This window comes from Bradyrhizobium sp. P5_C12 (assembly GCF_054049735.1).
Map to the genome: position 1 here is coordinate 1 of NZ_JBFULU010000044.1, position 55325 is coordinate 55325.

The window sequence follows — 55325 nt, forward strand, 5'->3', positions numbered from 1 at the left end:
GAGTTGAAGCAAGGCTCGGGCGAAACAAGCCGCGAGAATGCGAAACCATGTCCCCTCACCCGTTCGATAAACACAATCTGGCGGCGCACAGAATGTCGCACCGCTTTTCGCCGACGCGCCCTGCTGGTAGATTGTAGCCATTGCTTTAGGAGTTTTTGATGCACGCGAGGGTTTTCAATCGCGTCCTGGGGCTGGTGGCGCTGGTCACGGCCGCACTCGCTGCTGCGACGCAACCTGCATCGGCCGAGAAGCGCATCGCGCTCGTCGTCGGCAACTCCGCCTACAAGAACATCACTCCGCTCGACAATCCCGCCAAAGACGCAGGCCTGATGGCGGAGACGCTGGCCGGGCTCGGCTTCACCCTCGTCGGCGGCCGCGCGCAACTCGATCTCGACAAGGGCGCGATGGACATCGCCGTGCAGAGCTTTGGGCGGCAGGTCCAGGGCGCCGACGTCGCGCTGTTCTATTATGCCGGCCACGGCGTGCAGGTCGCCGGCGCCAATTATCTCGTGCCGGTCAACGCCAATCCGACCCGCGAGGCCGACGTCGATTTCCAGATGACCGACGTCAATCTGGTGCTGCGGCAGATGCAGGGATCGGGCACGCGCCTCAACCTCGTGATCCTCGATGCCTGCCGCAACAACCCCTTTGGCGCACGCGGTCTGCGCGCATCCGACGGCGGCCTCGCCCAGATGCGCGCGCCCGAGGGCACGCTGATCTCCTACGCCACCCAGCCCGGCAACGTCGCCCAGGACGGCAGCGACGGCCACAGCCCCTACACCAAGGCACTGGCCGCGACGATCCGGGTGTCCGGCCTTGATGTGTTCCAGACCTTCAACCAGGTCGGCCTTGCGGTGAAGCACGCCACCGCCGGCGCGCAGCAGCCCTGGGTCTCGTCCTCGCCGATCGACGGCACCTTCTATTTCGTGCCGCCGACGCAAAGCGCACCGCCGCAGGTCGCCGCCATGCAGCCCGATCCGCTGCCGGATCGCCTGCGCGCCGATCCCGACCGCGTGCCGCTGCGCGATGCCGCGCTGCTGAGCGAATTGAGCGAGCGGCTCTACGAGCACAATTTTGATCCGGACACGCCTGACAGCCTCACCCGCGCGATCACGAAACTGCAGGAGCGGATCGCGATGACGCCGACGGGCGAGCCGACCGAAGGCCTGCTGACGCGCCTGCGCAAGATGGAGGATTTGAAGCCCTGGGGCTCGATCGTCTATGGGCCCGACGGCAACAAATGGGGCATGTCGTGGAACCACGCCTCGCGGCGCGCGGCTGTGGCCGATGCGCGCGGCAATTGTGCCGGTACCAAATGCCCGATCGAGCTCTCCTTCTATGGCACCCGCTGCGGCGCGTTCGCGATCTCCGACAAATCCTGGTCGCTGGTCCAGCGCGACACCGTGCAGCGCGCGAAGGACGCCGCGCTTGACGAATGCGGCAAGGCTGGCAAATCTTGCCGCATTATCGGATCTGTCTGCGCCGACGGCTCCGGCCGCTGATACCTTTTTATTTTGGATTTTTTGATCATGCCGCATGCCGTCACCCGAACGATTGCTCTCACCTCCCTGCTTCTCGCGCTTGCCTCACCATCCGCCTTCGCGCAGTCCGGCAGCGCCGGCGGGGCGATCGGCAATGAAGAGAAATCGCTGTCCGGTTCGCGTTCGGACCGCTCGGCGGAGCCTGCGCCATCGTCCACGCGCCGGAGCAAGCCGGCCGCCGAGGAACCGCGCAGCTCGTCGCGACGCGGCGGTGGCGGTGGCGGCGGCAGCTTCGACGGCGCCTGGATGGTCGTCAGCATCGGCTGCGGCGGCACCACGAGCGGTGCGGTCGTGGTCTCCTCAGGCAAGGTCATCGGCCAAGGTGTCAGCGGCACCGTCAGCCCGAGCGGCTCCGTCAGCACGTTCGGCCAGGGCGAGGGTGTGACCTTCACGGGCGCCGGTCGCCTCGGAGCCCGCAGCGGTTCCGGAACCTTCCGCCGCTCCGACGGCTGCACGGGAACCTGGAGCTCGACCAAGCAATAGCGCGGTCAAAATGCCTGATTTCGGCGGCGGAACGAACGCGCCGCGGGCCCGATTCAAGCCACATCCTCTCCGGATTTGCGGCTCATTGCCACCCAAGTCTTTGACGAGAAAGGGAAGGTAACGAGTTGCGTCGCGTAAACGGGAGACCAGGATGGGCAACCGCACCGCAAAGTTCCTTTCGACTCTAGTCGCCAGCATCATCGCCGGCGCCCCCTTGGCGGCCGTGTCGCAGAACGCGCCCAGCACTCCGAGCACGGCCAACGCAGCCGGCGACTGTCTCGCCTCGCCAAAGGGCAGCGCGCCGCAGGGACAGCATTGGCATTACCGCCTGGAACGCTCGACCAAGCGGCAGTGCTGGTATCTGCGCGCCGAAGGCGGCAAGGTCACGACGACCGCGCAGAGCACGGGCAGCGCGCCGCAGCCGGATTCACCGCCGTCACAGGCGGTCCAGGATGCGCGTGCCGAGTACGTCACGGCGCAGAACGCCGCCGGACCAAATACGCCGACTGCGATCGCGCCCGCTCCGGCCGCAGCGATGGCACAGCCGCAGCCGCAAGGCGGTACCAACGACACAAATGCGCAGCAGCCGTCCGTCGTCGCGCGCTGGCCCGACGCCGCCATGGCAACCGCCTCGCCGGCTCCGCAGCCCGCGCCCGCACCATCGGATCCACGCCCGAACGCGAAACAGGCGGCATCCCCTGCCCCGCTGGCGCTGGCCGCGGCCGATACGCCCACCGACAAGCCGACAGGCTCGCTCCCGACGCTCCTGCTCGTCATCGGCGGCGCGCTGGCGCTCGCCGGTATCCTTGCCAGCCTCATCTACCGCTTCGCCGGCGGACGCGGACGCGTCCAGGCGGGCGACCGCCGCGTCAATTGGGACGATTGGGAACCGCAGGATCAGCGCGCCAGCCGCGCACCCTGGCTCGATGCCACGCCGCGCGCGCAGCAGCCGCAACCGGTGGACTTCGATTCCGTGCGTCCCCGGGCCGCGCAGCGCGCCGCAATCGACCGCGAGATCAAGATCGACCACCAGACCAAAGCGGTCGAAGCGCACGCAGCGTCTGCCCATGCCGCGAAAGCGGAGCCCGACGCGGCCGGGATCGAGACATTCGACGGAGAATTCGAGATTGAGACCTCACCATCACCTCAACTCGCGACCAACCACGCCCACGACGAAGAGCCGGCCGATCGTGATGAGAATGCGCACAACGAGGCTGCCGTCGACGTCGACATCATCACGGCGATGCTGGAACGGCTGTTGAACGAAGGGCCGCGGCTGTCGCCGCCTAGCCCTGAAGCTGGCTTTGCAGATTTCGCACAAAGCCGACGAGGCCCGTCCGCCGCTCGCGCTTGAGCCGCTCGGCCTTCAGGATCGACTGCACCTCGGCGAAGGCCTCGTCGACGTCGTGGTTGATCACGATGTAGTCGTACTCGGCCCAGTGGCTCATCTCGTGGCTGGCGCGGCTCATGCGGTTGCGGATCACCTCGTCGGAATCCTGCGCACGCGAATGCAGGCGCTTCTCGAGATCGGCCGCCGACGGCGGCAGGATGAACACGCTCACGACGTCCGCGCGCGCCTTCTCGCGCAGCTGCTGCGTGCCCTGCCAGTCGATGTCGAACAGCACGTCCTGCCCGGCCGATAGCGCGGCCTCGACGGGACCACGCGGCGTGCCGTAGCGGTTATCGAACACGGTCGCCCATTCCAGCAGCTCGTCGCCCGTCACCATCTGCTCGAACCGAGTCTTGTCGACGAACAGGTAATCCTTGCCATCGACCTCGCCGGGCCGCATCGCGCGCGTGGTTGCCGAGACCGACATTTTCAGCCCCGGCATCCGTTCGATGAGGAGACGCGACAGCGTCGTCTTGCCCGCGCCCGACGGCGAGGACAGCACGAACATCAATCCGCGCCGCTCGACACCGTCAGTTTCGTGACCGCCCGTCGTCATCGATCACTCCAGATTCTGGACCTGCTCGCGGAACTGCTCGACCACGTTCTTCATGGCGAGCCCGGTATTGGTCAGCTCTATGTCGTTCGACTTCGAGCAGCAGGTGTTGACCTCGCGGTGAAACTCCTGCGCCAGGAAATCGAGCTTGCGCCCGACCGGGCCGCCCTTGCCGATCAGCTCGCGCGCCTGGGCGACGTGGGAGGCGATGCGGTCGAGCTCCTCGCGGATGTCCGCCCTGGTCGCGATCATGATCGCTTCCTGCATCAGGCGATCGGAATCGAAACGGTCGGAGGTGTCGAGCAGCGTGGCGATCTGCTCGGCGAGCCTGGCCTTGATCGCCTCCGGCTTGCGGCCGGGCGCGGCCTCGGCCTGCTTCGCCAGCACCTCGACCTCGTCCACCCGCTGGATCAGGATCTGCCCGAGCGAAGTCCCCTCGCGCTTGCGCATCTCGACGAGTTCGGCGAGCGCCTTGTCGAAGGCTTCGGCCACGGCACTACGCGCCGCCTTGTCCTCCTCCTCGTCGCCCTCGGGCTCGGCGACCTCAATGACACCCTTGATGGCCAAAAGTCCGTCGACGCTCGGCGCCACCGCGTCAACCTTGCCGGCGATCACCGAGGCGGCCTTCAGGACGGCGTTGAGCACGTCCTCGTTGACGCGGACGGAGGCGGCAGCATTGGTGCGCTTGACGGTGAGATTGGCATAGACGGTGCCGCGCGACAAAACCTCGCCGGCGCGCTTCTTGGCGTGGGCCTCGAGCTCGTCGAACCCCTGCGGCAGCCGCACCCTGAGGTCAAAGCCCTTGGCATTGACCGACTTCAATTCCCATTCGAACGTGTACGGCCCGCTAGCGCCGTGGCTTCGGGCAAAGCCGGTCATGGACGACAGCGCCATCGGGTCAGTTTCTCCGGACAGATGAGATTCGCGAGGCCATCAAGGCACGCGAATCTTAAGACTTTTTTGCAGGAAAGTGGAATCCGCAGAGACCGCAGGTCAGGGCGGCCCCTAGCGCTGGATCACCGGCGGCGCCGGCTGCGCGGCCCCCTGCCGCGCCGGAGCAGGATTGGCGGGCCGTGCCGGCGGCTTCTTCTGCTGGTTGGGCCGCGCCGGCGTGGTCGCGGTCGGCGTGTCGGCGGCGGCGGGCGCGGCAGCGGCCGGCGCCTGCGCGTCGTCGGCCGGCTCGACCGTATCGTTCTGGATCTGCTTCTCCATCGCGCGGAGCTTGGCGACGTTCTTCTGGTGTGCGTCGTAGGTTTCGGTGAAGGCGTGACCGCCGGTGCCGTCAGCGACGAAGAACAGGTCGCGGGTGCGGGCCGGATTGGCGGCAGCTTCCAGCGAGGCGCGGCCGGGGTTGGCGATCGGGCCCGGCGGCAGGCCCTCGATCACATAGGTGTTGTAGGGCGACGGCTGCGTGATCTCGCTGCGCCTGATCGGGCGGCCCAGCGTGCCCTTGCCGCCGACGAGACCGTAGATGATGGTCGGGTCGGACTGCAGCTTGATCCTCTGCTTCAACCGGTTGGTGAACACGGCGGCGACGCGGCTGCGCTCATCGGGCTTGCCGGTCTCCTTCTCGACGATCGAGGCCAGCGTCACCAGCTGCTCCGGACTCTTGACCGGAATGTCCTGGTTACGGCGTTCCCAGATCTCGGCGAGCACACGCTTGTGCGCCTGCTGCATGCGCTGGATCACCTGCTCGCGCGTGGTGCCGCGCGGGAACTTGTAGGTCTCCGGCAACAGCGTGCCTTCGCGCGGCAGCTCGCGCACGCTGCCGGTGAAGATGTCGTTGTCCGAGAGTCGCGCCACGATCTGCTCGGAGGTCAGCCCTTCCGGAATCGTCACGGCGTGCTGCACCACCTTGCCCTCGACGATGGTGGCGATGACGTCGCGCAAGGAGGCGTTCTTCTGAAACGAATACTCGCCGGGCTTCAGATCCGAGCTCGCCTTCAGCGCGGCCACGCTGGCGATGAACACCCATGGATTGACGTCGGTCACGCCTTCCCGGTTCAAGGTCTCGGCGATGTCGCGCTTGCCCGCGCGCTGGGGAATGTTGACGATCTTGTCCTCGGCAAGCGGTCCCGGAGCCTCGAGCACCTGACGGCCGTAATAATAGACGGCGCCGGCGCCGAGCATCGCGATCAGAAGGAGGGTAATGATGGCGTTGCCGACGATCACGAAGGGGTTGCGCGCCCGGTCCGATCGCTTCGGCGGCGGTGGCACCTGCTCGGGCTCGAGCGCTGCCCGCGGACTCCGGGGCGAAATGGGCGGCCTTTCACTCATCGAAGCAACCTGAATCCTGCCGGTTCAATTGCGGCCTGACAATCGCTTGTCCTGCCAAATGCACGCGCGCCCACGTGTATGACTATCGCCGAATGCGGCAAAACGGTGGATTCGTCGCAATCATAAACTAATGCACCAGACGCCGGACGATCACCGACGCATTGGTACCGCCAAAACCGAAAGAATTCGACAACGCAACGTTGACCTCGCGCTGCTTCGCCTTGTGCGGCACGAGATCGATCGCGGTCTCGACCGACGGATGGTCCAGATTGATGGTCGGCGGCACGATGTTATCGCGAATCGCGAGGATGGCGAAGATCGCCTCGATCGCGCCGGCCGCGCCGAGGAGATGGCCGGTCGAGGATTTGGTCGAGGACATCGCGACCTTGGAGGCCGCATTGCCGAGCAGCCGTTCGACCGCACCGAGCTCGATCTCATCACCGAGCGGCGTCGAGGTGCCGTGCGCGTTGATGTAGTCGAGATCGGACGGCGAGAGGCCGGCGCGCTTGAGCGCGGCCGACATGCTGCGGAAGCCGCCGTCGCCATCGGGTGACGGCGAGGTGATGTGATAGGCATCGCCGGAAAGTCCGTAGCCGATCACCTCGGCGTAGATCTTCGCGCCGCGGCGCTTGGCGTGATCGAGTTCTTCCAGCACCAGGGCACCGGCGCCCTCGCCCATCACGAAGCCGTCGCGGTCCTTGTCGTAGGGGCGCGAGGCCTTCTCGGGGGTCTCGTTGAAGCCGGTCGAGAGCGCGCGCGCGGCGTTGAAGCCGGCAATGCCGATGCGGCTGATCGGCGATTCCGCACCACCGGCAACCATGACGTCGGCGTCGCCGAGTGCAATCAGGCGGGCGGCGTCGCCGACCGCGTGGGCACCGGTCGAGCAGGCCGTGACCACCGAATGGTTCGGCCCCTTCAGCCCGTGCTTGATCGAGACATAGCCGGAGGCGAGGTTGATCAGGCGGCCCGGAATGAAGAAGGGCGACACCCGGCGCGGCCCCCGCTCCTTCAGCAGGATCGCGGTCTCGGCGATGCCGCTGAGGCCGCCGATGCCGGACCCGATCATGGTGCCGGTCGCGCACTTGTCCTCTTCGGTCTCGGGATGCCAGTTGGCATCGTCGAGCGCCTGGCCCGCTGCCGCCATGCCGAAGATGATGAAGTCGTCGACCTTGCGCTGGTCCTTCGGCTCCATCCAGATATCGGGATTGAAGGTGTCGTTCGAACCGTCACCGCGCACCACGGTGCAGGCGATCTTGGTCTGGAGATCGGAGATGTCGAAGCTCTCGATCTTGCGCGCACCGCTTTCGCCGTTGAGGATGCGCTTCCAGGTCGGCTCGACGCCACAGCCGAGTGGCGACACCATGCCGAGGCCCGTGACGACAACCCGCCTCATATCCGAAAACTCCGCTTCGATAGAATCACGGCCGATAACAAGAAACCGGCTGACCGCCGGTAGGCGGCCCGTCCGGTTTCAATGTTGTCCCCGCGAAATGAAGAGCTTAGCTCTTCGCGTTCTTCTCGAGAAACTTCGTGGCATCGCCGACGGTGAGAATCGTTTCCGCGGCGTCGTCCGGAATCTCGCAACCGAATTCTTCTTCGAACGCCATCACCAGCTCGACGGTGTCCAGACTGTCGGCGCCGAGGTCGTCGATGAAGCTCGCAGCGTCGACAACCTTCTCGGGCTCAACACCAAGGTGTTCGACCACGATCTTCTTAACCCGTTCGCCAATGTCACTCATTGCTTAACCTCGTGTTGTTCCCTGTAGACCCGACCCCCCGGGACGATACGAGCCGTCGTGGTCGTTTGACTGCCTTCGCTTACGAACTTTGATTTGGCCCATCCTAACCGATGCTGGGCCCGGCGAACGACGGCCAAGGCTCCGCATCGCCAATATACAGGGTTTCAAAAACCTGCAATGGCGTTCTTTGCCCATCCGTTGAAGGTCCGGTTATCATACTTCAACTGCCTTGACTACAAGCCTAATTTCCCTTCGGAAACGGCCGTTTGCCGCATCCCGCACCGCCCCCTGCGGGGCGCGGGACGAGCCATTCAGATCATGGCCATGCCGCCGTTGACGTGGATTGTCTGGCCGGTGACGTAGGCTGCTTCGTTCGAACTCAGGTAAACGGCGGCCGCCGCGATGTCCTCGGGAGTCCCCAGGCGGGCGGCCGGAACCTTGGTCAGAATCGTTTCGCGCTGCTTGTCGTTGAGCGCATCCGTCATCGGCGTCTTGATGAAGCCGGGCGCGATACAGTTCGCGGTGACGCCGCGCTTGGCGTATTCGGCGCCGAGCGTCTTGATCATGCCGATCAGGCCGGCCTTCGACGCCGTGTAGTTGCCCTGCCCGGGATTGCCGGTGACGCCGACCACCGAGGTGATGGCAATGATGCGGCCGAAGCGCTTGCGCATCATCAATTTGGTGGCGGCGCGCGCCAGGCGGAAAGTCGAGGTCAGGTTGACGTTGATGACCTCGTCCCAATCCTCGTCGCGGAGCTGGACGAACAGGTTGTCGCGCGTGATGCCGGCATTGGCGACGAGGATGTCGACCTGGCCCATCGCCGCTTCCGCGGCCGGCACCAGCGCCTCGACCTCGTCGGCCTTGGAGAGATTGCAGGGCAGCACAAGGGCACGCTCGCCGAGCTTGCCCGCAAGCTCATCCAGCACTTCTTTCCGCGTCCCCGAAATCGCAACCGTGGCGCCCTGCGCATGCAGCGCCTGCGCAATCGCGCCGCCGATGCCGCCGGTCGCGCCAGTGACGAGCGCCTTCCTGCCAGTCAGATCAAACATCGATAACTCCTTCCAAGCACGATCCGGAAAAGTGTGCAGCGGTCTTCCGGAAAGATCGTGCGTAAATCTTTAGGCCTGCTTCGCAGCGGCCAATGCATCCTTGGCAGCGGCAATGTCGTTCGGTCCGCCGACAGCCACGCCGACGGCACCGTCAGCGATGCGCTTGACGAGCCCCGTCAGCACCTTGCCCGCGCCGATCTCGAAGAAACGGGTGACGCCCTGCCCCGCCATATAGGCAACCGACTCGCGCCAGCGCACGGTGCCGGTGACCTGCTCGACCAGGCGGCGACGGATCTCATCGGGATCGGTAATGGCGCTCGCCAGCACGTTCGACACCAGCGGCGCCGCCGGCGCCTTGATCGTGACCTTGGACAGCGCCTCCGCCATGGCGTCCGCAGCGGGCTGCATCAGCTTGCAATGGAACGGCGCCGACACCGGCAGCAGCATCGCGCGCTTGGCGCCCTTGCCCTTGGCGATCTCGACGGCGCGATCGACCGCCGCCTTGTCGCCGGAGACCACCACCTGCCCGCCGCCATTGTCATTGGCGGCCTGGCAGACCTGGCCCTGCGCCGCCTCCTTGGCGACCTCCATGGCGGCCTCGTAGTCGAGGCCAAGCAGAGCCGCCATTGCCCCGACGCCGACGGGCACGGCTTTTTGCATTGCGAGACCGCGGGTGCGAAGCAGCCGCGCGGTGTCGGAAATCGTCAGGCTGCCCGCCGCGGCCAGCGCCGAATACTCGCCGAGCGAGTGGCCGGCGACGAAGGCAGCGTCCCGCCCCACGGAAAAACCGGCTTCGGCCTCGAGCACGCGCAGGGTGGCGACAGAAACCGCCATCAGCGCCGGCTGGGCGTTCTCGGTGAGCTGGAGGGTTTCGGCCGGACCATCCCAGATCGTCGCTGTCAGCTTCTCGCCAAGCGCGGAATCGACCTCGTCGAACACGGCGCGCGCCGCTGGGAAGGCCTCGGCCAGGGCCTTGCCCATGCCGACGGCCTGGGACCCCTGCCCCGGAAACGTGAATGCTGCCGTCATCGGCGCTCCCTGCTTGTCGAGCATGATCCCTGCGAGAACCGGCAGCCGATTACGCACGGCCTTAGGCCATGGTTCCAGATCATGCGTCAAAGGGGGCCGTAGACACCGTCCGGGGCCGCAATGTCAAGCCAAGATAGAACCTTGGCCTGCATTCGACGGGGGATGCGACCTTTCAAAACCCGCCGGCCTTCTGATCCGCACCGACCTCGGCACCGGCCCGCGCCCGGCGCGCGCTGCTCACCAATTGCCCCGGCCGATCCTCGCGGTTCGGCCTTGCGGTGGCGAGCCGCAGCACCGCGGCGTAACTCGGCTGTACCTCCATGCGGCCGGCGTGCGGACTGCCACTCAGCAGACGATGAACCTTCGGCAAATTGTAGCAGGGCACGTAGAACAGCAGATGATGCTCGAGGTGATAGTTCACGTAATACGGCGCGATGAACAGGCGCTCGAGAAAATTGGCATGCGTCGTGCGGGTATTGCGCAGGGGATCGTGGCTATCGGGGACGACGGCGTGTTCGGCGATGTTGCGGATGCGGGTTATGACCATCATCCAGGTCAGCAACGGCACCAGCCATAGCAGCGGATAGGCCCACCACACACCGGCCGCCGCGAGCGCTGCCAACATGATGGCGTTGAAGACGCATTGCGGACCGAGCTTCTCCCAGAAATGCGCGGCACGCTGCCGCCACGGCCAGTCCTTCGGACCGAAAGCATTGAGCAGTTGCGCCTTGCGCTGCTGGTAGCCGGTCTGCCCGGTGATGTCGCGAATGAACTTGCGGCGGTAGCTCAGCTTGGTGATCGGAAACGGCGCCGACAGCACGAGGTCGGGATCATCCTCCTGCTGGGTGCGCGCATGATGCTGCAAGTGATAGCGGCGATAGGCGCGTGTCTCCGCGAAGATCGGATAGGCGCAGAACCACTGGCTCAGCATCAGGTTGGTCTTCTCGTCGGCCGACAGGCACCCATGCGCGCCATCATGCATGAGGATCGCAAGCCCGAGCTGGCGCGAGCCGACGATGCCGACCGCGAGCAGATAAGTCAGCGGATTGGGCCACCACGCGACCAGCGCGATCGCGCCGATGATCAGCGCCCAGGCATGCGCGATCAACGCGGCGCCTTTCCAGGTGACGCGCCGGCGCACGTCGACGAGCTGGTCCTCGGTCAGGAAATCGCGGGCACGCATGCGAAGTGCGGTCATGGCCTAACTCTCCCGATCCGAAGTGGTTGATGGGTCGCGGTCGTCGACGAGGCGCAGGCGCGCGGCGTCGCCCGCGGATTTCGCCTGCTCGCCGAGCACGCGGAGCATCTCGGCGCGGAGCTCGTCAGGCGAACGGCCCATGGCATAGCCTTCGAGGATGACGCCGATTGCGACGGCCCAGAACCTGCGTGAACTCTCGTCGGGTGCGCGCAGGGAGCGCCAGCCGTGGCGCGCGACCTGGCTCGCATAGGCGCGTGCTCCCTCTGCGTGCAGGCGTTCGATGGTGCGCTCGACCAGCGGCGCCAGATCCTGGCGCCGCCGCGTCAGCGTCAACGCCTCGGCGAAGAAGGCGACCGAATCGCTCGCCGTCACCGTCTCGGCAAGAGCGTGCGTGTACTCCTGCGGCGAACGCGCCTGCAGCGCCGCCTGCTCGGTCGCGCGCGCCAGGTACAAGAGATCGCGGCAGGCGCATTCGACGAACAGCGCCTCCTTGGTGCGGAAATAATAGGTGATCTGGCTCGGGAACGCGTTGGCGGCGGTCGCGATGTCGGCGATCGAGGCGCCCGACACACCCCGTTCCTTGAACAGAGGGCTGGCGGCGTCCAGCAGCAGCGAACGCATCTTGCGGCCGGCCGAGCGCGTCGCGCGCGCCGCATGCTTGGGGTCCCCTGCCGTCGCCTCAAAAGGCGCCTGAACCGACCTTTTCGCCATCGGGATCCTCCGTCGACTTATTTGTATGATATACAAACAAATAAATCAAGCCGCTTCAGCCTCTGGGGACGCCCGCTCCGGGACCATCCGGGCCGAAACTTGGCCCTGCAACCTTGCCAAGCCGGCCAAAATCCGTATAAGCGCGCCATCCGCAGACCCCGGCCGGGAGCTGAACGGACGGTCTCAGCAAGTCATTCGTGATTTTGATGTGGCAGGGCCAGTCGGCCCGTCGTCCCGTGTTTCCGCCTTCTGAGCTTCATCCCAGAGTCCTTTCCGAAGGTCTCTCAAGGGCTTGACGCCGGGCGATGCGCCAACATGAGGAAAGGACGTCCATGCCTCTTTATGAGCATGTCTTTCTCGCGCGTCAGGACGCGAGCACGCAGCAGGTCGAAGAGCTGACCGCACAGATGACCGGCATTGTCGAAGGTCTCGGCGGCAAGATCACCAAGACCGAGAATTGGGGCGTACGCTCCCTCACCTATCGCATGAACAAGAACCGCAAGGCGCATTTCGTGCTGCTCAACATCGACGCGCCGTCCGCGGCGATCGCCGAGATCGAGCGCCAGGAGCGCATCAGCGAGGACGTGATCCGCTATCTCAGCGTCCGCGTCGAAGAGCTCGAGGAAGGCCCGTCGGCGATGATGCGCAAGGCCGATCGCGACCGTGACGACCGTGGCGGCGGCTTCCGCGGCGAGCGTGAAGGCGGCTTCCGTGGTGACCGCGAAGGCGGCTTCCGCGGCGACCGCGGCCCGCGCCGTCCGCGCGACGAAGCTGAAACCACGACGGATGCGGAGTAAGATCAATGGCTGAAGCTGGTGCACGCCGTCCGTTTTTCCGTCGCCGCAAGAGCTGCCCTTTCACGGGGCCGAATGCGCCGAAGATCGACTACAAGGACTCCAAGCTCTTGATGCGCTACGTCTCCGAGCGCGGCAAGATCGTGCCGAGCCGCATCACCGCGGTGTCGGCAAAGAAGCAGCGTGAGCTCGCCCGCGCCATCAAGCGCGCGCGGTTCCTGGGTCTCTTGCCCTACGTCATTCGCTAACACGACCAATACGATCGGCGGCGAAGCGCCGCCGATCGGCACTTTCTGAATTCATAAGGCTTCCGGGTCGTCCGGTCGCCGATGGTTGGGGTGAAATACCTCTAACCGCTCGAAGGGAGCGGGACAGCTGATGATGGCCTTTGGACTGATAGCCCTGATCGCCGGCACTGCGTCGGCCCTGATGTTCGCCTCGATCGTTTCGGGCGCGCTGATCTCGCTCGTCCTGTTCTATCTCGCACCGCTGCCGCTGATGGTGGCCTCGATCGGCTGGGGACCGCTTTGCGCGAGCCTCGGCGGCATTGCCGCCGCGGTCGGCCTCGGCGCCCTGTTTGGCCTGCCCTACTGCCTTGCCTTCGCCGTCACCGTCGCGCTGCCGGCCTGGTGGCTCGGCCATCTCGTCCTGCTCGGCCGCCAGGTGCCCAGCGCCACGGCTGGCGTCGCCACCGAGCCGCCGGCCGAGCCCGAGGTCGAGTGGTATCCGGTCGGACGCATCCTGCTGTGGATCGCGGGCTTCGCCACGCTGACGACGATCGCCGCGCTGCTCACGCTCGGCACTGACGCCGACAGCATCACCGCCACGCTGCGGCGCGGCCTGATGCGCATCCTCCGCGCCACCGATCCGCAGGCCGCAGGCGAGGCCGACCAGTTCGTCGACGCGCTGGTACGCGTCGCGCCGGCCGCCGCCACCATCGTCGCGATGATGACCCTCACCCTCAATCTCTGGCTCTCGGCCAAGGTGACGGCAACGTCGGGCCGACTGCGCCGTCCCTGGCCGGACATGATGACGGCCGAACTGCCGCCGATGACGCTCGCCGCGCTCTGCGTCACGCTCGCCTTCTGCTTCACCGGCGGGCTGCTTGCCATCGTCGCGCAGATCACGACGGCGGCGCTGATGATGGCCTACGCGCTGACCGGATTTGCCGTGCTGCATACGCTGACGCTCGCGCTGAAGAGCCGCACCTTCTGGCTCGGCTCGACCTACGCCGTCGTCGTCGTGTTCGGCTGGCCGGTCATCGCCGTGGTCATTCTGGGCTTGGCGGATGCCGTGTTTGGCTTCCGCCAGCGTTTTCTTCGCAACCGGCAGCCACCGCCGCTGCCGACCTCTTAAGTCAAACCCCGAAAACTGAAACTCACAGCACTTCAAAGGAGAACGAATATGGAAGTCATTTTGCTGGAACGCGTCAACAAGCTCGGTCAGATGGGCGAAGTCGTGAAGGTTCGCGACGGCTATGCCCGCAATTTCCTGCTCAAGCGCGGCAAGGCGCTGCGCGCCACCGCCGACAACCGCGCCAAGTACGACGGCATGAAGGCCGAGCTGGAGGCCCGCAACCTCCAGACCAAGGGCGAGGCGACCAAGGTCGCCGAGAAGGTCCAGGGCAAGAACATCATCGTGATCCGTCAGGCCTCGGAAGCCGGCCAGCTGTTCGGCTCGGTCACCGTGCGTGACGTCGTCACCGCCTTCGAGGCCGACGGCGTGGCCCTTGAACGCCCGCAGGTGCAGCTCGACGCGCCGATCAAGACCATCGGCAAGCACACCATCACCGTCGCCATTCACCCCGAAGTCGAGGTCGAGGTCACCGTGACGGTTGCGCGCAGCCAGGACGAGGCCGAGCGCATCAACCGCGGCGAGGACATCTCGACCCGCAACGAGGACCGCGACGCGGCCGCCGAAGCGATCGCCGCCGCCGGCGAGTTCTTCGATCCGGAAGCCCAGCACGACGACGAGCCGGCGCCGGCTGCGGAAGAGACCGAGAAGTAAGCAACAACTCGTCATACGCGGGCTTGACCCGCGCATCCATCAAAAGAGTTTCGCTCAAGAAGATGGATTGCCGGGTCAAGCCCGGCAATGACAGTGGAGAGTAGATCAGCCCGACCGCTTCAAGCGGCCGGGCTTTTCGTTTTGGCGGCGACGTCTTCGCTCAGCATCGCGATCGAGGCGAGCGCCGTCGCGGTATGCTTCTCGACACCATCGCTGACGCAGAACACGTCGGCCGCGACAACGGAGACCTGGCGGCCCGGCTTGATCACCCTGGCCCGGCAGATCAGTTTTTCTCCGACCGCCGGCGACAACAGGTTCAGCTTGTACTCCGCCGTCAGCGCCGGCTGGCCGCGCGAGGTGGCGGCCGCGATCGTCGTCGCATTGTCGACCAGGAAGGCGGTGACGCCGCCATGGAAGAAGCCGTGCTGCTGCAACAGCTCCGGCCGGCGCTCCACCGCAATCGTGCAGGTGCCGCGCGTCAGCTCGGACAGCTCGGCACCGACCAAATTCATAAAGCCTTGCCGGCCGACATTGGCGTGGATGCGCTCGGCTAAGGCTGCGAAATCGGGATCTGCTTCGGCTCGCATGAGGCCTCTCCTTATTGTTTGTGAATACGATCGGGCGGCCGCAGCGCGCGGATGGCGCAGGCGATCAGCGTATCGGCCTCACTGCGCGGATCGGCGCGGTCGCGTCCCGAGAGAAAAGCGCGGCAAAACACCTGCGCCGGACCGATCAGCTGGCTCACGAACATCACGGGCATCATCGGCAAAAGCTCGCCGCGCGCAACCAGCGGCCCACGCCAGCGCTCGATGCCTTCGGCAAGCCGCGCATTCTGCGCGCGCTGGGCGTCGCGGACGTCCTCGCTCCATTCGCTGCGCGAGATCTCGAAGAGATAGCGCGCCTCGCGCCGGCTGGTGACGACCCAATCGAGATGGGCGCGGACCAGACGATCGATGCCCTGCTCGGCATCGGGCACGGGATCGAGCGCGGCCAGCATCGCGGCGTGATAGTGCCGCAGCACCTCCAGGAACAGCGCGCCCGCGAGTTCCTTCTTCGAGCCGAAGACATGAAAGAAGCTGCCGTTGGAGGCCCGCGCCCGGGCGCGGATTGCGGCCACCGTCGCACCTTCGAAGCCGACGCGGTCGAACACCGCAAGCCCCGCCGCCAACAGGTCGTCACGCACGCCGGATGACATGGTCGCCTCCTAGAGCCTAACTCTAGAGTGACACTTTAGCGACGGTCAAGACGAGATGGAGGCCGCGACGCGCGCGACCTCCATGGATCGATCAGGATGACTGCTTAGCGCGAGATCGGCGGAGCCGGTGGACCGGACGACTCGGCCGGCGCCGGCGGCGGCGCTGCGGCGGTTGGAGGCGGCGCGGGCTCCTGCGGCTTGGCTGCCGGTTCGGAGCTGCCATTGGTGGCGGGCTCGGCCGACGTGGGAGCCGCGGCTTCGGTCGGCTTGGGCGCGGCCGGTTCGGCCGGTTTTGCGGCGGGGGCCGGTGTCACGGCCGGCACCGGATCCGGCCGCAACGCCGGAGCCTCGCTACCGCTCGGCTCGACCTTGGCGCTCTCCGGCTTGGGCTCGGCAGGCTTCTCGGTCGCCTTGCCGCCGTCGGGCTTGGACTCGTCGCGACCGGAATCGACCTTCGCGCTGTCGCTCTTCGGTTCGGCTTTGGGTTCACCCTTCCTGTCGCCGGCCGCCGGTGCAGCCGCATCCTCGGTCTCCGGCTTGCCGCGCTTGCTCAGCCGCTTGGCCTTGCGGCCCTCGGGCGATTGTTCGACCTGGCCTTCGGGCTTTGCGCCTTCCTTGGCGCCTTCCTCGCTCGGTCGCGCGACGCGCTTCTGACGGCCCTCGGGCGCAGGAGCTGCGCCCTCCCCCTCCGGCTTGGCAGCCTCCTGCGAACGCGAGCGACGGCCCTGATGCTCAGGGGACTGCGCCGGGTTGGTGCTGGCTTCCTTCTCCTTGGCGCCGTCCTTCTTGTCCTTGCCGTCCTTGGCCTGGTAGCGGGTGTCGGTGGCGCCGTTGGAGACGAGATAGGAGGCGAGCACGCCGGCCATGTCGGAGCTCGTCGTATAATGCTGACGCAGGAAACCCGGCAGCGATCCCGGGGCAACCGTTTTCAACAAACCGCGCGGGCTCTTGTGGCAGGCATTGCAGGTTTGCGCGAAAAGCTGGGATGGGGCCTTGCCGGCCTCGAGGTTCGTCGCCTGCGCAAGAACGGTATCGGTCGCGCCGAAGCCGATCAGAAGCAATACCGTCGCGAGGCTGAGCGCTCGGCTCGACATTCCCATTATCTCCTTTGAATTCCGCGAATGCAGCCGGCATTCCGGCGCGGCGGGGTCACCTTTTAGCGGATTGAGCCGCGAATGGAAGCAGGCTCCGCGCGCGAGGATGTGATTACGCGTTTTTCGAATATCGGCTTTGATCACAGCGCAATAGCAGGTTCTGAACACGTTGCCTAAATTTACATGCAGGCGCATGGGAACTGCTCAGGTCCCCTCCGCGTCTGATGTGAATGCCGGGTTAGTCGCATCTTTTCGGGTTCGCTCGGGAGGTGAAGCTTCGATGGACCGCTTGTTGCGTAGATACTTGTCGCAATTCATCCGCCACGGCTCGATGACGGTGACGGCCGCAGGTGGGACGAGGTTCACCGTTGGCGATGGCGCAGGCCCGCCGGTAGAAGTCCGCTTCGTGACCGCGGACGCACAGCGCAAGGTTCTCATCAATCCCGAGCTCGGGCTTGGCGAGGCCTATATGGACGGCGAGTTCGTCGTCGAACATGGCACCATTGCTGATGCCCTCGCGGTCCTGCTCGATCAACCCGACCTATTGCCGCAGTGGGCAAAACCCTGGTGGCACCTGCGCTATCTCACGCGGCACCTGAAGCAGTTCAATCCGCGCTCGCGCTCCCGCAGCAATGTCGCACACCACTACGATCTCAACGCAAGGCTCTATTCGCTCTTCCTCGATGCCGACAAGCAATACAGCTGCGCCTATTTCGAGACGCCCGAAGCCACGCTCGATGACGCCCAACTCGCCAAGAAGCGGCACATCGCCGCAAAGCTGCTGGTCAAAGGCGGCCAGCGGGTGCTCGACATCGGCTCGGGCTGGGGCGGGCTCGGACTATATCTCGCCGAGATCGCTGGCGCCGATGTCACCGGCGTCACGTTGTCGACCGAGCAGCTGCAGATCGCCAATGCGCGCGCGGCCGAAAAGGGCCTGAAAGGGTCGGCGAAATTCCTGCTCCAGGACTATCGCGACATCGATGGGCCGTTCGACCGCATCGTCTCGGTCGGCATGTTCGAGCATCTTGGGGTCCGCTTCTACGACACCTTCTTCCAGCGCTGTGCCGAGCTCCTGAGTGACGATGGCGTCATGCTGCTGCACTCGATCGGCCGTTCGCAGGGCCCGGACTCGACCAATCCGTGGATTGCGAAATACATCTTCCCCGGCGGCTACATCCCCGCCCTGTCAGAGGTGCTGCCGGCGATCGAGCGCGCCGGCCTGCTGGTCTGCGACATCGAGATCCTACGCCTGCACTATGCCGAGACGCTGAAGGCCTGGCGGGAGCGCTTCATGGCGCGGCGCGAGGAGGCCGTACAGCTCTACGACGAGCGCTTCGCGCGGATGTGGGAATTCTATCTGGCGGYCTGCGAGATGACGTTCCGCAAGCAGCACATGATGAACTTCCAGATCCAGCTGACCAAACGTCAGGGCGTGGTGCCGATGGTCCGCGACTACATGGCGCAGGAGGAAGCCCGGCTCCGGGCCCTCGAAGGTGGCGCCGAGCCCAGGCTGAAGCTGGCTGGTGAATAAGTCCTAATGGCGCAGGGTCGACATCCGCGAAAGCCGCGAAGAGGCCGTTAACGCCAGTTGCGTCCGCAGTTCCGCCAGAATTTCGGGTGCAACCGGCAGGCGCCGCACGTCGGGCCGCGCAGCCTGTTCCATGGCGGCGATCAGCCCCGACAGCCAAAGCCGGCTGCCTGCCTCGCTTCGCCAATTCTGGGGCTGCCGTTCTGGCCGCATCGGTTGCCTCGTCTCCCCGTTTGGCAGGGCTGGGGGACAATCCCCTTCCCGCCTCCCTGTTCCGGCCATACCCCCGAAAGAATCCGGGGAGATGTGATCTGCTTCACATAAGTCTCGTCGGCCCTGCCTTAGACCGTCGCCATGAGCAAAGAGACCCGAACCTCATTCGACCTGCAGGACGACCTCCGCACCGATTATGCGCTGATCGCCACCGGCGTCGGCGCGGCCCTGGTTGCGCTGGTCTACCTCCTGCTGGTCTGAACCCGAGCCAAAGCGGCCAGCGCGCCCGATTGCGCGCGCCTGTGGGTAGGTCGGCACGCCGACACATAAGGTTCACCCCATCCGGATTTTCCCGTGGCTGCGACGGCCGGCACAAGGTCCCGGCGAATTCCGCGAAAATCCGTCAAGCGCCGGGCATGCTGCGGCTGCTAATCATCCACCATTTTAACAGAGCGGTTGATAGCGACGAGCTTTCGCTTCCGCTTCCGCCGCAGTCGGCGCTTTATCGCCGCCCCGCATCCGCCCAAAAAGTTGTTAAGCACGTCTGACCATGGCCCTGACTGATTCGAACGTTCTCAAGCTCGCGCCCGATGCAGGAACTCCGGCTTACCGGAGCGCGCCGCACAATATCGAGGCGGAACAAAGCCTTTTGGGCGCGATCCTGGTCAACAACGATGCCTTTTACCGCGTCTCCGACTTCCTGGAGGCGAAGCACTTCTTCGAGCCGCTGCACCAGACGATTTTCGAGACCGCCAGCAGCCTGATCCGGATGGGCAAGATCGCCACGCCCGTCACGCTGAAGACGTTCCTGCCCGCCGACACCGACGTCGGCGGCATGACCATTGGGCAATATCTGGCGCGGCTGGCGGCCGAAGCGACCACCATCATCAACGCCCAGGACTATGGCCGCACCGTCTACGACCTGTCGTTGCGGCGCGACCTGATCGGCATCGGCGAGGACATGGTCAATGTCGCCTATGACGCCCCGGTCGATTTCCAGCCACGCGCGCAGATCGAGGACGCCGAGCGAAAGCTTTACGAACTCGCCGAATCCGGGCGCTATGACGGTGGCTTCCAAAAATTCTCGCAAGCGTTGGCGGTTGCGGTCGACCTCGCGGCCAAGGCATTCCAGCGCGACGGAAAGCTGTCCGGCATCTCGACGGGCCTGCGCGACCTCGACACCAAGATGGGCGGCCTGCAGCCCTCCGACCTCATCATCGTCGCGGGTCGTCCAGGCATGGGCAAGACCTCGCTTGCGACCAACATCGCCTACAATGTCGCCCAGGCTTACGTCGGCGAACTCCAGGCCGACGGCACCATGAAGGCCGCCAATGGCGGCGTCATTGGCTTCTTCTCCTGCGAAATGTCGGCCGACCAGCTCGCAACACGTATCGTGGCGGAGCGCACCGGCATTCCCTCCTCCCACATCCGCCGCGGCGGCATCTCGGAAGGGGATTTCGAGAAGATCCGCGAGGTTTCGATCGAACTGCAGTCGCTGCCTTTCTATGTCGACGCCACCGGCGGCCTGTCGATCGCGCAGCTGATGGCGCGCGCGCGCCGGCTGAAGCGCCAGAAGGGCCTCGACCTCCTCGTGATCGACTACATCCAGCTGTTGTCGGGCTCGGGCAAGCGGAGCGAAAACCGCGTCCAGGAAATCACGGAGATCACGACCAGCCTGAAAGCGCTAGCCAAGGAGCTCAACGTCCCTGTGATCGCGCTGTCGCAGCTCTCGCGTCAGGTGGAATCGCGCGACGACAAGCGGCCGCAGCTCTCCGACTTGCGTGAATCGGGCTCGATCGAGCAGGACGCCGACGTCGTGCTGTTCGTTTACCGCGAGGAATATTACCTCGCCATGAAGGAGCCGCGCCCGGGTACGCCTGAACACGAGAAGTGGCAGCTTGACATGAGTCTTGCGCACGGAAAGGCCGAAGTCATCATCGGCAAGCAGCGCCACGGCCCGACCGGCACCGTCGATCTGGCCTTTGAAGCCTCGGTCACGCGGTTCGGCGACCTCGCGTCCGACGCTCAATTGCCGGATCGTAGCGGCAACGACTACTGAGTTCCTTGAACCGCGCCGGTCTCTTGCGTAAAACGGCGCCATGACAATGGCGTCCGACCCGAAAATGATCCCGCAAACCGGCCTTCTCTCCGCGGAGGCCAATCAGGCTGCCGCGCTCGCAACCTTCGGCGGCGTGCTCACCGTCGATCTCGACGCTATCATCGCCAATTGGCGCAAGCTCGAGAAGACGGCGGTGCCTGCGGAATGCTCGGCGGTGATCAAGGCCAACGCCTATGGCTGCGGCACCGAGCAGGTCGCACGCGCCCTGAACAAGGCCGGCTGCAGGACCTTCTTCGTCGCCACCATCGAGGAGGCGCGCGCCGCGCGCACGGCGGCGCCGGAGGCCGCGATCTACGTGCTCGGCGGCTACTTCCAGAACACCGGTGAGCACTACGCCAGGATCAACTGCCGGCCGGTGATCGGTGATCTCAACGAGCTCGCCGAATGGGACGTGTTCTGCCGTCGCACCGGCTGGACGGGGGGTGCGGCGATCCACATCGACACCGGCATGAACCGGCTTGGGCTGACGCTTTCGGAAGCGCAGGCCATCATCCCCCGCATCAATGCGGGCGATCACGGCATCACGCTGGTGATGAGCCACCTGGTCTCGGCCGAGCAGCTCAACAGTCCCGTCAACGCCAAGCAGCTCGCGGCCTTCCGCGGCATCGCCAGCGAATTCTCCGGCGTGCCGGCGGCGCTCGCCAATTCATCCGGCATCTTCCTGGGCGCGCCCTTCCAGTTCGATCTGGTGCGGCCGGGTGCGGCGCTCTACGGCGTCAATCCGACACCGGAAGCCGACAATCCGATGCAGCCGGTGGTGGACCTGAAGGCGCGCATCGTGCAGACCCGCAACATCGAGCGCGGCGAGAGCGTCGGCTATGGCGGCACCTGGACGGCGCGACGGCCGACCAAGCTCGCGATCGTCGCGGTCGGCTATGCCGACGGCTATTTCCGTGCCGCCAGCTCCAATGACGGCACCCGCGGCGCCGAGGTGATCGTGGCGGGCAAGCGCTGCCCGGTCGCGGGCCGCGTCTCCATGGACCTGATCGCGATCGACATCACCGATCTGCCCCCGAACGCGGCGCGGCGCGGCCACATGGTGACGCTGCTCGGCGACGGCATCACCGTCGACGAGCTCGCGCATCACTTCGGCACCATCGGCTATGAGGTGCTGACCAGCCTCGGCCGCCGCTACGCCCGCGTCTACAAGGGCGGCAATGTGGTGGAGCCGCTGGAGCCGCCGGCTCCCGAAAAAGCGGCCGCGCAGCCGCCCTCCCCGCCACCGGTCGAGCAGCCGGCGAGCCCGCCGCCGCTGCCGGGCTGAGCTGCCAGCTGCTTACTTCTTTTTCCTGCTGTCCAGCGCCGTCTTGCAGGTCGCGCTGAGCTGGTCGCGCTTGCCGTTCAGGCAGGCGAGGATGCCGCCGCCCGGCGCCAGGCCGGCGCAGAATTTATCATAGTCCGCCTTGCACGCGCCGCGCGGATCGGCCGATTGTGCCGGAGCCGCTCCGGAGAACGCGGCAACGACGACGATAGCGGCAAAGTTCAACTTGGACATTGTATCTCCGGTGTCGGAAGGCGAGGAGCCGGTAGCTCTACATGAAGATTGCGACATTCAACATCAACAACATCAACCGCCGCCTGCCCAATCTGCTGGCATGGATGCGCACGGCAAAGCCTGACGTCGTCGCGCTCCAGGAATTGAAGGCAAGTGATGGCGAATTTCCGGCCGCCGCGATCGAGAAAGTCGGCTACGGCGCAGTCTGGCGTGGACAAAAGACCTGGAACGGCGTCGCCATCCTCGCCCGCAACGCCGAGCCGGTGCTGACGCGCGATCGTTTGCCGGGAAAACCTGATGATCTCGAGGCGCGCTACATCGAGGCCGCAGTGCGCGGTGTCATCGTGACCAGCATCTATCTGCCGAACGGCAACCCGCAACCGGGACCGAAGTTCGACTACAAGCTCGACTGGTTCGCGCGGCTGAAGCGCCACGCCCGGACTTTCATCAAGCAGGATCTGCCTGTCGTGCTCGCCGGCGACTACAACGTCGCGCCGACGGAGATCGACATCTATCCGACACGCTCATGGGACAAGGATGCACTGATCCAGCCGAACAGCCGCGCGGCGTTCGCCTCGCTCGTCGGGCAAGGCTGGTGCGACGCGATCCGTGAGCTAAACCCAGACAAGCGCATCTACACCTTCTGGGATTACAAGCGAAACCGCTGGCCGCGCGATGCAGGCCTGCGGCTCGATCATCTCCTGCTCAGCCCTGCCCTGGTCTCGCGCCTGGCCAAGGCCGGCGTCGACAAGACCATCCGCGGCCAGGACGGCGCCAGCGATCACGCGCCGGCGTGGGTGGTCCTGAAATAGCGATGATCTCGTAGGGTGGGTTACGCTGCGCTAATCCACCCTACGGCCGACGCCAGATCAGCGCCCGTAATAGTCCTGCACGGTGTCCCATGCCGCCTTTTGCAGCAGCTGCGTCGTCTCCGTATCCAGTCCCATCGTGTAGGAATTGCCGACCGGCGAACGTCCTGTCAGCGCAGCGAGTGTCACGCAAGTTGCCAGATACGTGCCGGCAGGACTCGGGTGTCGCTTGTCCGGCGCATAGAGATTGAGCTCCGGCTGGAGCTTGCGGACGCGCGCAAACGCGAGGCCCGCAGGGATCACCAGCGCATCATTGGCGTTGCCGGCCAGCGTATAGGCCTCGGCCAATCCTTCCGTCATTTCCGGCTTGTCCGCATAGGCCCAGGACATGAACAGCACCGGGCGCATGTCGTGGGCACGGACAATCTCGCCGTCCTTCTTCGCGAACGTCGCGAACGCATCCTTCAATTGCGGATGGATCGGACACTGGCTGCAATCCATCATCACGACCACGTCGAACTGCTTGCCGGGCTTGTTGAAGACAACGTTGTTCTGCTCGTCGAACGAATAGGCCCCGATTCCGCCCGCCCGCAGCAGATTGTCCATGTCGTGCCAGTCGAGCCCGGAGCCGCCGATCGTGGCCATGGTATTGCGATACGCCGCCTTGTTGGCGGCATCCGCTGCCCGCTCCATGAAGGAGAGATGCCCGGGCATGCCGTTGTTGTAATAGAAGAAGCTGTTGCCGACGAACAGCGCGGCCTTGGGAAAGTCCGGTCCGAGCGTCGTGACCTTCGGCTTGGTCTGCGCCTGCGCATTGAAGCAGGCCGCACCGGCCACAACGACCGCGAGCATCACTCGCGCCAGAAGACGCATCATTGGCTTCCTCCCCTTATTCTCTCTGGGGCTGGAAACAGATCAGCTTTCCCCGACCGCCTCAAGAGGACGGACGTGCACCAGCTATGCGTGCGACTGTGTGCTCACCACAAATTCTTGCCGTCGATCACGTTGACCGGCACCGCGTCGAGGTCGAATTCGTCGAATAGCCGCGCGTTGACCCCGACCTTGGGATTGTCGAAGTCGGGCTTGCCAGTCGACCAGTCCGGCGACTCCGAGTAGGTGCCGCAACCGCAGCTCGCACAGAAATGATGTTTGACGGTGCGGCTGCCCCATAGATAGGTCGCGACGCTTTCCGGTGGCGACAGCAGGCGAAACTGCGCCGGCTTGTAATAGGCCCACAACGCGCCGCGCTTGGCGCAAAGCGAACAGGTGCAGCGCGTCACGTTCGAAGGCGCCTCCGTCACCTCGAATACCGTTTCACCGCAGTGGCAGCTTCCCTCGACCGGCATGACCCCGCTCCCTCAAAAAACGTCAGGAGATGGTCGTAGCCGACCCCTGCTGCCAACATGCTGTCAGCAGCCTCTGCCCATCAAGGAACTCGGTTCGCGGACAACCGCTTGGCGTTCGCGGCAACGTGCTCGCGATAGCGCTGGATGATTGCGGCCGGGGTTGCGCCGGCAAGCAGGCTTGCGGTCGCCTCGAAGGCCGCAGCGATCTTCTCGCTCATCATCAGCATGGCCTCGTGCCCCGCGGCCTCGTCGCCATGGCTGAGCTTCTCGCAGCGCAGCCGCACCACTTCGCTGGCTTCGACCGCGAGCATCGTGCCCGCGTACCAGGGAAAGCCGTTGTCGGATCCGCCGAGCACCGCATGGCGGTCGAGGGCGGAGAAGGAATGGTGATCGGGCATCGCAGACCTCAAATTCTTTGAGCGAACGCTCCGATCAATACGCTTCAAATTCTAAGGATCCGGCCGGCGAGCGGATCGGATTGCCGGCGCCGGCGACACCACCGATTAACCAAGCCCCTTGCTTGGACGCCGCGGCGGCGATCGGCCTCGATCGCTTCGCTCGCCGGGACGACACCGGATGTGTGGTAACTGCATTCGCCGACAACGCCTGCTCCGGCTACACTCTCCCGATTCCCGGAGCCCTGCCCTTGGCCTTTCTCTTCGTCCTCAGCGTCGGCCTGATCGCCGGCACCATCTCCGGCATCGTCGGCACGGGATCGTCGATCATGCTGATGCCGGTGCTGGTCTATGCCTATGGGCCAAAGGAGGCCGTGCCGATCATGGCCGTGGCCTCCGTGATGGCGAATTTTTCGCGGATCTTGGCCTGGTGGCGCGAGGTCGACTGGCGGGCCTGCGCGGCCTATTCGGTCACGGGGATTCCAGCCGCAGCACTCGGCGCGCGCACGCTGCTGGCGCTGCCCTCGCACGCGGTCGATCTCGCCATCGGCACCTTCCTGATCGCGATGGTGCCGGTGCGGCACTGGCTGGCGCGGCACGATCTCAAGGCCAACCTCTGGCATCTCGCCATTGGCGGAGCGGTGATCGGCTATCTCACCGGCATCGTGGTCTCGACCGGCCCGCTCAGCGTGCCGCTGTTCCTGTTCTACGGCCTGAGCAAAGGCGCCTTCCTCGCGACCGAGGCAGCCGCCTCGCTCGGCCTCTACGTCGCGAAATCCGTGACATTCGAACGTTTCGGCGCGCTGACGCAGGATGTCTTCATCAAGGGCCTGATCGCGGGGTCTTCGCTGATGGCAGGCGCCTTCCTCGCAAAACGCTTCGTGCTGCGCCTGAAGGCGGATGTGTTCCGACTGGTGATGGATGCCATCATGGTGGCGGCGGGTCTCTCCATGCTATGGAATGCCACGCAATCCCCCTGACAACCGATTCACCTCCCATGGCCAAGAACACGCTTTCCTTCGTCTGCCAGAACTGCGGCGCGGCCTATAACCGCTGGCAGGGCAAGTGCGAGTCTTGCGGCGAGTGGAATACGCTCGCCGAGGAGGACACGACCGGCAGCGTTCCGGTGTCGATCCGCTCCAAGCGCAAGGGACGGACGTTTGCGCTGGAGAGCCTGTCGGGAAAAACCCAGGACGCACCGCGCCTGTCCTCCGGCATGACCGAGCTCGACCGCGTCACCGGCGGCGGCTTTGTCCGCGGCTCGGTGCTGCTCGTCGGCGGCGATCCCGGCATCGGCAAGTCGACGCTGCTGACGCAGGCGACCAGCCTGCTCGCGCGCGCCGGGCACCGCGTCGTCTACATTTCCGGCGAAGAGGCGGTCGCGCAGGTTCGGCTGCGCGCCGAACGGCTCGGCTTGTCGGATGCGCCGGTGCAGCTCGCGGCCGAGACGTCGGTGGAAGACATCGTCTCGACGCTGTCGGAAGGCGCGGTCCCCCGGCTGATCGTGATCGACTCGATCCAGACGATGTGGACCGACACGGTGGAATCCGCACCCGGCACGGTGACGCAGGTGCGCGCCTCGGCGCAGGCCCTGATCCGTTTCGCCAAGAAGACAGGTGCGGCCATCATCCTGGTCGGGCACGTCACCAAGGACGGCCAGATCGCAGGCCCCCGCGTGGTCGAGCACATGGTCGATGCCGTGCTGTCCTTCGAGGGCGAAGGCTCGCAGCAATTCCGCATCCTGCGCGCCGTCAAGAACCGTTTCGGACCCACCGACGAGATCGGCGTGTTCGAGATGACAGGCCTCGGCCTGCGCGAGGTCACCAACCCATCCGAGCTGTTCCTGTCCGAGCGCGATCTGGGCACGCCCGGTACCGCGGTGTTCGCAGGAATCGAGGGCACCCGGCCGGTCCTGGTCGAATTGCAGGCGCTGGTAGCCCCGACCTCGCTCGGCACCCCGCGCCGGGCCGTGGTCGGCTGGGACCCGAGCCGGTTGTCGATGGTGCTCGCAGTGCTGGAGGCCCATTGCGGGGTCAAGCTGTCCGGCCACGACGTCTATCTGAACGTCGCAGGCGGCCTGCGCATCCACGAACCCGCCGCCGATCTCGCCGCCGCGGCCGCGCTGGTGTCCTCGCTGGTTAATGCGCAGTTACCGACCGATGCGGTCTATTTCGGCGAGATATCGCTCTCCGGCGTGGTCCGCCCGGTGGCGCAGACCCCGGCCCGGCTGAAGGAAGCGGCAAAACTCGGCTTCCAGCGCGCCGTGCTGCCCGAATCGGCCCGGGGCGAAGCCGGCGGCGACGCCGGACTCTCGCTCAACGCGGTCAACAGCCTGACGACCCTGGTGGCGGAAATCGCCGCGCGTGGCTCCCGCAGGGGCGAATCGAGCGCACCGCCGGAGAAAAATGCCACACCAGCAAGATTCCGCCGTGGAGAGGGTTAGCCGGAGGTGACGTTCCCCGCCCCCGCCGCTATACAGCCGTCACAAAAGCAGTACGGGATTGCGTGGTTGCGGCCTTGCCGGGAGCGCCGTCTGCCCCTCAGTTAGGGCGGCGGCCAAACACCGATTCGCTGAGCACCTTTGAGAGTACGAGCGGACCAGACCAGCCGATGCCCATTACACTTCTCGACCTGATCCTGCTCGGTGTGATGCTGATCTCGGGCCTGCTCGCGATGGTCCGGGGCTTTATGCGCGAAATCCTGTCGATCGCGGCCTGGGGCGCGGCGGCGATCGTGACGCTATATTCGTTCTCCAAGCTGCTTCCGACCGCAAAAACCTACTTCAACAACGACACCGTCGCGAGCGTGGTCGTGGTCGCCGGCGTGTTCATCGGCACTCTGGTCGTGGTCTCCGTGATCACGGTCCGAATCTCCGACATGATCCTGGATTCGCGGATCGGCGCGCTGGACCGCACCCTCGGCTTCCTGTTCGGGCTGGCTCGCGGGCTTTTGATCGTCGTGGTCGCCTTCCTGTTCTTCACCTGGCTGGTGCCGGACAAGCAACGTCCGGACTGGGTCGCGGGGGCCAAATCCCGCGTGGTGCTCCAGGGAACCGGGGATTGGCTGATGTCCCTCTTGCCGGACGACCCCGAGAACACCATCTTGAAGAGATTCAAGAAAAACAAACCAGATGATGAGCAAGCTGATTCCGAGCAGCAGCCTTCGGGCAGTGGCGACGGATACAGCAAACCGGCTCGTGACAGCCTGAAAAAGCTGATCGAGAAACCTGCGGCGCGTTGATTTAGCCCTAGAGAGAGGCGCGGACGAGATGCGAAACCCTGACCAGGACGCCCAGCTTGATCTCGATCCAAAGGCCGGTTTAGGCCCGGCCGCGCTAGAGCTTCAGGACGACCTGGAGGGCGATACGCTGCGCGAGGAATGCGGCGTCTTCGGCGTCTACGGACACCCTGACGCGGCCGCCATCACCGCACTCGGCCTCCACGCCCTTCAGCACCGCGGCCAGGAAGCCGCCGGCATCGTCTCCTACGACGGTTCCCGCTTTCATTCCGAACGCCGCCTCGGCCTCGTCGGCGACACCTTCTCCCGCCGCGAGGTGATCGACCGCCTGCCCGGCAATATGGCGGTCGGCCATGTCCGCTATTCCACCACCGGCGCCACCATCCTGCGCAACGTGCAGCCGCTGTTCGCCGAGCTCAATGCCGGCGGCCTCGCGGTCGCCCACAACGGCAATCTCACCAACGGCCTGACGCTGCGCCGCGAGCTCGTGAAGAACGGCGCCATGATGCAGTCGACCACCGACACCGAGGTGATCCTGCACCTGGTCGCACGCTCGAGGCGCAGCCGCTTCATCGAGCGCTATGTCGACGCGCTGCGCGAGATCGAAGGCGCCTATGCGCTGGTCTCGCTGACCAACAAGAAGCTGGTCGGCGCGCGCGATCCGCGCGGCATCCGCCCGCTGGTGCTTGGCGACCTCGACGGCTGCCCGATCCTGACCTCGGAGACCTGCGCCCTCGACATCATCGGCGCGCGCTTCGTCCGCGACATCGAGCCGGGCGAAGTCATCGTGTTCGACGAGAACGGCATGGACATCCACAAGCCGTTCCCGCCGATGGCGCCGCGCCCCTGCATCTTCGAATACATCTATTTCTCCCGCCCGGATTCCATCGTCCACGGCCGCTCGGTCTATGAGGTGCGCAAGGCCTTCGGCGCGCAGCTCGCGCGCGAGAGCCATGTCCCGGTCGACGTCGTCGTGCCGGTGCCCGATTCCGGCGTGCCCGCCGCGGTCGGCTACAGCCAGCATTCCGGCGTGCCGTTCGAGCTCGGCATCATCCGCAACCACTATGTCGGACGCACCTTCATTCAGCCGACGCAGGCGATCCGCGAGTCCGGCGTGCGCATGAAGCATTCGGCCAACCGCGCCGCGATCGAGGGCAAGCGGATCATCCTGATCGACGACTCGCTGGTGCGCGGCACCACCTCGAAGAAGATCGTGCGCATGATGCGCGACGCCGGTGCAACCGAGGTGCACTTCCGTCTCGCCTCGCCGCCGATCCTCTATCCCGACTATTACGGCATCGACCTGCCCGACCGCGGCGGCCTTCTGGCCGCGACGCATTCGCTGGAGGAGATGCGCGAGATCATCGGCGCGGACTCGCTCGCCTTCCTCTCGATCGACGGCATGTACCGCGCCATGGGCGAGCCCGGCCGCGATCCGGCCAATCCGAAATTCTCGGATCACTGCTTCACCGGCGCCTATCCGACCCACCTCACCGACCAGACCCAGGTCGAGCCGCAGCCACGGCAGCTGTCGCTGCTGGCGGAGGCGAGCTGACGCCGAAGGCGTCATCCCGAGGCGGTCCGCAGGACCGAACCCGGGATCTCGAGATTCCGGGTTCGATGCTTCGCATCGCCCCGGAATGACGGTGTTGCAGGGCTTGTCCCGGCCATCCACGCCTGTAAAACCCCCGCCATGACAAAACCCCTCGCCGACCGTATCGCTCTCGTCACCGGCGCCTCCCGCGGTATCGGATTTGCCACGGCAAAGGCCCTGGCCAAGGCCGGTGCGCACATCGTCGCCGTTGCGCGCACGCAGGGCGGGCTGGAGGAACTCGACGACGAGATCCGGAAGGACGGCGGAAGCGCCACGCTGGTGCCGCTCAACCTCACCGATTCCGACGGTATCGCCCGGCTAGGGGCTGGCCTGCACGAGCGCTATGGCAAGCTCGACATCCTCGTCGGCAATGCCGGCGTGCTCGGCCCCTCTTCGCCGGTCGGCCATATCGAGCTCAAGACCTTCAACGACGTGATGGCGGTCAATGTCTCCGCGAACTTCCAGCTGATCCGCTGCATGGAGCCGCTGCTGAAGCAGTCCGACGCCGGCCGCGCCGTGTTCATCACCTCGGGCGCCGCCAACAAGGCGACCGCCTATGTCAGCCCCTACGCCGCCTCCAAGGCCGCGCTGGAAACGCTGGCGCGCGCCTGGGCGCAGGAGACCGCGAACACAAAGCTGCGCGTCAACCTGTTCAACCCCGGCCCGATCCGCACCCGCATGCGCGCGACGCTGATGCCGGGCGAGGACCCGGCGACGCTGGAGACGCCCGAGCAGGTCGCCGAATTCATCGTGCCGATGTGCGCGCCGGCGTGGGCCGAGACCGGCAAGTTCTACGACTACAAGACCCGCACGCTGATGAGCTTCCGCTCGCCGGCCTGATTGACTCAAATGCCTCCCCGCGATTGACTGCCCGCGCTCAAGCGGCAGCAAGCCGCAAGCCAAAAAGGGAGGTTGCCATGGCGCCATGGCATGATCGCGCAGGCTTCGGCCATGCGCTCGCAAAAGTCTCTCACGCCTTCTCCATCCTGATCGCAGCCATCGCATTCGCACTGCCGGGTGTGGCGACCGCCGGCGACGTGCCAACCTTCGCCGTCGATCCCTCCTGGCCAAAGCCGCTGCCGAACAACTGGATCCTCGGCCAGGTCGGCGGCATCACCGTCGACTGGCAGGGTCACATCTGGATAATCCATCGCCCGCGCTCGCTCACCGACGACGAGAAAGGCGCGAGCCTCAATCCGCCGCGCTCCAAATGCTGCGTGTCGGCGCCGCCCGTGCTCGAGTTCGACACCGACGGCAATTTGCTGCGATCCTGGGGCGGTCCGGGCGAAGGCTATGAATGGGTCGGCCGCGAGCACGGCATCGAGGTCGACGAACGCGGCTTCGTCTGGGTCGGCGGCAATGCCGACAACGACAACGCCATTCTGAAGTTCACGCTCGACGGCAAGTTCGTCGCCCAGATCGGCAAGATCGCGCCGAGCCTCGGCAGCAACGACACGACCCAGCTCGGCAAGCCTGCCGAGACCGCGCTCGACAAGGAGGCCAACGAAATCTACGTCGCCGACGGCTATGGCAACCGCCGCGTCATCGTGTTCGATGCGACGACGCTCGCCTACAAGCGCCACTGGGGCGCCTATGGCAACGAGCCGAACGACGACAAGCAGGCGGCCTATGATCCCAAGGCCCCGGTTGCCCAACAATTCGGCAATCCCGTTCACTGCGTCAAAATAGCCAATGACGGTCTGGTTTACGTCTGCGACCGGATCAACGATCGCATCCAGGTCTTCAGGAAGGACGGCACTTTCGTGACAGAGTGGTTCTACGAGAAGAACACGCTCGGAAACGGTGCGGTCTGGGACATCGCGATCTGGCCCGATGCGAAGCAGACCTATCTCCTCAGCGCCGACGGGGAAAACAACGAAATCAGGGTGTTAAAGCGCCAGGACGGCAGCGTGGCCGGCAGCTTCGGCCGCAGCGGCCGCAATGCCGGGCAATTCCACTGGGTCCATGCAATTGCGATCGACGCCAAAGGTAACGTCTATACCGCGGAGGTCGACAATGCGAAGCGCATCCAGAAGTTCAAGCTGACCTCCAACGCCCTACCTTAAGCGCATTGCAGCAAGCCTGGAGACAGGATATCGAAAACGGCAAGATCGTGACCGATCGCGCCGAGGTCAAAAGCCCCCGTCCAAGAGGGTCGTCCGCGGCATCACCAATTGGAGGGAATACAATGAAGACTGCTCGCGCGTGGCGCTACGCCGCGCTGTTGACCTGTGCCGGCCTCGGCTTTGCCAGCTCGGCCTCTGCCCAAGACAAGACCGTCAAGATCGGCGTGTTGAACGACATGTCGAGCCTCTATGCCGATATCGGCGGCCCGAACTCGGTCGCCGCGGTGAAAATGGCGGTCGAGGATTCCGGCCTCAAGGCCAAGGGCTGGACCATCGACGTCCTCTCGGGTGATCACCAGAACAAGCCCGACATCGGCGTCAACATTGCGCGGCAATGGATCGATGCCGAAAAGGTGGACGCCATCGCCGACACGCCGAGCTCCGGCGTTGCGCTCGCGGTGAGCAACCTCGTCAAGGATAAGAATTCGGTGCTGCTCAATTCGGGCGCCGCCACGGCCGACCTCACCGGCAAGGCCTGCACGCCCAACACCGTCTCCTTCACCTATGACACCTACATGCTCGCCAACGGCACCGGCAAGGCCCTGACGAAAGCAGGCGGCGACAGCTGGTTCTTCCTGACCGCGGACTACGCCTTCGGCCACGCGCTGGAGCGCGACACCAGCGCCGTCGTCACGGCCACCGGCGGCAAGGTGCTCGGCGGCGTCAAGCATCCGCTCAACTCGTCCGACTTCTCGTCCTTCCTGCTGCAGGCGCAGTCCTCGAAGGCCAAGGTCATCGGCCTTGCGAACGCCGGCGGCGACACCACCAACGCGATCAAGCAGGCATCCGAATTCGGCATCGTGGCGGGCGGCCAGAAGCTCGCGGCGCTCCTGCTGTTCATCAACGACGTGCACTCGCTCGGCTTGAAAACCGCGCAGGGCCTGACCTTCACCGAGTCCTTCTATTGGGATCTCAACGACCAGACCCGCGAATGGTCGAAGCGCTTCCAGAAAGTGTCGCCCAAGGGGTCGATGCCCTCGATGACGGTGGCGGGCCTCTACGCGGAAATCCTGCACTACCTGAAGGCAATGGAAGCGCTCGGCAGCAATCCGCATGACGGCGCCAAGGTCGTCGCCAAGATGAAGGAGCTGCCGACCGACGATCCGCTGTTCGGCAAGGGACCCCTGCGTGCCGACGGCCGCCGCCTGATTCCGGCTTATCTGTTCGAGGTGAAGAAGCCGGAAGAATCGAAGGGCCCGTGGGACTACTACAAGCTGGTGGCCACCATCGCGCCGGAAGACGCCGCCAAGCCGCTCGAAGCCAGCGACTGCCCGCTGGTGAAGAAGTAAGACGCTGCCGTAGGGTGGGCAAAGGCGCGAAAGCGCCGTGCCCACCATCTCTCCGCGGCCGGGAAGAAACGGTGGGCACGCCTCGGTTTGCCCACCCGACTACGAAGCCGTTTTCGTCGCGGCCAGCGTTCTCATCGCGATGGCCACGCACACCACCATGAGCACTCCCGCGAGCAGGAACGGCGCACCGGGCAGATGCCACGGCGCGCTGGCGCCGATGAAGTATGAAAACGTCAACGTGAACAGGAACGGCCCGACGAGCTGCGACACGCTCTGCACGCTCGCAGTCGCGCCCTGCAACTGGCCCTGCTGATCGGGCGCGACCAGCCGCGTCATCAGCGATTGCATCGCGGCGCCCGAGATACCCCACAGCGACATCACGGGAATGCCGAGCCAGAACAGCGGTCCGGTCGGCGCACTGCCGAAGATCATGAAGCCGATGGCCCCACAGCACAGGCCGAGCAGCAGCGCATTGCGCTCGCCAAGCACGCGCACGATCGGGCCGATGGCAAGCCCCTGCACCACCATGGCGCAGATGCCGACCATCGCGAGCGTCAGTCCGACCGTCTTGGAATCCCAGCCATAGCGGTAGGTCGCATAGAGCACGAAGGTCGACGGCAGCACGACGTGCGCGACCTGCGCGATGAAGTTGACGACCGACAACGCGGCCAGCACCGCGTTGGAACGCAGCAGGTGCAGCGCCCCGATCGGATTGGCGCTCCGCCAGCGGAACGGCGCGCGCTTCTCCGGCGCGAGCGATTCCGGCAGGACCAACAGGCCGTAGAGCGCATTGGCGAAGCTTAGGACCGCCGATGCCCAGAACGGCAGCCGCGGATCGATGTCGCCGAGCAAACCGCCCAGCGCCGGGCCCAGGATAAAACCGGCGCCGAAGGCCGCGCCGATCCGGCCGAACACCGCCGCACGCCGTTCCGGCGGCGTGATATCGGCGATATAGGCGAACGCCGTCGAGATACTGGCCGAGGTGATGCCGGAGATCACGCGGCCGACGAACAGCCAGACCAGCGACGGCGCGAGCGCCATCAGAACGTAGTCGGCGGCGAGCCCGAAGTTCGACAGCAGCACCACCGGCCGCCGTCCGAAACGATCCGACAGCGCCCCCAGGAGCGGCGAGAACACGAACTGCATCAGCGCCCAGGCGGTGCCGAACAGCCCGAAAATCCGGGCCGCATGCGCGGTGTCGTTGCCGACAAAGCTCTCGATCAGTTTCGGCAGGATCGGCATGATCACGCCGAGTGCGAGCATGTCGAGCAGGATGGTGACGAAGATGAAGGCGACCGCACCGCGCCGGACGGGCGCAGCGCCTTGCGCTATCGCCTGGCCTGCGCCGTCACTCACGACAACCGCTTGCGCTTGTGGGCGAACGGATTGGCCTTCTCACGCAAGGTGATGCGCACCGGCGTGCCCGGCAGATCGAAGGCCTCACGCAGCGAATTGGTGAGGTAGCGCAAATACGACTGCGGCACCGCGTCCGCGCGCGAGCAGAACAACACGAAGCTCGGCGGGCGGGCTTTGGTCTGCGTGATGTAGTTGAGCTTGAGCCGGCGGCCCGACACGGCGGGCGGCGGATTGGCCTGGACCGCCTCCTCGAACCAGCGGTTCAGCGCCGATGTCGACACCCGCCTGTTCCATAGTGCGTAGGCGTCCTGAATCGCCTGCATCAGGCGATTGATGCCCTCGCCCATCAGGCCGGAGACCGCGACGATCGGCACGCCCTTGATCTGCGGGAGCAAGTGGTCGGCATCCCGGCGCAGGCCGGAGATGGCACCGCCACCCTTGCTCTCCATCAGGTCCCATTTGTTGACGGCGAGCACGACCGCGCGGCCTTCGCGCTCGATCAGGTCGGCAATGCGCAGGTCCTGCTCCTCGAAGCGGTTCTGCGCATCCATCATCATCACGACGACTTCGGCAAATCGCACCGCGCGCAGCGCATCCGCGACCGAGAGCTTTTCGAGCTTCTCCTCGATGCGCGACCTTCGGCGCAGGCCGGCAGTGTCGAACACGCGAAACTCGCGGCCCTTCCAGTTGAGCTCGACCGCGATGGAATCGCGCGTGGTGCCAGCCTCGGGGCTGGTCAGCAACCGCTCCTCGCCGAGCAGATGGTTGATGAAGGTCGACTTGCCGGCGTTGGGGCGGCCGACGATGGCGACGCGGATCGGGCGCGTGGCGGCCTCTTCCTCCGTCAGCGGCTCGTCGTCCTCGGCCTCATCCTCATCCACGGGCTCCGGCATCAGTTCGCGGAGGGCGTCATAGAGCTCGCCCATGCCCTCGCCGTGCTCGGCCGAGATCTGGATGGGATCGCCGAGGCCGAGCGCAAAGGCCTCCATCGCGCCGGCATCGCCGTGCTTGCCCTCGCTCTTGTTGGCGACCAGCAGCACCGGCTTGTTGGCTTTGCGGGCAAAATCGGCGAAGGCGCGATCGGTGGGCGTGAGGCCGGCGCGGGCATCGACCACGAAGAACAGCGCATCGGCCTGGGCGGTCGCGGTCTCCGTCTGTTCCTGCATCCGTGCGGTGAGCGAGCCCTTGGCCCCCTCGTCGAGGCCGGCAGTGTCGATGATGATGAATTCGAGATCGCCGAGCCTCGCCTCGCCCTCGCGGCGATCGCGGGTCACGCCGGGCAGGTCATCGACGAGCGCGAGCTTCTGTCCGACCAGGCGGTTGAACAGCGTCGACTTGCCGACATTGGGCCGGCCGATGATGGCGATTGTGAAGGGCATCAGTCATTCGTGCGCTGCCGGAGCCGCGTCTGTCAATGCAGTGAAAAATATCAGCGCGAGAAACTGCCGCTCGGCAGCGGCGCCGGGAAGCCGCCGCCTTGCGATTGCTGCTGCGTGGTCTGGGTCGGTTGCGCCTGCTGGGTCGGCTGATCCGGCGGCGGCGCGGTGGTGCGCTTGCGGACGATCTTCTGCTTGGGCGGCGGAGCGGCCGCGGGCGGCGCAGCTTCAGGCTGGGCCTCGCCGTCGACTTCGCCCGCCGGCGCCTCAGACGGCGCCGCCGCGACGCCGCCGGGCTGCCTGGACTTCTTCCCCTTGGCCGCCTTGGACGATTGAGCCGGCTCGGGCGGCGGCGCCACGGGCGCAGCCGCAACGGCAGCAGCGTTCGGATCCGGCTGTTGCTGCGCGCCCTTGTACATCTCCCGCGGCACGCCCTGCTCGAGGCCCGGCACGCCCTCGGGGAAGACCGGCTTGCGGTCGCCGGGAAGCTTCTTCTTGGTGTCGAGGAAGTCGAGCATGTCGCTTGGATCGAAGCTGGAGCAGCCGCCCAGGACGCCCGTGAAGGCGATCAGGACGGCGGCTGCGATCAAGCGTGGCGTGCGGCGCATATCTTGTCTCGTCTCAGCTCTCGAGGGCCGTCAGCTTTTGGCGACGGGCGGCAGCAGGGCCTGGAGCGCTTCGGCGCGCGAACGCAGGCCCGGCGGCGTTTCGCCATCCTCGGCGATCGCGTCGAGCCATTTGCGGGCCGCGGTCATGTCGTTGTTGCGCCAGGCCGATAGCGCCAGCATCTCGCGGGCGCTATGGCGGAACGTCGATTTGGGCGTCGCAGAGGCCTCCAGCCGCTGCTGGATGTCGGCGTAGCTCGCGCTGTCGAGCAGCAAGCCGGCCGCCCGGATCTTTGCCAGATCCTGCCACTCGCCGCCGACGCCGCGATCGGCGGCAATATCGTCGTACATTTTCGCCGCGGCCTTGGGATCGCGGGCCGACACCTCGGCGGCGGCGCGCAGCCGCGCCAGCGTGCGGTAGCCCGATGGCGCCTTGGCGGCGAGATCGGTAAAGGCCGCTTCGGCCTCGGCGTGCTTGTCCTGGTCGGACAGCTCGACGGCCTTCTCGAAGGCGACGCCGGCCTCGGCAGCCTTCTTGGCCTCCAAATACTGGTAGCCGCGCCAGCCGCCCACGGCGGCGACGATCAGCACCATCAGGGCGATGAAGTAGATCGAATACTTGTCCCACAGCTTCTTGAGCTGTTCGCGACGTACTTCCTCGTCGACTTCGTCAAATAATTCAGCCACTTAAGCTAATCCCATGCCCGGCCGGGAGCGCGCGCCAGATCGTCGGCGTCAAAAAACCCGTCCCCACGTCGCGGCGGCGATACCCTATCGATATGGCGGTGGCAAGGCAAAGCAAGCCCGATCAAGGCGTTAACCGGCGGCCCGGGATCCCCCGGAGGCCGCCTTCCCGGCTCAAATTCCGACCAGAAGCTCCCGCAGCTGCCGTTTCAGCACCTTGCCATTGGCATTGCGCGGCAGGGGCTCGGTCGTGACCGTCAGCGTTTCGGGGACCTTGTAGTCGGACAGCCGTTCCGCGCACCACGCCCTCAGGTCGTCCCCCGCGACCGCCGCACGCGTCACCACCACGGCGTGGACGCGCTCGCCCAGCACGGGGCATGGTTTGGCGATGATCGCGCTCTCGACCACCGCCGGATGCCCCGCCAGCACGGATTCGACCTCGGCGGAATAGATCTTCAGACCGCCGCGGTTGATCATGTCCTTCTGCCGGTCGAACACACGGACAAAACCGTCGGCATCGACCGAGCCGATATCGCCCGAATGCCAGAAGCCTGAGGTAAAGCTCTCGGCGGTGGCCTTCGGGTTGTTCCAATAGCCCTTGATGACGGAGGCGCTCTGGATCCAGAGCTCGCCGATCTCGCCGCGCGGCAGCTCGCGCCCGTCCGCTCCCATCGCGACGATGCGCGCGCCGGGACACGCCAGGCCGACGCTGTCGATGTGGCTCGCCGTCAGCTCGCCGGGCATGATCGTGGAAGGCGACGTCGTCTCGGTCGCGCCGTAGCAGTTCATCAGCCTGAGGCCGGGAATCTTGGTTTCGAGCTTCTCGATGGTCGCGACCGGCATCGGCGCGCCGCCAAAGCCGCCGATGCGCCAGCTCGACAGATCATAGCCGTCGAAATCGGGCTGGAGCAGGCAGAGATTGTACATCGCCGGCACCATCACGGTGTAGGTGACGCGCTCGCGCGCGGCGAGCTTGAGGTAATCGGCAGCCTTGAACTCGGGCATGATGATCAGCGCGCCGGCGCAGCGGATCATGGTCGTGATGTTGGCGACGACGCCGGTGACGTGGCCGAGCGGCACCGCCGCGATCGAACGGTCCACCGAGGTCAGCTTCAGGCAGGACACGAACACCATCGAGGAATGGATGATGTTGCAATGGGCCAGCATGGCCCCCTTCGGTTTGCCCGTGGTGCCCGAGGTGTAGAGGATCATCGCGGTATCCTCCTCGCTCGTCTCGACCGGTGCCGGCGCAGCCGCATTGTCTGCGAGCGCGGCGAAACGCGACCGCCGCGGATCGTCGTCGACCGCGATACGGTGGATCACGTCGGGGACATCCCGCGCATCGGGCAGGCGTTCTGCGAGCGCAGCCTCGTGGATCAGGATCCTGGCGCCGCAATCGGCCAGCACATAGGCGATCTCCGGCTTCTGCTGGCGCGTGCTCAGCAGCACCGTGACGAGCCCCTCATGCGCGGCGGCAAACAAGAGCAGCGGGAATTCAACACGGTTGCCGAGCAGGATGGCGACGCGGTCGCCGCGTTGCAGGCCGAGCTTGCGCAAGCCCGCCGCGATCCGGGCCGCGCGTTCCACCACCTGCCGCCAGCTGAGCCGAACATCGCCGCAGATCAGCGCTTCGCCATCGGCGTTGCGTGCGCAGGCGTCGGCGATCATCGCCCAGAGCGTCGTTGGCCGATCGCAGAATGCCTGCACGACCCGATCGCCAAAGCGCGCCTCGAGCCGCATCGGCGGAATCTGAGATTGCGACCAGTCCATCGGAGGGCCCTCGGCTTATTGCTTTGTCACCTTCCGCGCATGGGCAAGCGATCCTGTCTTGCGCTGATCGGCTGCGGCTAAACACCGATCACAGGAACACCGATCACGACCGGATGGAACGCGAAAGCCAGCGCCAGATAGACGACGGCACCGACCGCGACCGCGATCAGATCATTGGTGACGCCCCCCACCGGAATCGGCGGGCCACCGGCATCAGTGCGGTGCTTCAGCGTAATGCGATCATACACCGCCCAGCCCAGGAACGAACCGAACAGGATCATGGAGCCGAGATCGCCGTTGGCGAGCAGATGCGCCGCCGCCCACAGCTTGATGCCCGCCAGCATCGGATGCTTCAGCGTCGCATAGATGCGGCCGCGCAGATATGAGGCGACCACCATGATGACGGCGGGCAGCATCAGCGCGAGCGTGATGTGCTTCATTGCCTTCGGCGGATACCAGACGTCGATCCAGCCCGCCGCGCGATAATGCGCGAAGCCCCAGATGATCAGCACGAGACCCGCCAGCGAGACCAGCGAATAGAGGATCTTGTAGGTGCCCTCGCCCAGTCTCGCGATCGCCTGCGCGCGCGCCTCTCGTTTTGTCGTGAAAACATGGGCTGCGAAAAACAGCACCAGCCCCAGGATCATGACCAGCAGACCCACGACGTCCTCCCCCTCAACCCGCGCCCCCGCTCATGGCGTATCATCGATTGGCCGCCGGTCGCAACCGATGCGCTACCTGCCAAGCTCCCTATTGTCGACATAGCGGATCGCGATCGGCCGCCCGGCCAAGGCGCCGCCGAGGCCGCTGGTGAATTTCAGCGGCAGGCAGGCCTTCAGCGAATTGTTGATCGCGTTCAGATAGGTCGTTCTTGTATCGGCCGGAACGCCCGCGGTCGCATAGGTCAGGCGCGGCGGGCCGATCAGGCCGCCCGCCTTGTTGAAGCTGAATCGCACCGACATCTGCATGCCGGCGCGCCCATTGTCCGCTGGCGGCGACCAGCACGTGCGCAACTCGGCGAAGAGGTCGCCGATCGTGTCGAGATCGTGGTCCGGCTTCTGGTATTTGGCGCGATCGGCCTCGGACGGGACGCTCTGGATCGTGAGCTGGAGGTTCTCGCCATAGGGATAGTCGATCTCGGGAATGCAGGGACCGTGTTCGAGCGGGCTGCAATAGGACGGCGTGCAGGGACGATTGTCGAGCACGCTGCACGGGGAGTGCGAAAACGGGATCGGATTGATCTCCCGGCGCTGCGCGTCGGCGGCGACCACCGATATCGCCAGCAATATGAAAACGAGAATGCCGCGCCACATGATGCGAACTCGCAAGGTCATACGAGTTGAAGGTGGCATTGCCCCCGACAACATCAAGCCTGCGGCTGTTCACATGGCCGCGTTTAAGCTCGATGTCGTCGCCCGGCTTGACCGGGCGACCCAGTACTCCGAGACGTTTGTGATCGAACCGAGAGGCCGCGGCGTACTGGATGCCCCGCCTTCGCGGGGCATGACAGCGGAGGATGTGGCTGCACAGCGGGGGGTGTGGGCGGGCCCTACCCCTTCTTCTTGACGTCCTTGACGTTGGTGAATTCGATGCCCTCGGCGCGCTCCCGGGTGTAGCCGAGATAGAACTCGTTCCTGGCCAGGTACACGGGATCGCCGTCGACATCGTCGGCGATGCTCGAAGTGTTGGCGGCGATGAAGGTATCCAGCTTCTTGCGGTCATCCGACGAGACCCAGCGCGCGAGCTGGAACTCGCTGACTTCGAACTCCACGGGTAGCGCATATTCCGCCTCGAGCCGCGCCTTCAGCACGTCGAGCTGGAGCGCGCCGACGACGCCGACCAGCGCCGGCGCGCCGTCGCGCGGGCGGAACACCTGCACCACGCCCTCTTCCGACATCTGCTGAAGCGCCTCCTTCAGCTTCTTTGCCTTCATCGCGTCGGTGAGACGCACGCGGCGGACGATTTCCGGCGCGAAGCTCGGCACGCCGACGAAGTTGAAATCCTCGCCCTCGGTCAGAGTATCGCCGATGCGCAGCGTGCCGTGATTGGGAATGCCGACGACGTCGCCGGCAAAGGCTTCATCCGCCACCGAGCGGTCCTGCGCGAAGAAGAATTGCGGGCTCGACAGCGGCATGCTCTTGCCGGTGCGCACCAGCTTGGCCTTCATGCCGCGGCTGAGCTTGCCGGAGCACAGCCGCGCAAAGGCGATGCGGTCGCGATGGTTGGGATCCATGTTGGCCTGGATCTTGAACACGAAGGCGCTCATGCGCGGATCGGTCGCTTCGACCCTGCGCTGGTCGCTCTCTTGCGCGCGCGGCTCGGGCGCGAACTTGCCGAGACCTTCGAGGAGGTCGCCGACGCCGAAATTGCGCAGCGCGCTGCCGAAATAGACCGGGGTCAGATGGCCCTCGCGAAACGCGGCGAGTTCGAACGGCTTGGAGGCCGCGGTGACGAGCTCGAGCTCGTCCTTCACCGCGGAGACGTCGAGATTCGCATTGAGCTTTCCGAGCTCCGCGATCTCGATCTGCTGCGCCGCGCCGGTCTTGGCGCCGCCGCCTTCGAGCAGGCGCACCCCGCCATTGACGACGTCGTAGGTGCCGAGGAAGTCACGGCCACGGCCGACCGGCCAGGTCATCGGCGTGGTGTCGAGCGCCAGCGTCTTCTCGATCTCGTCGAGCAGCTCGAAGACGTCGCGGCTTTCGCGGTCCATCTTGTTGATGAAGGTGATGATCGGGATGTCGCGCAGCCGGCAGACCTCGAACAGCTTTCGCGTCCGCGCCTCGATGCCCTTTGCCGCGTCGATCACCATCACGGCGGAATCGACCGCCGTCAGCGTGCGATAGGTGTCTTCCGAAAAGTCCTCGTGGCCCGGCGTGTCCAGCAGGTTGAACACGAGGCCTTCGAACTCGAAGGTCATCACCGAGGTGACGACGGAGATGCCGCGCTCGCGCTCGATCTTCATCCAGTCCGAGCGCGTGTTGCGCCGCTCGCCCTTGGCCTTGACCTGGCCGGCGAGATTGATGGCGCCGCCGAACAGCAGCAGCTTTTCGGTCAGCGTGGTCTTGCCGGCGTCCGGATGCGAGATGATCGCAAAGGTTCGCCGCCGCGACACTTCAGCGGCAAGCGGGGAACGGGCCGGCGATTCGGCGGAAATGGCGATGTCGGACATGGCGGGAGCGTTTGGCAGGGAAAATGGGCCTGATCAAGCCTGATTTGGTGATTGCAGGGCCCCTCGACCAGCCCCATATCGCCATTTGGGAGGGACGGCCCTCCTTTTCCAAAAGCCATGGCCGCGGGGACGACCCTGCCTTGAATGGAGGGTCGTCATGGCCTGGAGCATCCTGTTCGTCGCCGGTCTTCTCGAGATTACCTGGGCGATCGGCCTGAAATATACTGAGGGCTTTACCAGACTTGTTCCGTCCATCATCACGCTCGCGGCGATGGCCGGCAGCGTCATCCTGCTCGGACTCGCTCTCAAATCGCTCCCCGTCGGGACCGCTTATGCAGTCTGGACCGGCATCGGCGCGGTCGGAACCGCGACGCTCGGCATCATCCTGTTCGGCGAGCCGGCCACCGCATTCCGCCTCGCCAGCATCGGGCTCATCGTCGCCGGTATCGCGGGGCTGAAATTCGTCACCTGACAAAGATCTTGACCGCCCACCAGGTGAGCGCGGCGACGATGGCGGAGGCCGGCATCGTGATCACCCAGGCATAGACGATCGAGCTGGCGACGTTCCAGCGCACCGCCGAGAGCCGACGGGCGGCGCCGACGCCGACGATGGCGCCGGTGATGGTGTGGGTGGTCGAGACGGGAACTCCAAGGAAGGTCGCCATGAACAGGGTCGCGGCGCCGCCGGTCTCGGCGCAAAATCCCTGCATCGGCGTCAGTTTTGTGATGCGCAGGCCCATGGTGCGGACGATGCGCCAGCCGCCCATCAGCGTGCCCAGCGCCATCGCCGCCTGGCAGGACAGCACGACCCAGAACGGCACCGAGAATTCACTGCCGAGATGGCCCTGCGAATAAAGCAGCACGGCGATGATGCCCATGGTCTTCTGCGCGTCATTGCCGCCATGGCCGAGCGAGTAGAGCGAGGCGGAGGCGAATTGCAGGATGCGGAAGGCGCGGTCGACCGCGAACGGCGTCGAGCGCACCGAGGCCCAGGACACGATCGCGACCAGCAGCATCGCGAGCAGGAAGCCGACCAGCGGCGACAGCACGATCGCCAGCACCGTCTTGGACAATCCGCTCCAGACCGCTGCCGAAATCCCGGCTTTGGCCACGCCTGCACCGAACAACCCGCCGATCAATGCGTGGGACGAGGATGACGGGATGCCGAGCGCCCAGGTCACGAGATTCCAGACGATGGCGCCGACAAGGGCCGCGAAGATCACCTGCGCATCGACGATCGCGGGATCGATGATGCCGGTGCCGATGGTCTGGGCGACGTGCAGCCCGAACACCATGAAGGCGACGAAATTGAAGAACGCGGCCCAGAACACCGCGAATTGCGGCCGCAGCACGCGGGTCGAGACGATGGTCGCGATCGAATTGGCGGCATCATGCAGGCCGTTCAGGAAGTCGAACAGCAGCGCGACGGCGATCAGTCCGACCAGGACGGGAAGACCCAACGCAGCATCCACGGCGCGGCCCCTGTCCTAAACTTGCTCGATGACGATGCTGTTGATCTCGTTCGCGACGTCGTCGAAACGGTCGGCCACCTTTTCGAGGTGCTCGTAGATTTCGGCACCGACGATGAAATCCATCGCGTTGCCGTCGCGATGCTTGAGGAATAGTTCCTTCAGCCCGATGTCATGGAGGTCGTCGACCCGGCCCTCGAGCTTGGTCAGCTCTTCCGTGATCGCGGTCAGCATGGCCACGTTCTGGCCGATCGCCTGCATCAGCGGCAGCGCACGGCCGACCAGATTGGCGCATTCGATCAGAAGCCCGCCGATCTCGCGCATCGGCGGCTCGAAGGTGCGAACCTCGAACAGCATCACGGCCTTGGCGGTCTGCTGCATCTGGTCGATGGCGTCGTCCATCGACGTGATGAGGTTCTTGATGTCGCCCCGGTCGAACGGCGTGATGAAGGTACGGCGCACCGCGGTCAGCACCTCGCGGGTGATGTTATCGGCATCGTTCTCGAACTGGTTGACGCGCTGGCAATAGACCGGCGTCTCCTCGCCCCCGTTCAGCATTCCCTGGAGCGCGACGGAGCCCTGGATCACGGTCTGGGCATGGCGGTCGAACAGGTCAAAGAACCGTTCTTCCTTGGGCAGGAAGGCGCGAAACCATCGCATCATGGGATAGGCTACCGGTTGGAAATGGCCCGGCCCGAGCAGGCCGTCATAAAACTGTCATAGACCATTTTCGACCCGCGCGCGTGCTACCTCACGCCCGCGGAACCGGATCATCCACCGCTTTCACGCAGCCTATAAATTTACATCAGATCAATAGCTTAGAGTGATCGTCGGAAGTAGTGCGCGATTTCACCGACCACGCCGCGGCGGAAGGTGAGCACGCAGATCACGAAGATCGAGCCCTGGATCACCGTCACCCACTGGCCGAAGCTCGCCAGATATTGCTGCATGGCGATGATCGCGAAGGCGCCGACCACGGGCCCGAAGATGGTGCCGAGACCGCCGACCAGCGTCATCAGCACGACTTCGCCGGACATCGTCCAGTGCACGTCGGTGAGCGAGGCATTCTGCGCCACGAACACCTTCAGGGACCCGGCAAAGCCGGCCAGCGTGCCTGACAGGACGAAGGCCAGGAACTTGTACTGGTCGGTCCGGTAGCCCAGCGAGATCGCGCGCTGCTCGTTCTCGCGGATCGACTTCAGGACTTCGCCAAACGGCGAGTTGATGATGCGGTAGATCAGCAGGAAGCCGGCGAGGAAGCCGACCAGCACGACATAGTAGAGGACGGTCGGCTTCGAGAGATCGAAGAGCCCGAACATGCGTCCCTGCGGAATGCCCTGGATGCCGTCTTCGCCATGGGTGAATGGCGCCTGGAGGTAGATGAAGTACAGGAGCTGCGACAGCGCCAGCGTGATCATCGAGAAATAGATGCCCTGGCGGCGGATCGAGATGTAGCCGGTCACGATCGAGAGCAGGAAGGCACCGGCGACGCCGACGAGGATGCCGAGTTCCGGCGGCAGCGCCCATACCTTCAGCGCATGCGCGGTGCAATAACCGGCCGTCCCCAGGAACATCGCGTGGCCGAACGACAACAGGCCGCCATAGCCGATCAGAAGGTTGAAGGCGCAGGCGAGCAACGCGAAGCACAGCGCCTGCATCACGAAGAACGGATAGACCCCCGTGAACGGCACCGACGCCAGCAGCAGCGCCATCACCACAAACACGATCATCTCGTCGCGCATCGCGCGCGGGGTCGCCCGCAGCGTATCGTCCGTCAAGGCTGTCATATCAGGCCGCCCTTCCCGTCAATCCGGTTGGCTTCACCAAGAGCACCAGCACCATCAGCACGAACACGACGGTGTTGGAGGCCTCGGGGTAGAAATACTTGGTCAGGCCCTCGATCACACCGAGCGCGAAGCCGGTGATGATCGAACCCATGATCGATCCCATACCCCCGATCACGACCACCGCGAACACCACGATGATGAGGTCGGCGCCCATCAGCGGCCGCACCTGGTTGATCGGCGCCGAGAGCACGCCGGCGAGCGCGGCAAGGCCGACGCCGAGACCATAGGTCAGCGTGATCATGCGCGGCACGTTGATGCCGAAGGCGCGCACCAGCGTCGGGTTTTCGGTCGCGGCGCGGAGGTAGGCGCCGAGCCGCGTCTTCTCGATCAGGAACCACGTCGCGATGCACACAATCAGCGAGAACACGACGACCCAGCCGCGATAGACCGGCAGGAACATGAAGCCGAGATTCATGCCGCCCCTGAGCTGGTCAGGAATGGCGTAAGGCAGGCCCGACGATCCAAAATAGTTCTGGAATACGCCCTGCACGATCAGCGCAATGCCGAAGGTCAGGAGCAGGCCGTAGAGATGATCGAGTCCGGTCAGCCATTGCAGCATGGTCCGTTCCAGGATCATGCCGAAGATGCCGACGACAATCGGGGCGATGATCAATGCCGGCCAGTAGCCAATGCTGAGATAATCATTGTTCAGCAGGAAATAGGCGACGAACGCGCCCATCATGTAGAGCGCGCCATGGGCGAAATTGATGATGTTGAGCATGCCGAAGATCACGGCAAGCCCGAGACTGAGCAGCGCGTAGAACGAGCCGTTGATCAGTCCCACCAGTAGCTGAGCGTAAAGAGCCTGCATCGATCCCGCACCCGGTCCCTTCGGCGTTCCCTTAAAGTCGCCCGCAGGCCKAAAGGCCKGCGGGCCGATGGCTTACTTCTTCAGCAGCGCGCACTTGCTTTCGGACAGCGGCGTGAAGGCCTGGTCGCCCGGAACGGTGCCGACCAGCTTGTAGAAATCCCACGGCGCCTTCGATTCGGAGGGCTTCTTCACCTCGAACAGATAGGCGCTGTGAATGGTACGGCCGTTCGGCTGGATCTCGCCCTTGCCGAACAGATCGTCCTCGGTCGGGATCGACTTCATCTTCTCGACGACCTTCACGCCGTCATGCGGATTGCCGCCGAGCGCTTCCAGCGCCTTGAAATAGTGACGCAGGCCCGCATAGACGCCGGCCTGCACCATGGTCGGCGGCGCGCTGTTCTTCATGCGCGCGGAAAAGCGCTTGGAGAACGCGCGGGTCTGGTCGTTCATGTCCCAGTAGAAGGTCTCGGTGAAGTTGAGGCCCTGCGCGGTCTCCAGACCGATCGCCTTGACGTCGGTCAGGAAGAGCAGCAGCGCCGCGAGCTTCTGGCCGCCCTTGACGATGCCGAACTCGGCCGCCTGCTTGATCGAGTTGGTGGTGTCGCCGCCGGCGTTGGCAAGACCGATGATCTTGGCCTTGGACGACTGCGCCTGGAGCAGGAAGGAGGAGAAATCGGGCGTGTTGAGCGGATGCTTGACGCCGCCGACGACCTTGCCGCCATTGGCGGTGACGACGGCGGTGGTGTCGCGCTCCAGCGCCGCACCGAAGGCATAGTCCGCGGTCAGGAAGAACCAGGTGTCGCCACCGGCCTTCACCAGCGCCTGCCCCGTGGTGTGGGCCAGCATGTAGGTGTCGTAGGTCCAGTGCACGGTGTTGGGCGAGCACTGCGCGTTGGTGAGGTCCGAGGTCGCCGCACCCGAATTGATGTAGACGCCGTTCTTTTCCTTGATGACGTTGTTGACGGCGAGCGCCACGCCGGAATTCGGCACGTCAACGATGACGTCGACCTTGTCGACGTCGAACCACTGCCGCGCGATCGCGGTGCCGATGTCCGGCTTGTTCTGGTGATCGCCGGAGATGATGTCGATCTTCCAGCCCTTCGCCGTGAGGCCGGAATCCTCAGCGGCCATTTGCGCTGCGAGAGTCGAGCCCGGTCCGCCGAGGTCGGCATAGAGTCCGGACTGATCGGACAGCGCGCCAATCTTGACGGTCTTGTCCTGCGCGGACGCGACGCCGGCTGCGGCGAAGGTGAGCGCGGTGGTCAGCAACAATGACGCAATCAACCTGGTCTTCATGCAACTTTCCTTTTTGAATTTTCTCGTTGGAAGTTCTTCTGTTTGAGCATGATCTCCGCGCAAACGCGTTCCGCGTTTGTCGCGAGGGAAAACCGCTCCACACTTTTCCGGATCATGGTTAGACGCCGAGATAGGAGTGGAGCTTGTCCATATTGGCGGCAAGCTCGGAGTTGGAAAATCCATCGATGATCTTGCCGTGCTCGACCACGTAGTAGCGGTCGGCGACGGTGGAGGCGAACCGGAAGTTCTGCTCGACCAGAAGGATCGTGAAACCTTCCTTCTTGAGCCGCGCAATGGTGTGGCCGATCTGCTGGATGATGACGGGCGCGAGACCCTCGGTCGGCTCGTCCAGCATCAGGAAGCTCGCCCCGGTGCGCAGAATGCGCGCGATCGCGAGCATCTGCTGCTCGCCGCCGGACAGCTTGGTTCCCTGGCTGTTGAGCCGCTCCTTCAGGTTCGGAAACAGATCGAATATCTGTTCGAGCGGCAATCCGCCTGCACGCACCACCGGCGGCAGCAGCAGGTTCTCCCGCACGTCGAGACTGGCGAAGATTCCCCGCTCCTCCGGGCAGAACGCGATTCCCATCCGCGCGATCCTGTCCGAGGTGGTGCGGATAATGTCCTCGTTGTTGAACTTCACCGAGCCGGTACGCTTGCCGATGATGCCCATGATCGATTTCAGCGTCGTCGTCTTGCCGGCGCCGTTACGCCCGAGAAGGGTGACGACCTCGCCTGCATTCACGTCGAAGTTGATCCCGTGGAGGATGTGGGACTCTCCGTACCAGGCTTCCAGGTTGCGAACCTGGAGGATGATCCCGCCGGTCGCGGCCTTTGCCGGAGCTTCCGCAATCGCAGTCTCAGGCATGACCGGCTCCCAGATAGGCTTCCTTGACGCGCTCGTCCTTCGAGAGCTCGTTATAATGGCCTTGCGCGAGCACCTGTCCGCGCGTCAGCACGGTGATGATGTCGGAGAGGTTGGCCACGACGCTCAGATTGTGCTCCACCATCAGAATGGTGTACTTGGCCGAGATACGCTTGATCAGCGCCGCGATCTTGTCGATGTCCTCGTGGCCCATGCCGGCCATCGGTTCATCCAGGAGCATCATCTCCGGGTCGAGCGCGAGCGTGGTTGCGATCTCGAGCGCGCGCTTGCGCCCATAGGGCATCTCGACGGCCGGCGTATTGGCAAATTCGCTGAGGCCGACATCGTTCAACAGCTCCTGCGCGCGATGGTTGAAGTGGTTGAGCACGGACTTGGAGCGCCAGAAATCAAAGGAGCTGCCGTGCTGGCGCTGAAGCGCAACACGAACGTTTTCCGCCGCGGTCATGTGCGGAAATACCGCCGAGATCTGAAATGAACGTACCAGTCCCATGCGAGCCACGTCGGCCGGCGCCATCGCGGTGATATCCTGTCCCTTGTACAGGATTTTCCCGGCGGACGGCTTGAGGAACTTCGTCAAAAGATTGAAGCATGTCGTCTTACCGGCCCCGTTCGGGCCGATCAGCGCATGAATACTCCCACGGCGAACCTTGAGCGCAACGTCGCGAACGGCAAAGAAGCCCGCGAACTCCTTGGTCAAGCCTTCCGTTTCGAGAATGAACTCATCGGCCAAACAGATTTCCCCCTGCCCGCACGACGCGCTGGCCGCGCGTGGCTGTCCTTGTTGCTTCGGCTTTCCGGAGGCCTTGGAGCCATCCCGGAACGCCGCCTCCGGGCGCGGAATATGCCGGAGTTGACGGGGGTTAGGCAAGGCGGAAAGCTGAGCAGATCAGGCCTCCGGCTGGGATACAAATGCTCCCTTAGTCGGAGATGTTTTGATGTCGCGCCTGCCCGGCCTCCCGGTTCGCACGGCACCGGTCATCAAGCCGTCGTTAACGGTCTTTCGTTCCGCGCGCCAGCCTTCATAGAAAATTTTCCCGCAATGGTGATCATGCGCGGGTTTTTATCGCCGGGAATATTGTTTTGGATTTCGCAAGCGCCGCTCCCTCCGTCGTCAAGTCGATCAGGCAGCGTGATCTCCTGAACACGTGGCTGCGACTTTATGCGCGCCAGCAGATTGCGCCGGCGATCTGGGAGTACCAGCCCGCGCGGCTCGAGGAAGAACTGTCCGACCTCATCTACTATACGGTGGACAATTCGGCGCCGACGCCCCGCCTGACCATCCAGAGCGAAGGCACGCGCATCTCGCGCGCCTATGGACACACCGGCAAGGGCGTTCTGCTCGACGACTATGTCGGGCCACGGCTCGCGCCCGTCGTGATGCCGATCTATCATGAATGCGTGGCGCGCGGGCTTCCGGTCTACAGCGTTGCCGACGTCGACGACATCTACGGCCGTATCGTCGCTTACGAACGGCTGCTGCTGCCGTTCCAGATCGACGGCAAGGTCTGCCACGTCATCGCATCGCTCAAGACCTTCTGCGAGGACGGCGGCTTCGAGATCAAGAATCTGATGCGCGGAAATGACGCGCTGCCGCGCGCGAAATTGCGCGCCGTGATCGACCGCGATCTGTTTCATCGCGCACCCGGCCGTATCGCGGCGGCCGACGTGATCGAGTTCGCCGACCAGTCCGGCCCCGGCGTTCCTACCGAGGTCATCGAGCTGAACTAGCCCGATTTGGCGCGGACTTCCTTGGCATAGATATCCGGCTTGAAGCCGACCAGAAGCTTGCCGCCGACCTCGAGCACCGGCCGCTTGATCATTGATGGTTGCGCTAGCATCAATGCCAGCGCCTTTTTCTCGGTCAGGCCTTCCTTATCGGCATCGGGCAGCTTCTTGAAGGTCGTGCCGGCGCGATTGAGCAGCGTCTCCCAGCCGAGCTTGTCGCTCCACTGCTTGAGCTTGTCCTTCTCCACGCCCGCCGTCTTGTAGTCGTGAAACTCGTAAGCGACGCCGTGGGTGTCGAGCCAGGCGCGCGCCTTCTTCATGGTGTCGCAGTTCTTGATGCCATAGATGATGTTGGGCAAGACGTTCCTCGCGCATGCGTGATGCTTCGGCTGCGCGTTGTACGAAACTCCGGTTCACGCCACAATATTGCGGACGAAGCCGACAGCTCTCCGAACGGACATATCATGCACGTCACCCACGATCCCGCCGCAGCCCAGTCACCGACCATCGACTTCAACGCCTTCCTCGCGGTCGATATCCGCGTCGGCACCATCGTCGATGCCAAGCCGTTTCCGGAGGCCCGCAAGCCGGCCTGGCGTCTCTGGATCGATTTCGGTCCCGCCATCGGTGTGCGCAAGAGCTCGGCGCAGATCACGGAAAACCATCCGCTGGAAACTCTGGTGGGGCAACAGGTCGCCGCCGTCGTCAACTTTCCACCACGCCAGATCGGGCCCGTCGTGTCGGAGGTCCTGACGCTCGGTTTCCCCGATGCCGACGGCAAGGTCGTGCTGGTGCAACCAAGCAAGCCGGTGCCGAACGGCGGGCGCCTGTTCTAGCGGCGCGCTCAGGGGCCGGACCATCGTCCCGTTGGCAGCCCGTTCGTCCAATCCCCCAGGCTCCTGACTTCAGCTGTCCGGGCTTGACGAGATCCTTCCTGGCCGTTAATAATGACTGACTGATCGTTTTTTATTATGCCATCGGCGGTCAATTCTCTCGCGATTGAATCGCTAAAACGATCGATCAGTCAGTTATTTATGGACAGCCCGGATGCCCAAGATCAGCGACAAGCAGCGCGAAGGCCGGCGGCAGCAGATTCTCGAAGCGGCCCTCGCCTGCTTCTCCGACAACGGTTTTCACCAGACCGGCATGGCCGACATCGTGAAGCGGTCGGGGCTGAGCCACGGCGCGGTCTATCTCTACTTCCAGAGCAAGGACGATCTGATCGAGGCGCTCGCCGACGACCGGCATCGCCGCGAATCCGTGCTCAACTCGGTCGCGCAAGGATCGGGCGATCCGATCGCGGGACTTCACGCGCTGGTCCGGGTCTACGCGCAGTGGCTCACCGATCCCGCCGGTGAAGCGCGGCGTCGCGTCGGCATCCACGGCTGGGCCGAAGCGCTGCGCAACCGCCGCGTCCGCGCCAGCGTCGTCGAGGGCATCGACATGCCGCGCGCGCTTATCGTGGCGCTGGTCGAGCGCGCCCAGCACGACGGCCTGATCAAGCGCGACCTCGGCGCGGATGCGATCGCGCGCGTTCTGGTTGCGATCTTCCAGGGCTTTGTGCTGCAAAAATGCTGGGGCGAGGATTTCGACGTCGAGGCCTGCATGACGGCGGTCGCCGGCGTGATCGACGGCTTCCGCACCACGAAACCCGACATCAAGCGACGGACCAGGGTGTGACCGATGTCCGGGATCCATGACCTGCTCGCAGGTATCGGCGTCGGTCTCGTCGGGGGACTGACATCCGGCTTCATGGGCACGAGCCCGGGTGGCGGTCTCGTGATCTTCTGTGTGCTGCTGCTCGGCGCGGAGCAGCACGTCGCCCAGGGCACGTCGCTGATCGCGCAGGTGCCTCCGACGGGCCTCGCCGGCGTGCGCCGCTACTGGCAGAGCGGCAATCGCAGCCCGCTGCAATGGGTCATCTGGATCGGCATCGGATTCATGCTGGGCGGCGCAGGCGGCGGTTACGCGGCGGCCGCCGTTTCCGACTCGGTCCTGCAATGGACCTACGTCGTCTACCTCGTTGCGCTGATCGCGGCACTGGTTCTGCGTCGTGACCGCAAGGACGGGACCAACGAGGCCGGCGATCAACAGCAACTGCCCCGGCTCCCGTTGCTCCTCATCGGCATGCTGGCCGGATTTTCTTCCGGCTTCATGGGCATCGGCGGCGGGCTTGCGGTCACGGTCGGTCTCGCCGCGGGCCTGCGCGTGCCGCAACATCAGGCGCAACTCGTCAGCCTCATCTTTTCGGTCATCCCGACCAACATTCCGGCGGCCTGGATCTACTGGAGCAAGGGGCTCGTGGTCGGCTGGCCGGCCATCATCGGCATCCTCGCCGGACTCTGGGTCGGCACCGATCTCGGCGCGCGCATGGCCAATGGTGTCAGCAAATCCGTGCTGCGCCAGGTCATGATCGGGTTGATCTCGCTGATGGCGCTGTACATGACCCATAAGGCGCTGACCTAACTCACGGCCGCTTTGGGATGTTCAGCCCGCGCTGCACCGCCGGACGCGCCAGTCCGCGTTCGAGCCAGGGACCGACCGACTTGAACTCGCTGAATGCGACGAGATCGCCGGCGCCGTAGAAACCGACGAGGTTGCGCACCCAGCCGAGCATGGAAATGTCGGCGATGGTGTAGTCGTCATCCAYGAACCACTGCCGGCCGGAGAGATGCGTCTCCATCACGCCGAGCAGGCGCCTGGACTCGCCGACGTAGCGTTCGAGCGGCCGCTTGTCCTCAAACTCCTTGCCGGCGAATTTGTGGAAGAAGCCGACCTGGCCGAACATCGGCCCGATGCCGCCCATCTGGAAATGCAGCCACTGAATGGTCTGGTAGCGGCGCGCCGCATTCTGCGGCAGGAGCTTGCCGGTCTTCTCCGAGAGATATTGCAGGATCGCCCCGGACTCGAACAGCGGCAGCGGCCTGCCGCCGGGACCGTTGGGATCGAGGATCGCCGGGATCTTGCCGTTCGGATTGAGCGAGAGGAATTCCGTCGTCTTCTGATCGTCCTTGCCGAAGTCGACGAGATGCACCTCGTAAGGAAGCCCGACCTCCTCCAGCATGATCGAAACCTTGACGCCGTTCGGCGTCGGCAGCGAATAGAGTTGAAGCAATTCCGGATGCCTGGCCGGCCAGCGCTTGGTGATGGGAAAGGTGGAGAGATCGGACATCGGGCCCCCGGCTTCGTTCGTGAGATGCCGCCTAATCTAGGCGAGCCGGCGACCGAAGCAAGGCCGAGCAGCCGTTACACAATTTCTCCGAGCCGAATTCCGGTCAGAGCGGCCGCAGCAGATGAGTTGTGGCGTACACGATATCGCGTTGTGCGCGCTGCTCGATGAAGAGCTGCCCCATGACAAGCAGCGCTCCGAAGAAAACGAGCGCGAGCAGCGCGGTCGCGAATTGACTGGCATCATTCATCGCGAGAGTTTCTCTGTAGTCGGTTCTCACGGGGAACGCGCGCGGACCAACGACAGTTCCTTCATGCCACAAATAAATTACCACTTTTTCCCATATCGAGACTCATCGGCCAGCCGCCTCAATAATTGATCTCCATCCGCAACCCCCGCGGATCGGTCTCGTTACCGCCGACGCGCTGCATGCTGTCGCGTGCCGCGACCGCGCAGGCGCAGGCGTCGATCAGATCGTCCCGGCCGATGCCGGTGCCGTAGCGCTGCGTCAGCCATTTCGGCAGGCGCGCGAAACCGCGTTGCTCCAGAAGCGCGATGCGTTGCTCGCGGCCTTGCGCCGACGTCTTCTTCGCGAGTTGGACTCGTCCCGCCAAATTCCAGAAGATCAGCTCCGGATGCGCTTCGCCGACCGTCGCTTGCCGTGCCGGCGTCATGATCTCGTCGACCTCCCTGATCTTGTCCCTGATGTTCCAGAGTTGCGCGGATACACCCCTGCCCCTGCCTTCGTGCTCCCAGTAATGGCGGTTGGCCACGGCCATATCGGGAAACGTCCAGAGGTCTCGACGCGCACCGAGAAACACCGCCGGGCCGACCAGTTCGCGGGCGCGCAAGTCGCAGGTTCGATAGCCGCTCGTATTCAATCCGATCGGCATGTCGATCATCGCCCGTGCATGCGACATCGCGAGCAGCCGCGTGAGCCCCGGCGAATAGTCGAAGCCGTGATCGCCGCGATCGTCGATCCAGGCTGCGACCCAGCCGTAGCGAAATCCATCGAGGCCGAGGTAGGTTGGCACGTCATCCATCCGTCATTTGCATTTTTCACACGCGCCTCGCTTGACATCCGCAAGTTGCAGGCGTATTTCCCGCGGCCTCGCGAACACTTCCGTCCGCGAAAACCGTGAACCGAGCGATGAAGCACCGCTACGAAAGATTTGCACGACTGTCGAATGGCCTACGGCCAATCGATGTCGCATGCCCGGCTCATGGGAGCGATCTTGCCTGACCGCAAGATCGACCGTCCGCTTCTCACGGACCCTCCCGAGCCTGCCGCTCCGGAGGGTTTTTTGTTGCCCGCCGCGCGGTCCGTTCGAACACCCCGGCATAGGCCGGAACGGGAGACCCGGATCCCGGGGCTCGCGCTCGAGAGGCGCGTGCCCAAGTGCGCGGGGCCTGCCGGAGGGAACGAGGCGATGAGCCGGACACCGATGGCAGAGCGAACCTGAATGGTTCGCAACATGCGGCGCGTCGACAGCGCCGCGATAGAATTTTCGTAGATCGGTTTGCCGCGATGGTCGCGGCTCAACCGACGCTGGTGGTGAAGATGTCGGATACTTCTCCACGGTAAAGCGGGTTCGAATCCCGCCTTTGACACACGCACCGGGATGCGACCTTGGGAGAGGCTTGCACGCGGCCCGGCGCAGGATCTGTCCGCAAGGACAATCCTGTGTTGTCGTCACTGAAAGCCGATATCGCCCGTTCCCCAGCGTACCCATCAACGGCCGATGCGACAGCATCGGCCTGGCGGTGGTGAAGATGTCTGTTACTTCGGTAAGGCGCAATGCGCCGAGCGGGTTCGAAGCCCGTAACGCTCGCAAGAGCGGCAACAGTATCGCCCGTTCCCCGCCACCCCCATCACGGTCCGTGGTGAAGATCGCTGTTACTTCGCCTATCACGCGAGAGGTCGCGGGTTCGAATCCCGCCCGGTGTACCATGC

At 64.9% G+C, this 55325-nt stretch carries 58 protein-coding genes; 23 read left to right on the top strand and 35 right to left on the bottom strand.

All coding sequences use genetic code 11. The features are described from left to right. Positions 1-158: 158 nt before the first annotated feature. The 3 genes from ACXJMY_RS29610 to ACXJMY_RS29620 all read left to right on the top strand — a co-directional run bounded on the left by ACXJMY_RS29610 (position 159) and on the right by ACXJMY_RS29620 (position 3378). Positions 159-1502 carry a caspase family protein gene (locus ACXJMY_RS29610; protein WP_456622887.1) on the top strand — a complete coding sequence of 448 codons (1344 nt, stop codon included), beginning with the start codon at positions 159-161 and terminating at the stop codon, positions 1500-1502. Between the two features lie 27 nt (positions 1503-1529). Then, positions 1530-2024 carry a hypothetical protein gene (locus ACXJMY_RS29615; protein ID WP_456622888.1) on the top strand — a complete coding sequence of 165 codons (495 nt, stop codon included), beginning with the start codon at positions 1530-1532 and terminating at the stop codon, positions 2022-2024. A 151-nt stretch (positions 2025-2175) separates the two neighbouring features. Further along, positions 2176-3378, top strand: coding sequence for a hypothetical protein (locus ACXJMY_RS29620; protein WP_456622889.1), 1203 nt, complete (start codon positions 2176-2178; stop codon positions 3376-3378). Here ACXJMY_RS29620 and gmk read toward each other — a convergent pair. The 9 genes from gmk to ACXJMY_RS29665 all read right to left on the bottom strand — a co-directional run bounded on the left by gmk (position 3311) and on the right by ACXJMY_RS29665 (position 11970). After that, on the bottom strand, positions 3311-3970 hold the full coding sequence (gmk, locus tag ACXJMY_RS29625) for a guanylate kinase (RefSeq protein ID WP_456622890.1): 660 nt from the start codon (positions 3968-3970) through the stop codon (positions 3311-3313). The genes ACXJMY_RS29620 and gmk overlap by 68 nt on opposite strands. 3 nt (positions 3971-3973) lie before the next feature. Continuing rightward, positions 3974-4861, bottom strand: a complete 888-nt coding sequence (locus tag ACXJMY_RS29630) for a YicC/YloC family endoribonuclease (RefSeq protein ID WP_456622891.1) — start codon at positions 4859-4861, stop codon at positions 3974-3976. A gap of 111 nt (positions 4862-4972) precedes the next feature. Beyond that, positions 4973-6244, bottom strand: a complete 1272-nt coding sequence (gene mltG, locus ACXJMY_RS29635) for an endolytic transglycosylase MltG (protein WP_456622892.1) — start codon at positions 6242-6244, stop codon at positions 4973-4975. A 127-nt stretch (positions 6245-6371) separates the two neighbouring features. Further along, positions 6372-7637 carry a beta-ketoacyl-ACP synthase II gene (gene fabF / locus ACXJMY_RS29640; protein WP_456622893.1) on the bottom strand — a complete coding sequence of 422 codons (1266 nt, stop codon included), beginning with the start codon at positions 7635-7637 and terminating at the stop codon, positions 6372-6374. Between the two features lie 106 nt (positions 7638-7743). Beyond that, a complete protein-coding gene (locus ACXJMY_RS29645; protein WP_008130699.1) occupies positions 7744-7983 on the bottom strand; it encodes an acyl carrier protein in 240 nt (79 codons plus the stop codon). A gap of 311 nt (positions 7984-8294) precedes the next feature. Beyond that, positions 8295-9032 (bottom strand): 3-oxoacyl-[acyl-carrier-protein] reductase, encoded by a 738-nt coding sequence (gene fabG, locus ACXJMY_RS29650; protein ID WP_456622894.1) that lies wholly within the window; start codon positions 9030-9032, stop codon positions 8295-8297. A 69-nt stretch (positions 9033-9101) separates the two neighbouring features. Then, complete coding sequence (gene fabD / locus ACXJMY_RS29655) at positions 9102-10061, bottom strand: ACP S-malonyltransferase (protein WP_456622895.1); 960 nt, start codon at positions 10059-10061, stop codon at positions 9102-9104. 172 nt (positions 10062-10233) lie between these two features. Then, the gene (locus tag ACXJMY_RS29660) at positions 10234-11259 is read right to left on the bottom strand and encodes a fatty acid desaturase family protein (protein WP_456622896.1); all 1026 of its coding nucleotides are present in this window, start codon (positions 11257-11259) and stop codon (positions 10234-10236) included. A 3-nt stretch (positions 11260-11262) separates the two neighbouring features. Further along, complete coding sequence (locus tag ACXJMY_RS29665; RefSeq protein ID WP_456622897.1) at positions 11263-11970, bottom strand: TetR/AcrR family transcriptional regulator C-terminal domain-containing protein; 708 nt, start codon at positions 11968-11970, stop codon at positions 11263-11265. A gap of 332 nt (positions 11971-12302) precedes the next feature. Between ACXJMY_RS29665 and rpsF the strand changes: the two genes are divergently transcribed. The 4 genes from rpsF (at position 12303) to rplI (ending at position 14771) form a co-directional block, all read left to right on the top strand. Next, positions 12303-12767 carry a 30S ribosomal protein S6 gene (rpsF, locus tag ACXJMY_RS29670; protein WP_456622898.1) on the top strand — a complete coding sequence of 155 codons (465 nt, stop codon included), beginning with the start codon at positions 12303-12305 and terminating at the stop codon, positions 12765-12767. Positions 12768-12772: 5 nt separating this feature from the next. Next, positions 12773-13012: a 30S ribosomal protein S18 gene (gene rpsR, locus ACXJMY_RS29675; protein ID WP_027583809.1), complete on the top strand. Its 240-nt coding sequence runs from the start codon at positions 12773-12775 to the stop codon at positions 13010-13012. A gap of 130 nt (positions 13013-13142) precedes the next feature. Continuing rightward, on the top strand, positions 13143-14120 hold the full coding sequence (locus tag ACXJMY_RS29680; protein WP_456622899.1) for a hypothetical protein: 978 nt from the start codon (positions 13143-13145) through the stop codon (positions 14118-14120). Positions 14121-14168: 48 nt separating this feature from the next. Continuing rightward, positions 14169-14771, top strand: a complete 603-nt coding sequence (rplI, locus tag ACXJMY_RS29685) for a 50S ribosomal protein L9 (RefSeq protein ID WP_456622900.1) — start codon at positions 14169-14171, stop codon at positions 14769-14771. Between the two features lie 119 nt (positions 14772-14890). Here rplI and ACXJMY_RS29690 read toward each other — a convergent pair whose 3' ends face one another. The 3 genes from ACXJMY_RS29690 to ACXJMY_RS29700 all read right to left on the bottom strand — a co-directional run bounded on the left by ACXJMY_RS29690 (position 14891) and on the right by ACXJMY_RS29700 (position 17060). Further along, entirely contained in the window at positions 14891-15358 is a 468-nt protein-coding gene (locus ACXJMY_RS29690) for a PaaI family thioesterase (protein WP_456622901.1), read from the bottom strand. Between the two features lie 11 nt (positions 15359-15369). Beyond that, complete coding sequence (locus tag ACXJMY_RS29695; protein ID WP_456622902.1) at positions 15370-15966, bottom strand: TetR/AcrR family transcriptional regulator; 597 nt, start codon at positions 15964-15966, stop codon at positions 15370-15372. A gap of 104 nt (positions 15967-16070) precedes the next feature. After that, entirely contained in the window at positions 16071-17060 is a 990-nt protein-coding gene (locus ACXJMY_RS29700; protein WP_456622903.1) for a hypothetical protein, read from the bottom strand. A 280-nt stretch (positions 17061-17340) separates the two neighbouring features. Here ACXJMY_RS29700 and ACXJMY_RS29705 point away from each other — a divergent pair, with 280 nt between their 5' ends. The 3 genes from ACXJMY_RS29705 (at position 17341) to alr (ending at position 22184) form a co-directional block, all read left to right on the top strand. Continuing rightward, complete coding sequence (locus ACXJMY_RS29705) at positions 17341-18591, top strand: class I SAM-dependent methyltransferase (protein WP_456622904.1); 1251 nt, start codon at positions 17341-17343, stop codon at positions 18589-18591. 760 nt (positions 18592-19351) lie between these two features. After that, the gene (locus tag ACXJMY_RS29710) at positions 19352-20860 is read left to right on the top strand and encodes a replicative DNA helicase (protein ID WP_456622905.1); all 1509 of its coding nucleotides are present in this window, start codon (positions 19352-19354) and stop codon (positions 20858-20860) included. A gap of 46 nt (positions 20861-20906) precedes the next feature. Next, the gene (gene alr, locus ACXJMY_RS29715) at positions 20907-22184 is read left to right on the top strand and encodes an alanine racemase (protein ID WP_456622947.1); all 1278 of its coding nucleotides are present in this window, start codon (positions 20907-20909) and stop codon (positions 22182-22184) included. A 12-nt stretch (positions 22185-22196) separates the two neighbouring features. Here the strand turns inward: alr and ACXJMY_RS29720 are convergent, their stop codons facing one another. After that, positions 22197-22415, bottom strand: a complete 219-nt coding sequence (locus tag ACXJMY_RS29720) for a hypothetical protein (RefSeq protein WP_456622906.1) — start codon at positions 22413-22415, stop codon at positions 22197-22199. A 41-nt stretch (positions 22416-22456) separates the two neighbouring features. Here ACXJMY_RS29720 and ACXJMY_RS29725 point away from each other — a divergent pair, with 41 nt between their 5' ends. Further along, positions 22457-23227 (top strand): exodeoxyribonuclease III, encoded by a 771-nt coding sequence (locus ACXJMY_RS29725; RefSeq protein WP_456622907.1) that lies wholly within the window; start codon positions 22457-22459, stop codon positions 23225-23227. 57 nt (positions 23228-23284) lie between these two features. Here the strand turns inward: ACXJMY_RS29725 and ACXJMY_RS29730 are convergent, their stop codons facing one another. The 3 genes from ACXJMY_RS29730 to ACXJMY_RS29740 all read right to left on the bottom strand — a co-directional run bounded on the left by ACXJMY_RS29730 (position 23285) and on the right by ACXJMY_RS29740 (position 24968). Beyond that, positions 23285-24100, bottom strand: coding sequence for a hypothetical protein (locus ACXJMY_RS29730; RefSeq protein ID WP_456622908.1), 816 nt, complete (start codon positions 24098-24100; stop codon positions 23285-23287). Between the two features lie 101 nt (positions 24101-24201). Then, positions 24202-24570, bottom strand: coding sequence for a GFA family protein (locus tag ACXJMY_RS29735; RefSeq protein ID WP_456622909.1), 369 nt, complete (start codon positions 24568-24570; stop codon positions 24202-24204). 80 nt (positions 24571-24650) lie between these two features. Continuing rightward, positions 24651-24968 (bottom strand): hypothetical protein, encoded by a 318-nt coding sequence (locus tag ACXJMY_RS29740; protein WP_456622910.1) that lies wholly within the window; start codon positions 24966-24968, stop codon positions 24651-24653. A gap of 248 nt (positions 24969-25216) precedes the next feature. Between ACXJMY_RS29740 and ACXJMY_RS29745 the strand changes: the two genes are divergently transcribed. The 7 genes from ACXJMY_RS29745 (at position 25217) to ACXJMY_RS29775 (ending at position 33211) form a co-directional block, all read left to right on the top strand. Continuing rightward, positions 25217-25945: a sulfite exporter TauE/SafE family protein gene (locus tag ACXJMY_RS29745; protein WP_456622911.1), complete on the top strand. Its 729-nt coding sequence runs from the start codon at positions 25217-25219 to the stop codon at positions 25943-25945. 17 nt (positions 25946-25962) lie between these two features. Continuing rightward, positions 25963-27408 carry a DNA repair protein RadA gene (radA, locus tag ACXJMY_RS29750; protein ID WP_456622912.1) on the top strand — a complete coding sequence of 482 codons (1446 nt, stop codon included), beginning with the start codon at positions 25963-25965 and terminating at the stop codon, positions 27406-27408. Between the two features lie 167 nt (positions 27409-27575). Beyond that, positions 27576-28205 (top strand): CvpA family protein, encoded by a 630-nt coding sequence (locus ACXJMY_RS29755; protein WP_456622948.1) that lies wholly within the window; start codon positions 27576-27578, stop codon positions 28203-28205. A 28-nt stretch (positions 28206-28233) separates the two neighbouring features. Further along, positions 28234-29757, top strand: coding sequence for an amidophosphoribosyltransferase (purF, locus tag ACXJMY_RS29760; RefSeq protein ID WP_456622913.1), 1524 nt, complete (start codon positions 28234-28236; stop codon positions 29755-29757). A gap of 138 nt (positions 29758-29895) precedes the next feature. Then, positions 29896-30636, top strand: a complete 741-nt coding sequence (locus ACXJMY_RS29765) for an SDR family NAD(P)-dependent oxidoreductase (protein ID WP_456622914.1) — start codon at positions 29896-29898, stop codon at positions 30634-30636. 77 nt (positions 30637-30713) lie between these two features. Beyond that, positions 30714-31862: a hypothetical protein gene (locus ACXJMY_RS29770; protein ID WP_456622915.1), complete on the top strand. Its 1149-nt coding sequence runs from the start codon at positions 30714-30716 to the stop codon at positions 31860-31862. 122 nt (positions 31863-31984) lie between these two features. Continuing rightward, positions 31985-33211 (top strand): ABC transporter substrate-binding protein, encoded by a 1227-nt coding sequence (locus ACXJMY_RS29775; RefSeq protein WP_456622916.1) that lies wholly within the window; start codon positions 31985-31987, stop codon positions 33209-33211. Between the two features lie 99 nt (positions 33212-33310). On the opposite strand, the gene ACXJMY_RS29780 is transcribed toward ACXJMY_RS29775, so the two are convergent. From ACXJMY_RS29780 to ACXJMY_RS29815, 8 genes are all read right to left on the bottom strand, one after another. Continuing rightward, positions 33311-34567, bottom strand: coding sequence for a TCR/Tet family MFS transporter (locus tag ACXJMY_RS29780; RefSeq protein ID WP_456622917.1), 1257 nt, complete (start codon positions 34565-34567; stop codon positions 33311-33313). Then, positions 34564-35946 (bottom strand): ribosome biogenesis GTPase Der, encoded by a 1383-nt coding sequence (gene der, locus ACXJMY_RS29785; protein WP_456622918.1) that lies wholly within the window; start codon positions 35944-35946, stop codon positions 34564-34566. Before der ends, ACXJMY_RS29780 begins: the two co-directional genes overlap by 4 nt. A 50-nt stretch (positions 35947-35996) precedes the next feature. After that, entirely contained in the window at positions 35997-36551 is a 555-nt protein-coding gene (locus ACXJMY_RS29790; RefSeq protein ID WP_456622919.1) for a hypothetical protein, read from the bottom strand. A gap of 30 nt (positions 36552-36581) precedes the next feature. Continuing rightward, on the bottom strand, positions 36582-37235 hold the full coding sequence (locus ACXJMY_RS29795) for a tetratricopeptide repeat protein (protein ID WP_456622920.1): 654 nt from the start codon (positions 37233-37235) through the stop codon (positions 36582-36584). A 171-nt stretch (positions 37236-37406) separates the two neighbouring features. Then, the gene (locus ACXJMY_RS29800) at positions 37407-39002 is read right to left on the bottom strand and encodes a class I adenylate-forming enzyme family protein (protein ID WP_456622921.1); all 1596 of its coding nucleotides are present in this window, start codon (positions 39000-39002) and stop codon (positions 37407-37409) included. A 77-nt stretch (positions 39003-39079) separates the two neighbouring features. After that, entirely contained in the window at positions 39080-39664 is a 585-nt protein-coding gene (locus ACXJMY_RS29805; RefSeq protein WP_456622922.1) for an NnrU family protein, read from the bottom strand. Between the two features lie 72 nt (positions 39665-39736). Next, positions 39737-40315: a hypothetical protein gene (locus ACXJMY_RS29810; protein ID WP_456622923.1), complete on the bottom strand. Its 579-nt coding sequence runs from the start codon at positions 40313-40315 to the stop codon at positions 39737-39739. A gap of 236 nt (positions 40316-40551) precedes the next feature. Further along, positions 40552-42171 carry a peptide chain release factor 3 gene (locus ACXJMY_RS29815; RefSeq protein WP_456622924.1) on the bottom strand — a complete coding sequence of 540 codons (1620 nt, stop codon included), beginning with the start codon at positions 42169-42171 and terminating at the stop codon, positions 40552-40554. A gap of 157 nt (positions 42172-42328) precedes the next feature. On the opposite strand from ACXJMY_RS29815, the gene sugE reads away from it, so the two are divergent. After that, a complete protein-coding gene (gene sugE / locus ACXJMY_RS29820) occupies positions 42329-42643 on the top strand; it encodes a quaternary ammonium compound efflux SMR transporter SugE (RefSeq protein ID WP_326901743.1) in 315 nt (104 codons plus the stop codon). Here sugE and ACXJMY_RS29825 read toward each other — a convergent pair. From ACXJMY_RS29825 to ACXJMY_RS29855, 7 genes are all read right to left on the bottom strand, one after another. Then, on the bottom strand, positions 42636-43643 hold the full coding sequence (locus ACXJMY_RS29825; protein WP_456622925.1) for an anion permease: 1008 nt from the start codon (positions 43641-43643) through the stop codon (positions 42636-42638). The genes sugE and ACXJMY_RS29825 overlap by 8 nt on opposite strands. Positions 43644-43658: 15 nt before the next feature. After that, on the bottom strand, positions 43659-44303 hold the full coding sequence (locus tag ACXJMY_RS29830; RefSeq protein ID WP_456622926.1) for a DUF47 domain-containing protein: 645 nt from the start codon (positions 44301-44303) through the stop codon (positions 43659-43661). A 155-nt stretch (positions 44304-44458) separates the two neighbouring features. Further along, complete coding sequence (locus tag ACXJMY_RS29835; RefSeq protein WP_456622927.1) at positions 44459-45427, bottom strand: branched-chain amino acid ABC transporter permease; 969 nt, start codon at positions 45425-45427, stop codon at positions 44459-44461. Between the two features lies 1 nt (position 45428). After that, positions 45429-46298: a branched-chain amino acid ABC transporter permease gene (locus tag ACXJMY_RS29840; protein ID WP_456622928.1), complete on the bottom strand. Its 870-nt coding sequence runs from the start codon at positions 46296-46298 to the stop codon at positions 45429-45431. Between the two features lie 72 nt (positions 46299-46370). Continuing rightward, entirely contained in the window at positions 46371-47594 is a 1224-nt protein-coding gene (locus tag ACXJMY_RS29845; protein WP_456622929.1) for an ABC transporter substrate-binding protein, read from the bottom strand. A gap of 118 nt (positions 47595-47712) precedes the next feature. Then, entirely contained in the window at positions 47713-48459 is a 747-nt protein-coding gene (locus ACXJMY_RS29850) for an ABC transporter ATP-binding protein (protein WP_456622930.1), read from the bottom strand. Then, positions 48452-49207, bottom strand: a complete 756-nt coding sequence (locus ACXJMY_RS29855) for an ABC transporter ATP-binding protein (RefSeq protein ID WP_456622931.1) — start codon at positions 49205-49207, stop codon at positions 48452-48454. Before ACXJMY_RS29855 ends, ACXJMY_RS29850 begins: the two co-directional genes overlap by 8 nt. 350 nt (positions 49208-49557) lie before the next feature. On the opposite strand from ACXJMY_RS29855, the gene ACXJMY_RS29860 reads away from it, so the two are divergent. Further along, positions 49558-50205 carry a hypothetical protein gene (locus tag ACXJMY_RS29860; protein ID WP_456622932.1) on the top strand — a complete coding sequence of 216 codons (648 nt, stop codon included), beginning with the start codon at positions 49558-49560 and terminating at the stop codon, positions 50203-50205. Here ACXJMY_RS29860 and ACXJMY_RS29865 read toward each other — a convergent pair. Then, positions 50202-50561, bottom strand: coding sequence for an ArsC family reductase (locus ACXJMY_RS29865; RefSeq protein WP_456622933.1), 360 nt, complete (start codon positions 50559-50561; stop codon positions 50202-50204). The genes ACXJMY_RS29860 and ACXJMY_RS29865 overlap by 4 nt on opposite strands. Before the next feature lie 105 nt (positions 50562-50666). Between ACXJMY_RS29865 and ACXJMY_RS29870 the strand changes: the two genes are divergently transcribed. From ACXJMY_RS29870 to ACXJMY_RS29880, 3 genes are all read left to right on the top strand, one after another. Then, positions 50667-51038, top strand: coding sequence for a tRNA-binding protein (locus tag ACXJMY_RS29870; protein WP_456622934.1), 372 nt, complete (start codon positions 50667-50669; stop codon positions 51036-51038). 211 nt (positions 51039-51249) lie between these two features. Beyond that, positions 51250-51882 carry a TetR/AcrR family transcriptional regulator gene (locus ACXJMY_RS29875; protein ID WP_456622935.1) on the top strand — a complete coding sequence of 211 codons (633 nt, stop codon included), beginning with the start codon at positions 51250-51252 and terminating at the stop codon, positions 51880-51882. Positions 51883-51885: 3 nt separating this feature from the next. Then, on the top strand, positions 51886-52668 hold the full coding sequence (locus tag ACXJMY_RS29880; RefSeq protein ID WP_456622936.1) for a sulfite exporter TauE/SafE family protein: 783 nt from the start codon (positions 51886-51888) through the stop codon (positions 52666-52668). A 1-nt stretch (position 52669) separates the two neighbouring features. On the opposite strand, the gene ACXJMY_RS29885 is transcribed toward ACXJMY_RS29880, so the two are convergent. The 3 genes from ACXJMY_RS29885 to ACXJMY_RS29895 all read right to left on the bottom strand — a co-directional run bounded on the left by ACXJMY_RS29885 (position 52670) and on the right by ACXJMY_RS29895 (position 54405). After that, the gene (locus ACXJMY_RS29885; protein WP_456622937.1) at positions 52670-53374 is read right to left on the bottom strand and encodes a glutathione S-transferase family protein; all 705 of its coding nucleotides are present in this window, start codon (positions 53372-53374) and stop codon (positions 52670-52672) included. 103 nt (positions 53375-53477) lie between these two features. After that, positions 53478-53621 carry a hypothetical protein gene (locus ACXJMY_RS29890; RefSeq protein WP_456622938.1) on the bottom strand — a complete coding sequence of 48 codons (144 nt, stop codon included), beginning with the start codon at positions 53619-53621 and terminating at the stop codon, positions 53478-53480. Between the two features lie 118 nt (positions 53622-53739). After that, complete coding sequence (locus ACXJMY_RS29895) at positions 53740-54405, bottom strand: DUF429 domain-containing protein (RefSeq protein ID WP_456622949.1); 666 nt, start codon at positions 54403-54405, stop codon at positions 53740-53742. Between the last annotated feature and the right edge of the window lie 920 nt (positions 54406-55325).

Excerpts from the sequence above, each read along its gene's own strand:
- ACXJMY_RS29740 (WP_456622910.1), bottom strand. The coding sequence starts at position 24,968 with ATGCCCGATCACCATTCCTTCTCCGCCCTCGACCGCCATGCGGTGCTC.
- ACXJMY_RS29735 (WP_456622909.1), bottom strand. The coding sequence starts at position 24,570 with ATGCCGGTCGAGGGAAGCTGCCACTGCGGTGAAACGGTATTCGAGGTG.
- rpsR (WP_027583809.1), top strand. The coding sequence starts at position 12,773 with ATGGCTGAAGCTGGTGCACGCCGTCCGTTTTTCCGTCGCCGCAAGAGC.
- ACXJMY_RS29720 (WP_456622906.1), bottom strand. The coding sequence starts at position 22,415 with ATGTCCAAGTTGAACTTTGCCGCTATCGTCGTCGTTGCCGCGTTCTCC.
- fabD (WP_456622895.1), bottom strand. The coding sequence starts at position 10,061 with ATGACGGCAGCATTCACGTTTCCGGGGCAGGGGTCCCAGGCCGTCGGC.
- ACXJMY_RS29755 (WP_456622948.1), top strand. The coding sequence starts at position 27,576 with ATGCCCATTACACTTCTCGACCTGATCCTGCTCGGTGTGATGCTGATC.
- ACXJMY_RS29815 (WP_456622924.1), bottom strand. The coding sequence starts at position 42,171 with ATGTCCGACATCGCCATTTCCGCCGAATCGCCGGCCCGTTCCCCGCTT.
- ACXJMY_RS29765 (WP_456622914.1), top strand. The coding sequence starts at position 29,896 with ATGACAAAACCCCTCGCCGACCGTATCGCTCTCGTCACCGGCGCCTCC.
- purF (WP_456622913.1), top strand. The coding sequence starts at position 28,234 with ATGCGAAACCCTGACCAGGACGCCCAGCTTGATCTCGATCCAAAGGCC.
- ACXJMY_RS29790 (WP_456622919.1), bottom strand. The coding sequence starts at position 36,551 with ATGCGCCGCACGCCACGCTTGATCGCAGCCGCCGTCCTGATCGCCTTC.
- radA (WP_456622912.1), top strand. The coding sequence starts at position 25,963 with ATGGCCAAGAACACGCTTTCCTTCGTCTGCCAGAACTGCGGCGCGGCC.
- ACXJMY_RS29875 (WP_456622935.1), top strand. The coding sequence starts at position 51,250 with ATGCCCAAGATCAGCGACAAGCAGCGCGAAGGCCGGCGGCAGCAGATT.
- ACXJMY_RS29620 (WP_456622889.1), top strand. The coding sequence starts at position 2,176 with ATGGGCAACCGCACCGCAAAGTTCCTTTCGACTCTAGTCGCCAGCATC.
- ACXJMY_RS29850 (WP_456622930.1), bottom strand. The coding sequence starts at position 48,459 with ATGCCTGAGACTGCGATTGCGGAAGCTCCGGCAAAGGCCGCGACCGGC.
- ACXJMY_RS29700 (WP_456622903.1), bottom strand. The coding sequence starts at position 17,060 with ATGTCGAGCCGAGCGCTCAGCCTCGCGACGGTATTGCTTCTGATCGGC.
- fabG (WP_456622894.1), bottom strand. The coding sequence starts at position 9,032 with ATGTTTGATCTGACTGGCAGGAAGGCGCTCGTCACTGGCGCGACCGGC.
- ACXJMY_RS29845 (WP_456622929.1), bottom strand. The coding sequence starts at position 47,594 with ATGAAGACCAGGTTGATTGCGTCATTGTTGCTGACCACCGCGCTCACC.
- gmk (WP_456622890.1), bottom strand. The coding sequence starts at position 3,970 with ATGACGACGGGCGGTCACGAAACTGACGGTGTCGAGCGGCGCGGATTG.
- ACXJMY_RS29800 (WP_456622921.1), bottom strand. The coding sequence starts at position 39,002 with ATGGACTGGTCGCAATCTCAGATTCCGCCGATGCGGCTCGAGGCGCGC.
- ACXJMY_RS29830 (WP_456622926.1), bottom strand. The coding sequence starts at position 44,303 with ATGATGCGATGGTTTCGCGCCTTCCTGCCCAAGGAAGAACGGTTCTTT.
- ACXJMY_RS29810 (WP_456622923.1), bottom strand. The coding sequence starts at position 40,315 with ATGTGGCGCGGCATTCTCGTTTTCATATTGCTGGCGATATCGGTGGTC.
- rplI (WP_456622900.1), top strand. The coding sequence starts at position 14,169 with ATGGAAGTCATTTTGCTGGAACGCGTCAACAAGCTCGGTCAGATGGGC.
- ACXJMY_RS29890 (WP_456622938.1), bottom strand. The coding sequence starts at position 53,621 with ATGAATGATGCCAGTCAATTCGCGACCGCGCTGCTCGCGCTCGTTTTC.
- ACXJMY_RS29775 (WP_456622916.1), top strand. The coding sequence starts at position 31,985 with ATGAAGACTGCTCGCGCGTGGCGCTACGCCGCGCTGTTGACCTGTGCC.
- ACXJMY_RS29665 (WP_456622897.1), bottom strand. The coding sequence starts at position 11,970 with ATGGCGAAAAGGTCGGTTCAGGCGCCTTTTGAGGCGACGGCAGGGGAC.
- ACXJMY_RS29695 (WP_456622902.1), bottom strand. The coding sequence starts at position 15,966 with ATGTCATCCGGCGTGCGTGACGACCTGTTGGCGGCGGGGCTTGCGGTG.
- sugE (WP_326901743.1), top strand. The coding sequence starts at position 42,329 with ATGGCCTGGAGCATCCTGTTCGTCGCCGGTCTTCTCGAGATTACCTGG.
- mltG (WP_456622892.1), bottom strand. The coding sequence starts at position 6,244 with ATGAGTGAAAGGCCGCCCATTTCGCCCCGGAGTCCGCGGGCAGCGCTC.
- ACXJMY_RS29615 (WP_456622888.1), top strand. The coding sequence starts at position 1,530 with ATGCCGCATGCCGTCACCCGAACGATTGCTCTCACCTCCCTGCTTCTC.
- alr (WP_456622947.1), top strand. The coding sequence starts at position 20,907 with ATGGCGTCCGACCCGAAAATGATCCCGCAAACCGGCCTTCTCTCCGCG.
- ACXJMY_RS29660 (WP_456622896.1), bottom strand. The coding sequence starts at position 11,259 with ATGACCGCACTTCGCATGCGTGCCCGCGATTTCCTGACCGAGGACCAG.
- ACXJMY_RS29870 (WP_456622934.1), top strand. The coding sequence starts at position 50,667 with ATGCACGTCACCCACGATCCCGCCGCAGCCCAGTCACCGACCATCGAC.
- ACXJMY_RS29680 (WP_456622899.1), top strand. The coding sequence starts at position 13,143 with ATGATGGCCTTTGGACTGATAGCCCTGATCGCCGGCACTGCGTCGGCC.
- ACXJMY_RS29690 (WP_456622901.1), bottom strand. The coding sequence starts at position 15,358 with ATGCGAGCCGAAGCAGATCCCGATTTCGCAGCCTTAGCCGAGCGCATC.
- ACXJMY_RS29630 (WP_456622891.1), bottom strand. The coding sequence starts at position 4,861 with ATGGCGCTGTCGTCCATGACCGGCTTTGCCCGAAGCCACGGCGCTAGC.
- ACXJMY_RS29840 (WP_456622928.1), bottom strand. The coding sequence starts at position 46,298 with ATGCAGGCTCTTTACGCTCAGCTACTGGTGGGACTGATCAACGGCTCG.
- ACXJMY_RS29730 (WP_456622908.1), bottom strand. The coding sequence starts at position 24,100 with ATGATGCGTCTTCTGGCGCGAGTGATGCTCGCGGTCGTTGTGGCCGGT.
- ACXJMY_RS29610 (WP_456622887.1), top strand. The coding sequence starts at position 159 with ATGCACGCGAGGGTTTTCAATCGCGTCCTGGGGCTGGTGGCGCTGGTC.
- rpsF (WP_456622898.1), top strand. The coding sequence starts at position 12,303 with ATGCCTCTTTATGAGCATGTCTTTCTCGCGCGTCAGGACGCGAGCACG.
- ACXJMY_RS29835 (WP_456622927.1), bottom strand. The coding sequence starts at position 45,427 with ATGACAGCCTTGACGGACGATACGCTGCGGGCGACCCCGCGCGCGATG.
- ACXJMY_RS29645 (WP_008130699.1), bottom strand. The coding sequence starts at position 7,983 with ATGAGTGACATTGGCGAACGGGTTAAGAAGATCGTGGTCGAACACCTT.
- ACXJMY_RS29880 (WP_456622936.1), top strand. The coding sequence starts at position 51,886 with ATGTCCGGGATCCATGACCTGCTCGCAGGTATCGGCGTCGGTCTCGTC.
- ACXJMY_RS29770 (WP_456622915.1), top strand. The coding sequence starts at position 30,714 with ATGGCGCCATGGCATGATCGCGCAGGCTTCGGCCATGCGCTCGCAAAA.
- ACXJMY_RS29710 (WP_456622905.1), top strand. The coding sequence starts at position 19,352 with ATGGCCCTGACTGATTCGAACGTTCTCAAGCTCGCGCCCGATGCAGGA.
- fabF (WP_456622893.1), bottom strand. The coding sequence starts at position 7,637 with ATGAGGCGGGTTGTCGTCACGGGCCTCGGCATGGTGTCGCCACTCGGC.
- der (WP_456622918.1), bottom strand. The coding sequence starts at position 35,946 with ATGCCCTTCACAATCGCCATCATCGGCCGGCCCAATGTCGGCAAGTCG.
- ACXJMY_RS29725 (WP_456622907.1), top strand. The coding sequence starts at position 22,457 with ATGAAGATTGCGACATTCAACATCAACAACATCAACCGCCGCCTGCCC.